53 protein-coding genes (2 of these 53 running past the window's edge) are annotated in these 55,838 nt (G+C 74.5%); 21 read left to right on the top strand and 32 right to left on the bottom strand.

What is annotated here, in order from left to right:
- Positions 1-850, top strand: the 3' portion of a protein-coding gene (locus ACQEVB_RS31570) for a YihY/virulence factor BrkB family protein (RefSeq protein ID WP_432979367.1). The gene continues 98 nt to the left of window position 1, outside the view; only the last 850 of its 948 coding nucleotides appear in the window; the start codon falls outside the window, past its left edge; it ends in the stop codon at positions 848-850.
- Positions 851-954: 104 nt separating this feature from the next.
- Here ACQEVB_RS31570 and ACQEVB_RS31575 read toward each other — a convergent pair whose 3' ends face one another.
- The 7 genes from ACQEVB_RS31575 to ACQEVB_RS31605 form a co-directional block, all read right to left on the bottom strand.
- The gene (locus ACQEVB_RS31575; protein WP_432979370.1) at positions 955-1,131 is read right to left on the bottom strand and encodes a hypothetical protein; all 177 of its coding nucleotides are present in this window, start codon (positions 1,129-1,131) and stop codon (positions 955-957) included.
- Between the two features lie 121 nt (positions 1,132-1,252).
- A complete protein-coding gene (locus ACQEVB_RS31580; protein ID WP_432979373.1) occupies positions 1,253-1,471 on the bottom strand; it encodes a DUF6458 family protein in 219 nt (72 codons plus the stop codon).
- A gap of 29 nt (positions 1,472-1,500) precedes the next feature.
- Complete coding sequence (locus ACQEVB_RS31585; RefSeq protein ID WP_432979376.1) at positions 1,501-2,244, bottom strand: alpha/beta fold hydrolase; 744 nt, start codon at positions 2,242-2,244, stop codon at positions 1,501-1,503.
- 9 nt (positions 2,245-2,253) lie between these two features.
- Positions 2,254-2,538, bottom strand: coding sequence for a hypothetical protein (locus ACQEVB_RS31590; protein WP_432979379.1), 285 nt, complete (start codon positions 2,536-2,538; stop codon positions 2,254-2,256).
- Between the two features lie 246 nt (positions 2,539-2,784).
- Positions 2,785-4,206: a multicopper oxidase family protein gene (locus ACQEVB_RS31595; protein ID WP_432979382.1), complete on the bottom strand. Its 1,422-nt coding sequence runs from the start codon at positions 4,204-4,206 to the stop codon at positions 2,785-2,787.
- 2 nt (positions 4,207-4,208) lie between these two features.
- The gene (locus tag ACQEVB_RS31600) at positions 4,209-4,652 is read right to left on the bottom strand and encodes a hypothetical protein (RefSeq protein ID WP_432979385.1); all 444 of its coding nucleotides are present in this window, start codon (positions 4,650-4,652) and stop codon (positions 4,209-4,211) included.
- Between the two features lie 257 nt (positions 4,653-4,909).
- Positions 4,910-6,112, bottom strand: coding sequence for an amidohydrolase family protein (locus ACQEVB_RS31605; RefSeq protein ID WP_432979388.1), 1,203 nt, complete (start codon positions 6,110-6,112; stop codon positions 4,910-4,912).
- An 84-nt stretch (positions 6,113-6,196) separates the two neighbouring features.
- On the opposite strand from ACQEVB_RS31605, the gene ACQEVB_RS31610 reads away from it, so the two are divergent.
- Positions 6,197-9,031, top strand: a complete 2,835-nt coding sequence (locus ACQEVB_RS31610; RefSeq protein WP_432979391.1) for an ATP-binding protein — start codon at positions 6,197-6,199, stop codon at positions 9,029-9,031.
- A gap of 72 nt (positions 9,032-9,103) precedes the next feature.
- The gene (locus ACQEVB_RS31615; RefSeq protein ID WP_432979394.1) at positions 9,104-9,304 is read left to right on the top strand and encodes a hypothetical protein; all 201 of its coding nucleotides are present in this window, start codon (positions 9,104-9,106) and stop codon (positions 9,302-9,304) included.
- Positions 9,305-9,307: 3 nt separating this feature from the next.
- Here ACQEVB_RS31615 and ACQEVB_RS31620 read toward each other — a convergent pair whose 3' ends face one another.
- Positions 9,308-10,366 (bottom strand): helix-turn-helix domain-containing protein, encoded by a 1,059-nt coding sequence (locus ACQEVB_RS31620; RefSeq protein ID WP_432979397.1) that lies wholly within the window; start codon positions 10,364-10,366, stop codon positions 9,308-9,310.
- Positions 10,367-10,461: 95 nt separating this feature from the next.
- On the opposite strand from ACQEVB_RS31620, the gene ACQEVB_RS31625 reads away from it, so the two are divergent.
- Both ACQEVB_RS31625 and ACQEVB_RS31630 read left to right on the top strand, forming a co-directional pair.
- Positions 10,462-11,358 (top strand): alpha/beta hydrolase, encoded by an 897-nt coding sequence (locus tag ACQEVB_RS31625; RefSeq protein WP_432979400.1) that lies wholly within the window; start codon positions 10,462-10,464, stop codon positions 11,356-11,358.
- A 5-nt stretch (positions 11,359-11,363) separates the two neighbouring features.
- Positions 11,364-12,467 (top strand): serine hydrolase domain-containing protein, encoded by a 1,104-nt coding sequence (locus ACQEVB_RS31630; protein ID WP_432979403.1) that lies wholly within the window; start codon positions 11,364-11,366, stop codon positions 12,465-12,467.
- A 181-nt stretch (positions 12,468-12,648) separates the two neighbouring features.
- On the opposite strand, the gene ACQEVB_RS31635 is transcribed toward ACQEVB_RS31630, so the two are convergent.
- The 3 genes from ACQEVB_RS31635 to ACQEVB_RS31645 all read right to left on the bottom strand — a co-directional run bounded on the left by ACQEVB_RS31635 (position 12,649) and on the right by ACQEVB_RS31645 (position 17,135).
- Positions 12,649-13,392 (bottom strand): maleylpyruvate isomerase family mycothiol-dependent enzyme, encoded by a 744-nt coding sequence (locus ACQEVB_RS31635; protein WP_432979407.1) that lies wholly within the window; start codon positions 13,390-13,392, stop codon positions 12,649-12,651.
- Positions 13,393-13,412: 20 nt separating this feature from the next.
- Positions 13,413-14,150, bottom strand: a complete 738-nt coding sequence (locus tag ACQEVB_RS31640; RefSeq protein ID WP_432979410.1) for a hypothetical protein — start codon at positions 14,148-14,150, stop codon at positions 13,413-13,415.
- Positions 14,151-14,216: 66 nt separating this feature from the next.
- Complete coding sequence (locus ACQEVB_RS31645; RefSeq protein WP_432979413.1) at positions 14,217-17,135, bottom strand: AAA family ATPase; 2,919 nt, start codon at positions 17,133-17,135, stop codon at positions 14,217-14,219.
- A 267-nt stretch (positions 17,136-17,402) separates the two neighbouring features.
- On the opposite strand from ACQEVB_RS31645, the gene ACQEVB_RS31650 reads away from it, so the two are divergent.
- On the top strand, positions 17,403-17,735 hold the full coding sequence (locus tag ACQEVB_RS31650; protein ID WP_432979416.1) for an STAS domain-containing protein: 333 nt from the start codon (positions 17,403-17,405) through the stop codon (positions 17,733-17,735).
- Positions 17,736-17,748: 13 nt separating this feature from the next.
- Here the strand turns inward: ACQEVB_RS31650 and ACQEVB_RS31655 are convergent, their stop codons facing one another.
- The 3 genes from ACQEVB_RS31655 to ACQEVB_RS31665 are packed head-to-tail and all read right to left on the bottom strand — an operon-like array spanning position 17,749 to position 19,060.
- Positions 17,749-18,141, bottom strand: a complete 393-nt coding sequence (locus tag ACQEVB_RS31655; RefSeq protein WP_432979419.1) for a nuclear transport factor 2 family protein — start codon at positions 18,139-18,141, stop codon at positions 17,749-17,751.
- The gene (locus tag ACQEVB_RS31660) at positions 18,138-18,698 is read right to left on the bottom strand and encodes a TIGR03086 family metal-binding protein (RefSeq protein WP_432979422.1); all 561 of its coding nucleotides are present in this window, start codon (positions 18,696-18,698) and stop codon (positions 18,138-18,140) included. The genes ACQEVB_RS31655 and ACQEVB_RS31660 overlap by 4 nt, the downstream gene beginning before the upstream one ends.
- 5 nt (positions 18,699-18,703) lie before the next feature.
- A complete protein-coding gene (locus tag ACQEVB_RS31665; protein ID WP_432979425.1) occupies positions 18,704-19,060 on the bottom strand; it encodes a cupin domain-containing protein in 357 nt (118 codons plus the stop codon).
- A 145-nt stretch (positions 19,061-19,205) separates the two neighbouring features.
- On the opposite strand from ACQEVB_RS31665, the gene ACQEVB_RS31670 reads away from it, so the two are divergent.
- A complete protein-coding gene (locus tag ACQEVB_RS31670) occupies positions 19,206-22,331 on the top strand; it encodes a BTAD domain-containing putative transcriptional regulator (RefSeq protein ID WP_432979428.1) in 3,126 nt (1,041 codons plus the stop codon).
- 364 nt (positions 22,332-22,695) lie between these two features.
- Here the strand turns inward: ACQEVB_RS31670 and ACQEVB_RS31675 are convergent, their stop codons facing one another.
- The 6 genes from ACQEVB_RS31675 to ACQEVB_RS31700 form a co-directional block, all read right to left on the bottom strand.
- Positions 22,696-25,869, bottom strand: coding sequence for a protein kinase domain-containing protein (locus ACQEVB_RS31675; protein WP_432979431.1), 3,174 nt, complete (start codon positions 25,867-25,869; stop codon positions 22,696-22,698).
- A 17-nt stretch (positions 25,870-25,886) separates the two neighbouring features.
- Complete coding sequence (locus tag ACQEVB_RS31680; RefSeq protein ID WP_432979434.1) at positions 25,887-27,242, bottom strand: phosphotransferase; 1,356 nt, start codon at positions 27,240-27,242, stop codon at positions 25,887-25,889.
- Positions 27,239-28,012 (bottom strand): hypothetical protein, encoded by a 774-nt coding sequence (locus tag ACQEVB_RS31685; protein ID WP_432979437.1) that lies wholly within the window; start codon positions 28,010-28,012, stop codon positions 27,239-27,241. The genes ACQEVB_RS31680 and ACQEVB_RS31685 overlap by 4 nt, the downstream gene beginning before the upstream one ends.
- Before the next feature lie 10 nt (positions 28,013-28,022).
- The gene (locus ACQEVB_RS31690; protein WP_432979440.1) at positions 28,023-28,892 is read right to left on the bottom strand and encodes a vWA domain-containing protein; all 870 of its coding nucleotides are present in this window, start codon (positions 28,890-28,892) and stop codon (positions 28,023-28,025) included.
- 35 nt (positions 28,893-28,927) lie between these two features.
- Positions 28,928-29,518, bottom strand: coding sequence for a hypothetical protein (locus tag ACQEVB_RS31695; protein ID WP_432979443.1), 591 nt, complete (start codon positions 29,516-29,518; stop codon positions 28,928-28,930).
- Between the two features lie 265 nt (positions 29,519-29,783).
- Positions 29,784-30,116, bottom strand: coding sequence for a hypothetical protein (locus tag ACQEVB_RS31700; RefSeq protein WP_432979446.1), 333 nt, complete (start codon positions 30,114-30,116; stop codon positions 29,784-29,786).
- Positions 30,117-30,226: 110 nt separating this feature from the next.
- On the opposite strand from ACQEVB_RS31700, the gene ACQEVB_RS31705 reads away from it, so the two are divergent.
- Complete coding sequence (locus ACQEVB_RS31705) at positions 30,227-30,595, top strand: response regulator (RefSeq protein WP_432979449.1); 369 nt, start codon at positions 30,227-30,229, stop codon at positions 30,593-30,595.
- Here the strand turns inward: ACQEVB_RS31705 and ACQEVB_RS31710 are convergent.
- The 3 genes from ACQEVB_RS31710 to ACQEVB_RS31720 form a co-directional block, all read right to left on the bottom strand.
- A complete protein-coding gene (locus tag ACQEVB_RS31710) occupies positions 30,577-31,272 on the bottom strand; it encodes a response regulator transcription factor (protein WP_432979452.1) in 696 nt (231 codons plus the stop codon). The two genes, ACQEVB_RS31705 and ACQEVB_RS31710, sit on opposite strands and share 19 nt — an antisense overlap.
- On the bottom strand, positions 31,269-32,654 hold the full coding sequence (locus ACQEVB_RS31715) for a sensor histidine kinase (RefSeq protein ID WP_432979455.1): 1,386 nt from the start codon (positions 32,652-32,654) through the stop codon (positions 31,269-31,271). Before ACQEVB_RS31715 ends, ACQEVB_RS31710 begins: the two co-directional genes overlap by 4 nt.
- Before the next feature lie 160 nt (positions 32,655-32,814).
- Entirely contained in the window at positions 32,815-33,537 is a 723-nt protein-coding gene (locus ACQEVB_RS31720; RefSeq protein ID WP_432979458.1) for a helix-turn-helix domain-containing protein, read from the bottom strand.
- Positions 33,538-33,863: 326 nt separating this feature from the next.
- Between ACQEVB_RS31720 and ACQEVB_RS31725 the strand changes: the two genes are divergently transcribed.
- Positions 33,864-35,333, top strand: coding sequence for a hypothetical protein (locus ACQEVB_RS31725; protein ID WP_432979461.1), 1,470 nt, complete (start codon positions 33,864-33,866; stop codon positions 35,331-35,333).
- A gap of 25 nt (positions 35,334-35,358) precedes the next feature.
- Here ACQEVB_RS31725 and ACQEVB_RS31730 read toward each other — a convergent pair whose 3' ends face one another.
- Positions 35,359-36,219, bottom strand: a complete 861-nt coding sequence (locus ACQEVB_RS31730) for a LysR family transcriptional regulator (RefSeq protein WP_432979464.1) — start codon at positions 36,217-36,219, stop codon at positions 35,359-35,361.
- 76 nt (positions 36,220-36,295) lie between these two features.
- Between ACQEVB_RS31730 and ACQEVB_RS31735 the strand changes: the two genes are divergently transcribed.
- The 3 genes from ACQEVB_RS31735 to ACQEVB_RS31745 all read left to right on the top strand — a co-directional run bounded on the left by ACQEVB_RS31735 (position 36,296) and on the right by ACQEVB_RS31745 (position 39,111).
- A complete protein-coding gene (locus ACQEVB_RS31735) occupies positions 36,296-36,772 on the top strand; it encodes a hypothetical protein (RefSeq protein WP_432979467.1) in 477 nt (158 codons plus the stop codon).
- Between the two features lie 73 nt (positions 36,773-36,845).
- Positions 36,846-38,771: a gamma-glutamyltransferase family protein gene (locus ACQEVB_RS31740; protein ID WP_432979470.1), complete on the top strand. Its 1,926-nt coding sequence runs from the start codon at positions 36,846-36,848 to the stop codon at positions 38,769-38,771.
- A 79-nt stretch (positions 38,772-38,850) separates the two neighbouring features.
- Positions 38,851-39,111, top strand: a complete 261-nt coding sequence (locus ACQEVB_RS31745) for a hypothetical protein (RefSeq protein ID WP_432979473.1) — start codon at positions 38,851-38,853, stop codon at positions 39,109-39,111.
- Here ACQEVB_RS31745 and ACQEVB_RS31750 read toward each other — a convergent pair.
- Positions 39,083-39,466 (bottom strand): DUF5313 family protein, encoded by a 384-nt coding sequence (locus ACQEVB_RS31750; RefSeq protein ID WP_432979475.1) that lies wholly within the window; start codon positions 39,464-39,466, stop codon positions 39,083-39,085. The two genes, ACQEVB_RS31745 and ACQEVB_RS31750, sit on opposite strands and share 29 nt — an antisense overlap.
- 81 nt (positions 39,467-39,547) lie before the next feature.
- Between ACQEVB_RS31750 and ACQEVB_RS31755 the strand changes: the two genes are divergently transcribed.
- Entirely contained in the window at positions 39,548-39,775 is a 228-nt protein-coding gene (locus ACQEVB_RS31755) for a hypothetical protein (protein ID WP_432979478.1), read from the top strand.
- Positions 39,772-40,425, top strand: coding sequence for an HAD family hydrolase (locus ACQEVB_RS31760; RefSeq protein ID WP_432979481.1), 654 nt, complete (start codon positions 39,772-39,774; stop codon positions 40,423-40,425). Before ACQEVB_RS31755 ends, ACQEVB_RS31760 begins: the two co-directional genes overlap by 4 nt.
- Positions 40,426-40,477: 52 nt before the next feature.
- Here ACQEVB_RS31760 and nrfD read toward each other — a convergent pair whose 3' ends face one another.
- From nrfD to ACQEVB_RS31785, 5 genes are read right to left on the bottom strand one after another with little or no spacing between them, the layout of a single operon-like run.
- On the bottom strand, positions 40,478-41,482 hold the full coding sequence (gene nrfD / locus ACQEVB_RS31765) for an NrfD/PsrC family molybdoenzyme membrane anchor subunit (protein WP_432980686.1): 1,005 nt from the start codon (positions 41,480-41,482) through the stop codon (positions 40,478-40,480).
- A gap of 56 nt (positions 41,483-41,538) precedes the next feature.
- The gene (locus tag ACQEVB_RS31770) at positions 41,539-42,318 is read right to left on the bottom strand and encodes a 4Fe-4S dicluster domain-containing protein (RefSeq protein ID WP_432980689.1); all 780 of its coding nucleotides are present in this window, start codon (positions 42,316-42,318) and stop codon (positions 41,539-41,541) included.
- Between the two features lie 11 nt (positions 42,319-42,329).
- A complete protein-coding gene (gene fdh / locus ACQEVB_RS31775; protein WP_432979484.1) occupies positions 42,330-45,593 on the bottom strand; it encodes a formate dehydrogenase in 3,264 nt (1,087 codons plus the stop codon).
- The gene (gene mptB / locus ACQEVB_RS31780) at positions 45,548-47,041 is read right to left on the bottom strand and encodes a polyprenol phosphomannose-dependent alpha 1,6 mannosyltransferase MptB (protein WP_432979487.1); all 1,494 of its coding nucleotides are present in this window, start codon (positions 47,039-47,041) and stop codon (positions 45,548-45,550) included. Before mptB ends, fdh begins: the two co-directional genes overlap by 46 nt.
- Before the next feature lie 50 nt (positions 47,042-47,091).
- Complete coding sequence (locus tag ACQEVB_RS31785; RefSeq protein ID WP_432979490.1) at positions 47,092-47,643, bottom strand: hypothetical protein; 552 nt, start codon at positions 47,641-47,643, stop codon at positions 47,092-47,094.
- A 106-nt stretch (positions 47,644-47,749) separates the two neighbouring features.
- Here ACQEVB_RS31785 and ACQEVB_RS31790 point away from each other — a divergent pair, with 106 nt between their 5' ends.
- Entirely contained in the window at positions 47,750-48,253 is a 504-nt protein-coding gene (locus ACQEVB_RS31790) for a DUF6328 family protein (RefSeq protein ID WP_432979492.1), read from the top strand.
- A 7-nt stretch (positions 48,254-48,260) separates the two neighbouring features.
- On the opposite strand, the gene ACQEVB_RS31795 is transcribed toward ACQEVB_RS31790, so the two are convergent.
- Together ACQEVB_RS31795 and ACQEVB_RS31800 are read right to left on the bottom strand one after the other, a co-directional pair.
- Positions 48,261-48,926 carry a GAF and ANTAR domain-containing protein gene (locus ACQEVB_RS31795; RefSeq protein WP_432979495.1) on the bottom strand — a complete coding sequence of 222 codons (666 nt, stop codon included), beginning with the start codon at positions 48,924-48,926 and terminating at the stop codon, positions 48,261-48,263.
- A 71-nt stretch (positions 48,927-48,997) separates the two neighbouring features.
- Entirely contained in the window at positions 48,998-49,765 is a 768-nt protein-coding gene (locus ACQEVB_RS31800; RefSeq protein WP_432979498.1) for an SDR family NAD(P)-dependent oxidoreductase, read from the bottom strand.
- Between the two features lie 115 nt (positions 49,766-49,880).
- Here ACQEVB_RS31800 and ACQEVB_RS31805 point away from each other — a divergent pair, with 115 nt between their 5' ends.
- The 6 genes in view from ACQEVB_RS31805 to ACQEVB_RS31830 are tightly spaced (at most 5 nt apart) and all read left to right on the top strand, a layout consistent with a single transcriptional unit that may run on beyond the window.
- Positions 49,881-51,161 (top strand): enolase C-terminal domain-like protein, encoded by a 1,281-nt coding sequence (locus tag ACQEVB_RS31805; RefSeq protein WP_432979501.1) that lies wholly within the window; start codon positions 49,881-49,883, stop codon positions 51,159-51,161.
- A gap of 5 nt (positions 51,162-51,166) precedes the next feature.
- Entirely contained in the window at positions 51,167-52,111 is a 945-nt protein-coding gene (locus ACQEVB_RS31810; RefSeq protein ID WP_432979504.1) for an aldo/keto reductase, read from the top strand.
- Complete coding sequence (locus ACQEVB_RS31815; RefSeq protein ID WP_432979507.1) at positions 52,108-52,947, top strand: amidohydrolase family protein; 840 nt, start codon at positions 52,108-52,110, stop codon at positions 52,945-52,947. Before ACQEVB_RS31810 ends, ACQEVB_RS31815 begins: the two co-directional genes overlap by 4 nt.
- A complete protein-coding gene (locus ACQEVB_RS31820) occupies positions 52,941-53,345 on the top strand; it encodes an RbsD/FucU family protein (RefSeq protein ID WP_432979510.1) in 405 nt (134 codons plus the stop codon). Before ACQEVB_RS31815 ends, ACQEVB_RS31820 begins: the two co-directional genes overlap by 7 nt.
- Positions 53,338-54,879, top strand: a complete 1,542-nt coding sequence (locus ACQEVB_RS31825) for a sugar ABC transporter ATP-binding protein (protein WP_432979512.1) — start codon at positions 53,338-53,340, stop codon at positions 54,877-54,879. The genes ACQEVB_RS31820 and ACQEVB_RS31825 overlap by 8 nt, the downstream gene beginning before the upstream one ends.
- Positions 54,876-55,838 carry the 5' portion of an ABC transporter permease gene (locus ACQEVB_RS31830; protein ID WP_432979515.1) on the top strand. It continues 36 nt past the right edge of the window, so 963 of the gene's 999 nt are visible here — the first part of the coding sequence; the start codon lies at positions 54,876-54,878; its stop codon lies off the right edge, out of view. Before ACQEVB_RS31825 ends, ACQEVB_RS31830 begins: the two co-directional genes overlap by 4 nt.

Genomic DNA, 55,838 nt, shown 5'->3' on the forward strand with positions numbered 1-55,838 from the left:
CAGCGACCACGTGCCGATGCTCGCGGGCGGGGTCGCGTTCTTCGCGTTCCTGGCCGTCTTCCCCGCGCTGATCGCCGCGATCACGCTGTACGGCCTGGTCGCCGAGCCGGCACAGGTCGCCCAGCAGGTGCGCGACCTCACCGCCGGCCTGCCGCAGGAGACCCGGCCCCTCATCGCCGACCAGCTGGCCGCCATCACCGCCGGCAGCGGCGAGGCGCTGGGCCTCGGGCTCGTGGTCTCGCTCGTGGCCGCGCTGTGGTCGGCGTCCAGCGGTGTCGCCAACCTCATGCAGGCCGTCAACATCGCCTACGACGAGGAGGAGACCCGCGGGTTCGTGAAGCTGCGGGGCACCGCACTGGCGCTGACCCTCGGGGCGGTCGTGTTCGTGCTGCTCACCCTCACGCTCGTCGCGGTCGTCCCGCCCGCCCTCGACGCCCTGGCACTGGGCCCGGTCGCGACCGTGCTGGCGCAGGTGGTGCGCTGGGTCCTGCTGGTGCTGCTGGTCGTCGTGGCGCTGGCGGTGGTGTACCGCGTCGCGCCCGACCGCTCCTCCCCGCAGTTCCGCTGGGTGAGCACCGGCGCGGTCGTCGCGACGGTCCTGTGGATCGTCGGCAGCGCGCTGTTCAGCCTCTACATCGACAACTTCGGCAGCTACAACAAGACCTACGGCGCGCTGGCCGGCGTCGTCGTGCTCCTGCTGTGGCTGTACCTGACCAGCTACATCGTGCTGCTCGGCGCCGAGATCAACGCCGAGTCGGAACGCCAGACGCGGCGCGACACCACCCACGGCCCGGAACGCCCCCTCGGCAGCCGCGAGGCGTCCGCGGCGGACGAGGTGGCGCCGGGCTGAGGCGGCCGCCAACGCGACCGCACACACCGCTGGGCGGGTTCACACACGTTCGGACGTGTGTGAACGGGCCTCGCGATGTGTGCCGTCGTCGCTGCGCGCTTGGGTCAGCCGTCCTTCGGCCCGCTCGGCTCGATGTCCTCCGGCGGGCCGGGGCGCGGCGGCACCAGGTCGCCGGGGTCGGGCGCGTCCGGGTCGGCGTTCGGGCCGCCCTCGGGCGGGTCGATGACGGGCCGGCCCAGCTCGTCCACGACCTCGTGCTCCTGCTCGTCACCGTTCGGCATGGCGGTCCTCCTCCGTCGCGTTCGGTACCTCCTCGATCCCCGTCCCACAGGCGACCAAACGTGCCCGCGCACGGTGAGGAGGCGCCGCAGCAGTCGCGACGCAGGTACCGGCGCAGTTCGCTCAGTAGCGCGGGTCGCGGGCCGGGGGCAGCGGGTCCTCGCGCACGACCACTCCACGTGCCTGCCGGGCCATCGCGATGCTGGCGATCAGTCCGATCACGCCGACCACGGTGAGGATCCACCCGATCAGGTTCAGGTCGAGGCCGCCGAGGCGGACGTGCACGGCCAGGGCCAGGATGAGGCCCACCGCGATCAATCCGATGCTGGAGCCGATTCTCATGCGGCCCGGGTACCCCGGTCGGGTGACCACTACACCGCGGGATCGCCGCAGGCCGACCAGAACTGCGTCAACGCCGCCGCTGACCTGCCCGGATCCTCCAGCATCCACCAGTGCCCCAGGCCGTCGAGCCGGGTGACCCGGGCGCCCCAGCGGGCCGCGCAGGACGTCGACGCGGCCTCGTCGTCGTACTCGTCGGCGGTCGGCTGCACCACCATCCCGGGACCCCTCAGGGGCCCGGCCAACTGGGCACCCCAGTCGGCGTACGGGTTGGGCACCGCGGAGCGGTAGAGGGCGAGGATGCAGTCGCCCATCGTCTCGTCGAAGGCGGCGCGCATCGTCGCCACGTCCGCGGGCGGGGTGCCAATCGACTCCATCATCGCGGCGACCCGGCCGTTGCGCATCCCGACCATCCGCTCCTCGCCGAGGCCCCGGGTCTGCCACACCTGCGCCATGTCGTGCCAGACGTAGTCGGGCGCGAACACCGCCGCGACGTCGACGGCCCAGCTGCGCAGCGGCACGTCGAACGCGGAGACGACGCGCAGCACGAGCCCCGCTCCCCAGTCGTGGCCGACGAGGTCGATCGGACCGTCGATGCTCTGCAGGGTCGCGGCGAGCCACGCCGCGTACTCGTCCTTCGTGGCGCCGAACCCGGCCGGGCGCGGCGCACCGAACCCGGGCAGCTCGACCGCGACCGACGCGCCGGTGAGGTGCGCGCGCACCCCGTTCCAGAGCGCGCCGGTCTCCGGCACGCCGTGCACGAACACCGCGGGCATGCGGCCAGTCTAGACGTGATAGATGAGCCAGAGGATGACGTAGTCGTTCCGGACGATCTCGCAGTTGTACGAATCCGCCCCCTTGCTCCGTGCGATGTCGTACGCTTCGCGGTAGCACCGCTGGCGCGCGTCCGATCCGGTGTAGGTCCTTTCCCAGCGCCATTCCTCGTAATCCGCGTGCGGCGGCACCGCCGGAGACACACTGGTGGGCGCGGTGGGAGCGGCAGGTGCGGCCAGTGCCGGGGCCGCACCGAGGACCCCGGCCAGGCACGCGAGCATGGCGATGAGAACCATCCTGACAATCGATTTCATTGTTCCCCCTCATTGTATGACCTATGCGTGAGAGCGCTCTCACGCATCTGAGCTTTGCAGGCGGATCAGCGTTGGCCAAACGATTTCGCCGATCCGCGAAGCGTCGACCCGCCGCTCAGGCATGCGGGGAGCGCGCCGCCGGAGCACACCAGCGCCGAGCGCGACTACTACGAGCGCTGGTTCACCGCCGGCCTCGACGCGATGGTGCGCGGCTTCCGGACCAGGTAGTCACTCGGGCGTGTTCTCGTGGTCCCCTATGCGGAACGGCGTGGTCACGTTCGCGTACATCAGGTGCGTGACCAGGCCGTCCCTGGCGTGCTGCAGGTTGTGGCAGTGGTCCATCCAGACGCCGGGGTTGTCGGCGCGCAGCGCCACGTCGTAGCTCTCGCCGTTGCCGACCTCCAGCGAGTCGAACCACCACGGGCTGCCCGTCGCCGCCACCCCGTTGCGGGCCAGCACGACGGCGTGGTGGCCGTGCAGGTGCATCGGGTGCGCCTCGCCGCTGTCGTTGGACACGTGCATGACCACCACGTCGCCCTCACCGACCATGAACATCGGCTCGTCCGGGTAGTGCTCGCCGTTGATCGTCCACCAGACCCCGGGCACGCCGTCGAGGAAGCCGGGGGCGCGACCGATCGCGTAGCCGAACCGGCGGTCCGGCCGGGTGGCGTCGAACGGGAGCGGCGCCGGGGTGCCGTAGGTGAGCAGGTCCACGTTGCCGGCCGGACGGGGCGTGGCCTGCGGGTTCGACCCGGCCGGTCCGACGACCAGCGCTGCGGTGCCCGTCTCCAGCCGGACTCCACCGGGCGGGACCGTGACCTGCAGGTCCGCCCGGCCGCCCGCGGTGACCAGCACGCCGACCCCCTGCACGTCGGCACCGCCGTGCACGTCGACGCCGTCCACCGCGACGACGCGGAACGGCGCCCCGGAGATCCACACCGCGCCGGCCCCGTTGTCGGTGTTGATCACGCGCAGCCGGACGGTGGCGCCGGCGGCCGCCTCGACGGCGTGGTCGCCGGCGATCCCGTCGATCGTGCGGACGCCGTCGTAGATGTGCACGAGCGCCGTCACGTCGGTGGTGGCGCCGAGCCCGGCGCGGGGCACGATCACCAGCGGGCCGAGCAGGCCCCGCACCACCTGGTCGTGCGCGACCTGGTGCGAGTGGTACCAGTACGTGCCCGGCGACCGCGCGACGAACCGGTAGACGTGCTCGCCGCCGATCGGCACCGCGTCCTGGGTGACGCCGGCGACGCCGTCCTCCGCGTTGGGCACGTCCAGTCCGTGCCAATGCAGGGTGACGCCGCCGGCCACGGACTCGTTGACCAGCTTGACCTGCACCAGCTGGCCCTCGACGGCCTGGATCTGCGGGCCGGGCGAGCTGCCGTTCAGCGTGTAGCGGGTGCCCTCGCGGCGCGCGGTCAGCGTCACGTCGACGTCGGGGGTCCCGACGGCGGGGCCGGTCAGGGTGGGGACGGCGCGGGCCGGCCCGACCGGGGCGGCGCCACCGCCCAGGTCCGGCCGGCCCGTCGTCGCCATGTCGAGGCGCGCCGGCAGCAGGCTGGAGTACCAGGCCACCGCCACCGGGGCCAGCACCGCCAGCGCCAGCACGGCCGCGATCACGCCGCTCCGACGCAGGACGATCCCGGCCACGGTCAGGCGACGACCCGATCGGCGGAGACCGCCGACGCCGCGCGCACCGCCGCCACGGCGGCCCCGAAGATCAGCAGGGCGTTCAGCCCGTGCAGCAGGCCGAGGAACGGCAGGCCGTGCCCGAACATGCCCAGCAGCACCTGCAGCACGATGAGCCCGAAGGTCGACGCGGCGAGCGCCACCCCCCTCTCGATCTTCGCGAAGAACGCGACGACCAGCAGGAGCAGGCCGATCAGCGGCACCACGATCTGCCCGTTGATGCCGTGCAGCGGGAACCCGGCGACGCCCTCGAAGTCGGCGGTCTGGCTCTCCACGAGTGCCTTGTCGACGACGCCGCCGCCGTCGATGAACTTGGACTCGCCGAACACGGCCCACGCGATGAACGCGGCCTGCGCGACCACTTCGATCGCGACCAGCCAGGCCAGCACCTTGTACGCCGTTCTCATGTCGATCTCCTGTCGGTGGTGGGAGGAGTGCGCAGTCGAGCAGCAGGGCCAGGAGAGCCGCCCGGCGCCACGGCCTGGGAGTAGGAGGGCGGCGCCGGAACGTTACGTCTGCGGCCGCGCTGCGGGTCTCCGGCTCGCGGTGGCGGGATTCTGTGTCCGATGCTGGCCGTCCGGCAACGACTCCGGACGGTTTCGCGCATTCCGATCAGGTCTCGGTACGCCACGTTCCGTAGTAGTTCCTTGCGGAGCGTAGCTGTTCAGCGGACTCGCTGCCCACCGACCAGCACCGCGAGGGGACGGCGCAGCGCCGCCAGATCCGCGACCGGGTCGCCGTCGACCGCGAGCAGGTCGGCGTCGTAGCCGGGCACGATGCGGCCCTTGCGGTCGCCGAACCCACAGACCTGCGCCGCCGTGCTCGTGCCGCTGCGCAGCGCCGCGGCCGGGGACATGCCCAGTCGCACGAGGTCGGCCAGCCCGTGCGGCAGGACGCCGTGCGGCTTGATCGGGCCGATGCCCGCGTCGGTGCCGACCACGTAGAGCGCCCCCAGCTCGACGAGCCGGGCGTGCGCGGCGAGGATCGCTGGCAGGTGGCGCAGCATCTCCGGAGGCGGTCCGGCCATGCCGGGGGCCGGCACGACGCCCAGCGTGCCGCTCACCGCGATGCGGCGGGCCACGATCGTCGCGAGCAGCTCGTCCGGTGCGCGCACGCCGTCCGGTGCGAGGAACGAGCAGTGCTCCAGGCCGTCCACGCCGGCCGCCACCGCGGCCTCGACGGCGGAGAGCGCGTGCGCGTGCGCCGTGACGGGCAGGCCGTGCCGATGGGCCTCGACGACGAGCGCGGCCAGCTCGGCCGGGCCGAACTGCTCGCTCAGCGCGCTCGACCCCGGTGTGAGGTTGCCGCCGCTCGCCATCACCTTGATCACGTCGACCCCGCGGTCGGCGTGCTCCCGGACGGCCGCGCGCACGCCGGCGACGTCCGCCACGGTCTCGCCGCCGAGGAAGTGGCAGTGCCCGCCCGCCGACGTGATCGGCGGGCCGGCCGCCGCGATCGTGGGCGACGGGCCGGGCCGCCCCCGCAGGCGCAGGCTGAGGAAGTCCCGGTCCCCGAGGTCACGCACCGTGGTGACGCCGGCCGCGAGCTGCGCGGCGGCGGCTGCCGCCATCGCGTCCAGCACGGCTTCGTCGTCGCGGGTGGCGAGCGCGCCGACCGGGTCCGCGCCTGCGTCGAACGCCAGGTGCACGTGGACGTCGACCAGCCCGGGCAGCAGAGTGGCGCCGGGCAGGTCGACGGTCTCGGCGTCCGGGGGCGCCGCGGCGCGCTCGCCGAACTCGACGGACGCGATGCGCCCGTCCTCGACGACGACGAGCGGGTCGGGGATCGTGGTGGCGCCGACCCCGTCGAAGAGGCGGGCGGCGCGCACCGCGGTGCGGCGGCGCGCGCGGGTGATGGTTGCGGTCACCAGGGAAGTGCACGTCGGGAACGGTCGGCCCGGCATCGTGGGAACCACGGGAACCCGGTACTGAACGTGCGTTACGGTCCCCCCGTGCAGCCCCGGTTCGTGGGCCGTTCGGCCGAGCTCGACGAGCTGGTCGCGCGGTTCGAGGACGCCCTCGCCGGGCGGCCGGGGGTCGTGCTCGTCGCGGGCGAGCCGGGCATCGGAAAGACCCGGCTGGTGGCCGAGGTCGGGCGGATCGCCGGCACCCGCGCCGTGCCCGTGCTGTGGGGCACCTGCACCGACGAGGACGGCGCGCCGGCGTACTGGCCGTGGCGGCAGATCCTGCGGGCCTGGCTCGCCACGGGAGCGGGGCCGCCGCCCGACCTGGTGCCGGAGCTGGCCCGGATCGCGCCGGAGCTGGGCACGCCCTCGGGGCCGGCCGGGCCTGAGCAGCGGTTCGCGACGTTCGACGCCGCCACCAGGCTCTTCGCCCAGGCCGCCGCTGCGGGTGGGCTCGTGCTCGTCCTCGACGACGCGCAGTGGGCCGATCCGGCGTCCACGGCGCTGCTGGTGCACCTCGCCCGGCACGCGCGCGACGCCCGGCTCCTCCTCGCGGTCACCTACCGGCCGCGGGAGCTGGCCGACGACACCATCCGTGCTGAGGCCGTCTCCGTCCTCGCGCAGCTGCCCGGCACCCTGCACCTGCAGCTGCGCGGCCTCGACGACGGGGCGATCGCGGACGCGCTCGCCGAACGGCTCGGCACCCGGCCCGCACCCGACGTCGTCGCGGCGGTGGCAGCGCGCACCCGCGGCAACCCGTTCTTCGTGGGCGAGCTGGCCCGGCTCATGGCCGACCCGGCGGCCCCGCAGGACGAGGTCCCGGGGGCCGTGCGCGACGCCGTGCGCCGCCGCCTCGACCGGTTGCCACCGCCGTGCCGCGCGGTGCTGGACGTGGCGGCGGTGCTCGGCCGCGAGTTCGACCCGGTCCGCGTCGCCGAGGCGGCCGATCGCCCCACCGACGCCGCGCTGGACGAGCTGGCCCCCGCCCTCGACGACGGGCTGCTCGACCGGCCGCGCGGGCGCGTCGGGCTGCGGTTCGGGCACGACCTCGTCCGCGAGACGCTGCTCGCCGAGCTGGCGCCGGCCCAGCGGGCGCGCATCCACCAGCGCCTCGCCGCCCTGCTCGAGCCCCTGGCCGACGACCCCGACGTCGCGCCCGAGCTGGCCCACCACGCGCTGGCCGCGCTGCCGCTCGGTGACCCGGCCGCCGCCGTCCGGTGGGCGCGACGGGCGGCGGAACGGGCGACGGCGCAGCTCGCCCACGAGGAGGCGGCCAGGTTGCTCGGGCTCGCCGTCGACGCCGGCCGCGGCGTGCTGCCGGCCGGCGAGCGCGGTGAGCTGCTCCTCGCCGCCGCCCAGGCCCACGCGGCGGCGAACGATGTCGCAGCGGCCGCGGCGGCCTGCACCGAAGCCGCCGACCTCGCCCGGCACACCGGCGACCACGCGCTGCTCGGCCGGGCGGCGCTCGTCATGCCCGGGATGTCGGACGTGGAGTGGCTCGCGGCGGCACGGCAGTGGAGCGAGGAGGCGCTGCGGCGGCTCGACGACGGCGACAGCCCGTTGCGCGCGATGCTGCTCGCCCAGCTGTGCCACGCGCTCGTCATCCCCGAGCCGCAGCACGAGCAGATGGACGTCGTGAGCGCGGAGGCACTCGCGATCGCCGAGCGGCTGGGCGACCGGGAGTCGCTGGTCAGCGCGCTGCGCGCACGGCAGCTCGCCCGTTCCGGCGCCGACGGGCTCGCGGAGCGGATCTCGCTGGGCGAGCGGATGCTCGCGCTGGGGACGGACGCCGACGCCGAGCCCCTCCTGTGGGGGCGGGCCTGGCGCTTCGACGCCTTCCTGCAGGCCGGCCGCGTCGACGACGCCGAGCACGAGCTGGACCTGCTCGAACCCGTCGTCGCGCGGCTGCGCCGGCCCCTCGCCCGGCTGCACCTGCTGCGCGGCCGGGTGGCGCTGGCGGCGGGACGGGGCCGGTTCGCCGACGCCGCCCGGCTCAACGACGAGGCGTTGCGCATCGCCCAGGACGGCGGCCACATCGGGCCGCTGATGACGGCCCGGGCGATGATCTACACGATCGACGTGTCCAGGAACGGGACGGGCGACCCGTCGGCGCTCGCGGCGGCGGCGACCGAGAACGCCACGCCGTTCACCGCGCTCGTCACGTCGTCGTTGGCGCTGGGCGCGCTCGCCGCGGGCCGGCGGGCGGACGCCCAGCAGTGGTACGACCGCCTGCCGCCGCCGGACTCGCGGCGCATCCCACCGTTCATGGTGCTTCCGTTGCTGGCCCAACGCGCGCACCTCGCCGCCGACCTCGGCGACGCCGCCGCCGCGGAGACCTGTCACCGGCTGCTCCTGCCGCACGCCGACCTGCACGCCGTCAGCGGCGCGGGCGCCGTCACGACGGGTGGATCCGTCCAGCTGTACCTCGGGCTGGCGGCAGCCGGCGCCGGTCGAACCGATGCGGCCGTGCGGCACCTGCGCGCGGCGATCTCCGCGAACGACGCCGCCGGCCTCGCCCCGTTCGCCGCCACGGCGCGGATGCGCCTGGCCGCGACGCTGCGGTCGCGGGGCCGTCCAGGCGACGCCGACGAGGCCGTCGCCCTGCTCGCTGCCGCCGACACGGCCGCGGAGCGGATGGGCATGCCGGTGCTGCTCGCCCGGATCGCCGAGCTGTCCGGGCAGCTGCGCGACGGCGGCGTGCTCAGCCGCCGGGAGACCGAGATCGCCGAGCTGGTGGCGGACGGGCTCACCAACAAGCAGGTGGCGCTCTCCGCGCACATCTCCGAGCGCACCGTCGAGAGCCACGTGCAGCACATCATGGCCAAGCTCGGGTTCAGCAACCGCAGCCAGATCGCGGCGTGGGTGGCCCGCCGAGCGCGCTGACCGGCAGTTCAGTACCGGTGTTCAGTGTTCTCCGCGATGGGCGTGCGGCCGCGCCGCCGCACACTCCCCCGCATGCTGACCACCGCCACCCCCGCGGCGAACCGCCGCCTCGCCGCCGCACTCGGCGCCTACTGGCGCGCCATCGCCATGGTCCTCGCCACCGAGCACGGCTGGTGCCTCGCGCACGGCGCGTGGTACCCGGGCGACGCGTTCGATGCCCACGCTCCCGAGGCACGCGTCGAGAACGAAGTTACGGTGATCAACAGGGCTTGATGATCACCGTAAGTTCGTTCTCGACGAGGGGCTGGGCGACTCAAGCAGCCGCCACGACGTCAACGCGATGCGGGCGCGGGTGAGGCCTGCCGGCGTGGTCACGTCCATGCCGAGCGCCTTGCCGATCTGCTCCAGCCGTCGCGAGACGCTGCTGTGGTGCAGGTGCAGCAGCTCCGCGGCGCGGCGGAGGGAACCGGCGGCGCAGTAGGTGTCGAGGGTGGCGAGGTCGTCGGCGTCGAGGCTGGCGACGGCCGCCACGTCGACGTTGGACTGTGCCGCTCCCGCCGGCACCTCCGCCAGCAGCGCGAGCGCGCCCAGCTCGGCGTACTGCACGACGGGTTCCCGGTCGGTGGTGAAGCGCAGCGCTGTGCGCGCCTCGCGCCAGGACCGGTCGGGGCTCCCGGCGCCGCCGATGCCGGCGCGCACCCCGGCCGGGAAGGCCGTCGGGTCCAGGGTCGTGGCCAGCACGACGCCGACGTCGGCGACCGGAGCGGCCTTCACCGGCCGGGCCCTGCACACGGCGTCGCCGACGCGGTCGAGCGGCACCGGCGACCGGACGGCGACGACCCGGACCGGCAGGTCGGCCGCGAACCCGAGCAGGCGCAGTGCCCGGCTGCGTGCGGCGGCGTCGGTGTCCGCGCTGATCACGAGCTCGACGAGGGCGGGATCGGCCATGGTGGTGCGAGCCGGCCCGTACCGCTCGACGATCGCGGCTGCGGTGATCGCGAGGCGGTCGAGCACCATGTCGTCGAGCGGGTGGGGTGCGCCGGCGCGTTCCAGCCAGGCGGTGCCGATCTCCTCGTCGTCGAGGGTGATGGGCACGGACGTCGACGGCTGTGGCGCGGGGACCGGTGCCGGCGTTCCGTCCGGGGAGGTGCGGATCGTCCGGCCGGCGCCGTGCAGCCGGATACCGACGACGCACTCGGCCAGGCCGGCGGAGACGCGGGCGAGCGCCGGGAGGTCGACCCGCCGGCGCATCAGGGTGTCGTAGACCATCACCACGCGGATCGCGCCGGCGGACTGCGAGTCGAGCTGCGACAGCCGTTCGAACAGGACCTCCATGCCAGGAGGATATGCGCCGATCGGTGCGCGACCGGGAGCGAAGACGCGACGACCGTCGGCTGAAGCCGGCCGCGCAGGTCGCCAGGATGGTCGCCATGGACCCGGAGCTCGAAGCGTTCATCCCGCTGTTCCCGAAGGCGGACCTGCAAGATCCGGCGTCGGCCCGGCGCGACCTCGCGAAGCTGGCCGCCGCGGCACCGCTGCCGGACCTCACCGACCTCGACGTCGAGGACCGCACCGTGCCCGCCGGCCCGGACGTGCCCGTGCGGATCTACCGCCCGCGGGAGGCGCACGGCGCGATCGTCTGGTTCCACGGTGGCGGGTTCGTCATGGGCGACCTGGACACCGAGCACCCGTGGGCCACCCGGCTCGCGCTCGCGTCCGGCGCGGTCGTGGTGTCGGTCGGGTACCGGGTGGCGCCGGAGGATCCGTTCCCGGCCGCGCTCGACGACGCGTACGCGGTGCTGAACTGGGCCGCGGCGCACGCCGACGAGCTGGGCGTCGACCCGGACCGCATCGCCGTCGGCGGGCACAGCGCCGGCGGCGGGATCGCGGCCGCGCTCGCCCAGCGGGCCCGGGACGAGCGGGGCCCGTCGATCTGCTTCCAGCTGCTCAACCAGCCGCAGCTCGACGACCGGCAGCAGACGTGGTCGGCCCGCACCTTCACCGCGACGCCGTGGCTGACGCGCGACACCGTCGCCACGTCGTGGCGGCACTACCTGGGCGGCGCCCCCGCCAGCGCGTATGCCGCCCCCGCGCGGGCCACCTACCTCGCCGATCTGCCGCCCGCGTACGTCGCCAGCGCGGAGTTCTGCCCCAACCGCGACGAGAACATCGGCTACGCGCTCGGGATGCTGCAGGCCGGCGTCCCGGTGGAGCTGCACCAGTGGGCCGGCACGTTCCACGGGTCGCAGTCGATCGTCGCGGCCGAGGTGTCGCAGCGCCAGATCGCCGAGCTCGCCGCGGCGCTGCGCCGCGGGCTGTCCGGGTGAGGGCCGTGTCCGTCACCGAACAGCCGACGAGCCTCGATCCGGCACCGCTGCAGTCCGCGATCGCCGACCTGCATCGGGCGGGCGTGCCGGGCGTCTGCGCCGACGTGCGCCGCGCCGGCCGGACCTGGACCGGGGCGGCCGGCGTGGCCGACCGCGACACCGGCCGGCCGATGACCACCGACCTGCGCCACCGGGTCGGCAGCATCACCAAGACGTTCACCGCGGCCGCGGTGCTGCGGCAGGTCGAGCGCGGCGCCGTCGGCCTGGACGACCCGATCGGGCGCTACCTGCCGCGGCTGGTGCCGGGCGAGCGCGGTGCCGCCGTCACGGTGCGGATGCTGCTCAACCACACCAGCGGCATCCCGGACTACCTGCCGTTCGCGTTCCCGTCGATCCGCACGCTGTCGCCGGAGAGCCTCGACGAGAACCGCTTCCGCAGGTTCCACCCCACGGAGCTGATCGGGATGGGGCTCGCCGCGCCGGCCGGCACGCCGGGCGTCACCCCCGGCGCGTACTCCAACTCCGGCTACCTGCTGCTGGGCGAGCTGCTGACCGCGCTCACCGGCGCGAGCCCGGCCGCGTGCATCGCCGAGGTGGCCGCGCGGGCCGGCCTCACGCACACCGCCCTGCCGGACGGCCCGGCGATCGACGGCCCGTACCCCGCCATGTACGAGGCGCTCTACGGCCTGATCGACCCGCCGCGCGACTACAGCGTCTACGACGCGTCGTGGATCGGCACCGGTGCCGGCATGGTCTCGACCGTCGCCGACCTCACCCGCTTCTTCGCCGCGCTTCTCGACGGTGCCGTCGTGGACCGGTCGTCGCTGCAGGAGATGCAGCGCACGGTGCCCGTCACCAGCTTCGAGGGCAAGCAGATCGAGTACGGGCTCGGCCTGCACCGGCACGTCCTCCCCGGGTGCGGCACTCTCTGGGGCCACGACGGCACGGTGTGGGGTGCGCTGGCCATGGCATGGATCAGCGACGACGGGGCGCGGCAGCTGTCGTTCGCGGTGAACCTGGTCCGCTGGGCGAGCGCCGGGCCGGACCACCCGATCGACGCCGCACTGGGTCGCCTGCACCAGGTGGCGCTGCACGAGGACGCGCCGTGACCGGGCCGGTGCGGCCGATGGCCGGAGCGACGGCCGCCGCGGCTTTGCGTTGATCATGGGCAAAACGTTGCCCGCGGAGATCAACAGACGACGTTTTGCCCATGATCAACGCCACCGCCGGCGCCCGCTCCGCGCCGTTGATCCCCCTGCCCAGGGGCCCTCCCGTCCCCTGGGCCGGTGGTCAGAAGGGCACCTCCTGCGCGAGGAGGCCCTCCCCCGGCAGCCGGCGGGCGAGCGTGCGGCAGAACTCGATCGCGTCGAGACACAGCTCCGGGCCGCCCGTGCCGCCGGTGAACCGGCCGCCGGCCGGACCCGTCAGCTGCAACCGGAACGGCCGGCCGTGCCGGCGCGCCCACTCCGCGACGACGTCGGCGACGATGCGCCCGTCGTGCTCCGCGGTGAGCTCGAGCGGACGTCCGGTCGCGGTGGCGATGTCGACGCGGTGCATCCAGGTGTCGCGGGTGAGGATCACGTCGAGGATGAACGCCAGTCGCCACTGCTCGGTGGTGCCGTCGTGCAGCTCGCCCGCCACGGGCATGGCGCGCATCAGCCGCCGGCCGGCACGCCACCGGGCCTGCACCGGGCCGCCGGCTTCCATCCGGCGGATCAGCTCGTCGGTGGAGAGGCCGGCGTTGCCGCGCACCTGCAGGTCCGTCATCGCGTCGATGAACGGGCCGTCGCCCTTCCCCCGGCTCGCGCCGATCATGGTCCGGGCGAAGCGCGGCACGCTGGAGAACGACTCCGTCATGCCCAGCACGTGCCCGGCCATCGCGCGTACGTCCCAGAGACTGCAGTCGGTGGGCCGCGACCAGTCCGCGGTGTCGAGGTCGCGCAGCAGCGCGACCATCCGCGCGGTCTCCGCCGCGCCCAGTCGCGCCGCCTCAGGACGCTCGATGGGCCGGTGGTCCTCGGTGCGAACGGTCACCTCGGCTCCCTCCTGCCATTTCATGCCCGGACCGCGTGTCCTGCAGTGAACCGCGCCTCGTAGGCGTCGGCCAACCCGTGCAGCGCGGCGACGCAGTCACCGGCGAACGCCGGGCCGTGCATGAGGGCGAGGGTGCGCGGCTGCAGGTCCGCGAGCCGGCGGATCGTCGGCCCGGTCGCCGCGGTGACGGCGGTGGCCCCGAAGACGTCCTCGGCGACGAGGGCCGGACCGATCGGGTCGTCGTCGTGGACGATCGCCGGCGCGTCGCCGAGCCGGGTGAACAGGTCCCCGCAGAACAGGGTGCTGGTCGTCTCGTCGAACAGGACCTGCGCCTCCCAGCCGTGCGGTACGTGCGGGGTCTGCACGGTGCGCATCCGGTGCCCGCCCAGGTCGTGCACGTCCTCCGCGGACGTGCGGCGCGGCGCGCGGTCGGCGAGGTCGTCGAGCGACACCTGGCAGCCGAGCTCGTTGAACGCGACGGTCGCGTCGGGGGCGGCGTCGAGCCACGCGTTCATCGACCCGCACTCGTCGGACTCGACGTGGCCGAAGCTCAACCACCGCAGCCGCTCCACGGGCACGATCCGCGCCACTGCGGCCGCGACGGCGGGAAACATGCGCCGCGGGCCGAGGTGGAACAGCATCGGCTCGTCGGCGTCGACCAGGTACTGGTTCATGGTGAACCCGCCGGGCCCGACGTCGGGCAGGAACGTCGAGATGCGGTAGATCCCGGCGGCGATCTCGTGCACTGACGGTGACATGCGCCGAGCGTCCCGCCGGGGCGGCGCGCGCGGACCGGGCGCGGCACCCCCAATCAACGTGCGCCATCACCCAGTTTCGACGCCGTGTGCTCGCGCCAGCTCGGCCAACGCGACCCGGTTCCGCACACCGGTGCGGTCGAAGAGGCTGCTCAGGTGCCGCTCCACGGTCTTCGGGGACAGGAAGAGCGACTCCCCGATCTCGCGCGTCGAGCAGCCCTCGACCACGAGCTGCAGCACGTCGAACTCCCGGCCGGTGACGCCCATGGCCCGCAGCCCCGTCGGGACGGCGGACGTGCCGCGGCTGCGGCGCGGCACCGGCGCGCCCGCCGCGCCCAGCATGATCCGGCAGCGCCGGGCGGCGCCCGCGTAGCCGCCGGCGGTGAAGAACGCCTCGCACTCACGCAGCCACCGCACCGGGTCGCCCCAGCCGTCCCGGATCGCCGCGGCGGCGACGAGCATCCGCTGGCCGTGCAGCATCCCGATGTTCAGCGCGGTGTGGCGCATCTGCGCGTCCGCGGCCTCCATGGCGGCGGCCGCTGCGGTCGCGCCGGCCGCGTCACGTCGCCGGCCGCAGACGATCGCGTCGGCGACGTGCCGGCTGTGGGTGAACATGAGGAGCCCCGGACCCGCGACGGAGTCCTCGAACTCGGCGCGCGCCGCCGCACCGAGGTCGTCGTCGTCGATCGCGTGGACGGTCAACCACAGCGTCCGGCCCGGGTAGACCGAACGCAGCGGTGGGGCGACGCGGACGTGCTCCATCATCGTGTCGAGGTGCCCGCGCAGGGCGTCGAGCTCGCCGCTCACGATGCAGTGCGTCGGCAGCACGCGGCCGTACAGGTCGGCGAGGATCCGCGCATCCGCCGGATCGCGGGCCAGCGCGGCGGCGACAGCGGTCCGCATCGCCGGCTCGTCGCCGGCGAGCGCGTGCGCGCCGGCCAGCCACAGCTGCGCGACCGGCTCGGTGGCGAGCCCGTACCGGCGGCTCGCGTCCGCACAGGCCTGCGCGGCGGCGAGGCAGCCGGCCCGGTCGAAGTTGGAGAGGGCGATGTCGGCGAGGCTGAGGTCCATCACGGCGACGGTCACCAGAGCGCCGTACCGCTGGGCGAGCTCGCGGGTCGACCGCAGCCGGCTCGGATCGCCGTTCGCCCATGCGGCGATCGCCGCCTGCTGGCGCGCGCGCAGGTGCCAGGTGTGCAACCCGGCGCGCTCGGCCACCTCGGCCGCCCGTTCCCGCCATGGTGCCGCGGCGTCGGGTCCGGCGACGCTCGCGACCCGGCCCAGCACCTCCAGCGCCTCGCACTCCACGTCGGGCTGGCCGGTCTGCTCCGCGGCGGCGACGGCGGCCGTGGCCAGCGCCTCGGCCTCGGCGAGCCGGCCGTCGTCCAGCGCGACGTGCGCGGCGACGGCGTCGATCCGCGCGGCCGCGGCCGGGCCACCGCGCAGCGCCGCCCGGGCAGCAGCGACGTGCTCGGCGGCCCGTCCGGTGTCGCCCGCCTCCACCGCGGCTCGCGCGAGCACCAGGAGCAGGTCGGCTCGGCGCTCGGGATCGTCGATCCGGGGAACCACCTCCGTGCCCAGGTCCGAGGCCTCGGCCGGTTTGCCGGCCGCTACCAGGATCCGGACGAGCAGCTCGTCGGCGTCGAGGGTGGGAGCGAGCCGACGCGCCCGTCGCGCCGTGGTCTCGGCCGTGCCGAGCGCACCCTGTGCCAGCGCTCGGCGGGCGCTCTCGACGAGGTGGTCGGCCGCGTCGGCGAGCTCGCCCGCGGCCTCGGCCAGCTCGGCGACCTGCTCGCACAGCGCACCGGGCAGGCCGGGGTGGGCCCGCACGATCACCGACCGCGCCCGCTGCGCCAGGTCCCGCCGGTCCGGCGGCAGGAGGTCGGCCAGCAGCGCCTCCCTGGTCAGCGCGTGCCGGAACGCGAACTCGCCGTCCTCCACCTCGAACAGCTGCTCGGCGACGGCCGCGCGCAGACCGTCCACCACGGCCCGGCCGTCCACCGCGGCGACACCGGGAAGCAACTGCCAGTCGAACCGGCGACCCAGCACGGCCGCGGCGTCGACGACCCGGCGGCTGGTCGGGTCGAGCGCGCCGGCCCGGCTGCGGATCGACTCCTTCAGCCCGGACGGCACGGTCGGGGTCAGCTCCCCGCTGCGGCTCCAGCGCCCGTCGACGAACGTCAACGCGTCCGACGCGACGAGGCCGGCCAGCAGCTCCTCCACCAGGAACGGGCTGCCCTCGGCGTGCGCGCGGACGAACTCCAGCACCTCCGGCGGAGCTGCGGAGACCTGCAGGCAGGCGGCCACCATGCGGTCGACGTCGGCCGGCGGCAGCATCGACACCGGCAGGACGGACCTGGGGTCGCGGCGGGCCAGCCGGTCGATCAGGCCCGCCGCCGCACCCTCCGGGCGTGTCGTGCACACGCAGAGCACGGGGGTACCCGGTACGGCGTCGGCCAGGTAGTCGACGGCGTCGAGCGTCTCGGGATCGGCCCAGTGCAGGTCCTCCAGGACGAGCACGCAGCCGGCGTCCCGGCCGAGCAGGGCGAGCAGGCGCACCACCGCCTCGCTGAGCAGCACCGGCGACTCCTCGACGCCGGCCGCGTCCCGCCACGCCGGCACGATGCGGCCGAGGTGACCGTGGAACCCCACCAGTTCCGGCGCGTCCGGCACGGGCACGGTGCGGAACGCGGCGAGCAACGCCTCGGCGACCGGCCGGTACGGGACGGGGATGCGACCCGGCACCGCGCGCCCGGTCAGCACCGCCGCACCCACCGCCCGGGCGGCTGCGGTGACCTCGGCGACCAGCCGGGACTTCCCGGCGCCGGCCTCGCCGACCAGTACCACCACGCCGCCGTCGCCCCGCGCCGCCGCGGCGACCCGCTCGTGCAGCGCCGCCACCTCGGCGGCGCGCCCCACCAGCTCGCCGCACAGCACCGACGGACCGGAGCCGATCGCGACGGCACCGGGGCCCCGCACGTCGGCCATCGGGCCTCCCCGGACGAGATTCGCGGCGGCCCGAGAGTAGTGCGCGCGCCCGGATCCCGGCCAACATGACCGCGCTGGAACACCTGGACGCGCATCGCGCACGCCCCCGCCACCTGCACGGATGCACATGCACGTGCAAACGCAACGCCAATTGAAAAGGCGGAAATCTCGTGCTAGGGCGAACGGGATCCCGTCGGGTAGGTTCACCACACCGCAGCCAAGCCACGTGCCGACGGTGATCACCTTCGCGGGCCAAGGGGGACCGGCATGGCGCTCGTATCGCAGACGACGCACGTGATCGTCTCGCCCGACTCTGCCCCGGCGCGACCACGGGTCGCCGTCGTCGGGGAGATCGACCTGGCCTCCGCCGGCGTGTTCGCCGCCGAGCTCGCCGCGGTGCTCGACCGGCAACCGGTCACCCACCTGACGGTCGACCTGAGCTGCGTCGGCTTCCTCGCCGCCGCCGGTGCCGGGGTGCTCATCGACCTCGTCGAGGAGACGGCCCGGCGCGGCATCGGGCTGGAGATCCGGTGCGCGCCGACCGGCACCGCGGCGACGGTGCTGCGGTTGTGCGGGCTCTCCGTCGCCGCGGTGGCGTGACCTCCTGGTCGCCTCAGCCCTTCACGTACGCGAGCTTCTCCGCCACCAGGCCGTCCCGCACCCGGAAGACGTCGACGCCCCGGACGTGCCCGTCGCCCCACTCGTAGCGCCAGCGCACCACCACCCGCTCGCCGGCGTCGATCAGCTCCTCGGTGTGGAAGACCCCGTTCGGAGACGCGGTGAACAGCGCCGTCCACGCCGCCCGCACGGCCGCGGCGCCGACGTGGCGGCCGCCGTCGGGTGGCGCGGTGTCCTCGAAGACGCAGTCGGGGGTCATCGCCGCCATCACCGCGTCGACGTCCTTGGCGTCGAAGGCGGCCTGGAACCGCGCCACAGCTGCGTTCACGGTCACGGTGTCTTTGGTGGTCACGGTGTCTTCGGTGGTCACGGTGTCTTCGGTGGTCACGGTGTCCTCCCCGTCATCCCGATCAGCTGCGCCTGCCGGTCCGCGCCGGCCGGAACGGCGACCGGCTCGGCGATCGCCCCGGCCTGGCGGTAGAGCTCCTGGACCCCGCCGAACCAGTCCGCCACCGCCGCCACGGCGGTCGCGTCGAGGTGGTCGTCGGCGCCGAGCGAACGGGCCAGGTCCCACGCGTGCACGAGGTGGTCGGCAGCGAGTTGCATGGCGTACTCGTGGCCGGGGGCGTCGCCGAACGACAGGTGCACGGTGCGGTCCATCGCGCCGTCCTCCTGCACCGCGTCCACCGCGGCCGCGGCGGCGGCGCGGAAGGCCGCCGCCGGGTCCGCGCCCAGCTGGTCACCGGCGAACCGGTCGCCGACCTCCGCGATCGTCTCCCCCGCGTAGAGCGGTGGCGCCCACAGGTCCTCCTCGACGACGTGGCGCACCAGCTCGCGCACCGTCCAGCCGGGCAGGACCGACGGCTCGTCCCATCGCCCGCCGACGGCGTCCACCCGGGCGCCGAACTCGGCCACGCTCCTCGCGAACAGCTCCGGCACGGACATGGCCGTCACCCGCGGGCGTAGTCGGAGGCGCCCCACCAGTCGATCACCACGACCGGGTCGTCGCCCACCACCCACGCGTCGTGCCCGGCCGGCAGCGCCGTGACCTGGCCGGGGGTGGCGTCGAACTCGGTGCCGTCGCTCGTGCGGACGCGCAGCGTGCCGGCGGCGTGGTACTGGAAGTGCGGCGCCTCGCACCAGTCGGTGCCGGCGAGCGGCTTCACGTCGTTCGACCAGCGCCAGCCCGGCTGCAGCGTCAGCCGGCCGATCTCGGCGCCGCCGATGCGGACCAGCTCGACCCGCCCGTTCGGGAACTCGCGGACCTCGGTCGGGCTGGCGAAGTCCTGCTGCTCGTAGCTGGTCATCACGACCTCCTGGGTTCGGGGAACCGATGGGCCTCGAACGCTAGGAGCGCCACCTTGCAGTTCGATGGCGGCGCCATCTTGCAGTGTTCACCCGCTCAGCGTTCACCCGCTGTCCGCCGGCGGCCCGCTGCGCCACCATGTGCGGATGCCGACCGGCGTGCGGGTGCAGCTGCTCGGGCGGTTCCAGGTCCGCCACGACGACGCGGAGATACCGCCTGCGGCGTTCGGCGGGCGGAAGGTCCGCACGCTCGTGCGCGTGCTCGCGGTGCGTCGTCCCGACCTCGTGCCGCACGACGTGCTGGCCGAAGCGCTGTGGCCGGACCGTCTGCCCGCCGACCCGGCCGGCAACCTCGGAGTGCTGGTCAACCGGGCTCGTCGCGCGCTCGGCGACGCCGGCTCGATCGTCACCGGCACCGGCGGCTATGCGCTCGGCACCTGCACCGTCGACGTCGCCGAGTTCGAGGCAGCGCTGGCCGCGGCCCGCCGGGCCGGTTCCGACCACGTCGCCGTCCTGCGCGCCTGCACGGCTGCGCTCGCGCTCTGGGGCGAGCCGCTGGCCGAGGACACCTACGCCGAGTGGGCCAGCGCCGACCGCGAGCGGCTGCACCGCGACCACGTCGAGGTCTGTGAGCGGGCGGCCGCGGCCGCGCTGGCCCTCGGCGACCCCCGGCAGTCGCTCGCGCTGGCCGCCGACGCCGCGGCCGCGGCTCCGCTGCGGGAGTCGGCCGTGGTCGCCGTCGCGACGGCGATGGCCGCGCTCGGCGATCCGGCGGGCGCGCTCGCCCGGCTCGCCCAGCTGCGCACCGCGCTCGCCGACGAGCTCGGCGTCGACCCCTCCCCCGAGGTGGAACGCCTCCAGCTCGCCCTGCTGCGCAACGAGGTGCCCGCCGTCGGGGTGGCCGTGCCCGTACCGATCGCGTCCCGGCCGGCCGCGTTCGGGGAGCTGGCGTTCGTCGGACGGGCCGACGAGCTCGCGACGCTGCGCGCCGCCGTCCACCATGACGCGGTCGTCGTCCTGGCCGGTGGGGCCGGCTCCGGCAAGTCGCGGCTCGTCGCGGAGCTGATGCGCGGCACCGAGCGCCCCGTAGTCGCCGCGCGGGCGTTCCTGCCGGAGCGGGCGGAGCCGTGGGGGCTCGTCCGGTCGGTGCTGCGGGAGGCGCTCGCGCTGGACGCGGCCGTCGCCGACGTCCTGCCGGCCCGCATCCGCGCGGCACTGGCCGACCTGCTGCCCGAGCTGGGCGATCCCGGTGCGGCGCTGGACGGCGAGACCCGACGGGCGCTGCTGCTCGCCGGGGCGCTGCGCGTGCTGGAGGCGGCGACCGGGCCGGGCGCGCTCCTCGTCGTCGACGACCTGCAGTGGGCCGACCCGAGCAGCGTCACCGTGCTGGCCTCGGCGCTCGCCCGGCTGCCCCGGATGGCGGCCGTGCTGGCCCTGCGCCCCGACGAGCTGCCGCCGTCGACGCTGCACGAGCTGAACGAACTGCGCGGTGGAACCGTGCACGTCACCCTCGGACCGCTGCCACCGGCGGCCATCCGCACGCTCGTCGCCGATCCGGCACTGGCCGACGCCGTGCAGGAGAGCACCGACCGCACCCCCTTCGCCGTGGCCGAGCTGCTGCGCGAGCTGGCCGCACGCGGGGAGATCGCCCCAGCCCCGGCCGGCGGCTGGACGGCACTGACCGCCCGGACCGCGACCGTCGCCGCGCAGGTGGGACGGGCCGGCCGGCTGCGCGCGGTGCAGCAGCGCGCGGACCGGTTGGCGCCACCGGCCGGCGAGGTCCTGCGCCTGCTCGCGCTGCTGGCCAGGGAGGCGCCGGCCGGCACGATCGCCGCCGCCGCGGGGATCGACGCGCGCGCCGCCCTGGACGCGCTCTCCCGGCTCGCGACGGCCGGGCTCGCACGGCTGGGCGAGCAGGGCTGGGCCACCGCACACGACCTCGTCGCCGAAGCGGTCTCGGCCGGGCTCGGTGAGGCGGACCGCGGCCGGCTGCACGCGCTGCTGGCCCGTGCGCTCGACGAGTCCGATCCAGCCGAGGTCGCCCGGCACCACCGCGCCGCGGGCGACGCGGCAGCCGCCGCCCGGGCCTACGCTCGCGCGGCGGACCGCGCGCTCGCCCGGCACGCCACCCACGAGGCCGCGACGTCGGCGTCGGCGGGGCTCGCACTGGCGCCGCCGCCGGACGTGCGGGCCGACCTGCTCGCCGCCCGCGCCGACGCCGGGGCCGTCCACGGGGACCTCACCGCCGCCGTCGCGGATCTGCGGGCCGCGCTCGCCGACACCGCGCCCGGCCCGCTGCGCTCCCGGCGGCTGGCCCGGCTCGCGATGCTCATCTCGGGCGCCCGCGACCTGCGCCAGGCCGCCGAGCTGGCGGAGCTGGCCGTCGTCGAGGCCGGCCCCGACCCGGCCGCGCAGGCGTTCGCCCTGGAGACGGCGGCGATCCTGGACATGAACCTGGACCGGCCCGACCGGGCGCGCGACCGGGCCGAGGAGGCGCTGCAGCGCTACCGCGCGCTCGGCGACGGCGGCGGCGTCGCCCGCATCCTCGACGGGCGCGCGATGGCCACGTTCCTCGACGGCCGCATCGCCGACGGCGTCGCCCTGTTCGCGCGGGTCGCGCAGCTGTTCACCGACTCCGGGGAGCTGCTGCGGGTCGTCACCCCGCAGTCGACGCACGGGCACGGGCTCGTCTTCATGGCGCGCCCCACCGACGGGCTGGCCGCGACGACCGCTGCCCTGCAACTGGCCCGCGACCTCGACGCGCCCGAAGGGCAGGCCTACGCGCTGTGGCACCGGTCGGAGGCGCTGTCCGGCCTCGGCCGCACCACGGAAGCGGAGGCCGACGCCCGCGAGGCGCTCGCCATCGCCCGCGCCGTCGACCACCAGGGCTGGACGGCGACCGCGCACCGGGCACTGGGCATCGCGCACCAGACGGCGGGCGACCTCGACGCGGCCGCATCCGCGTTCGCCGCCTCGGCGACGGCCGCCGGAGACTCGCTGACCCTGTTCGCGGCGTGGGCCGCAGCGCGCAGTGCGCTCGTCGCGATCGCCCGTGGCCGGCTCGACGGCGTCGACGCGCTGGTGGCGCGGGCGCTGGCCATCGGGCCACCGCTGGGGCGGTTCGAGGCGCGGCTCGCGGCCGCGGAGCTGGCGGCGACGCGCGGCGATCCCTCCGCCGCGGCGATCGCGGCGGAGGCGCTGGCCGCGGCGCGGGATGCCGGGGAGGCGGTGACGGTTCCCCGGCTTGCCGCTCTCGCCGCGCTCGCCGGCTGAGGTGTCGGTGATCAAGGGCAAAACGTCGTCAGTTGATCTTCAGCGGCGACGTTCTGCCCTTGATCAGCAACCCTCGGGCGCGAGCCTCGAGGTGCCGGGCCAGCCAGCCGCCCCGGCGCCGAGCTGGTCCGTGATCAAGGGCAAAACGTCGTCAGTCGATCTTCGGCAACGACGTTTTGCCCTTGATCACCGCAAACCCCGACGCGGCGACCGCGCCCCGCCGAACGCGAAACTCGCCCGGCAGGACGCGCGACTCGCCCGGCAGGACGCGGGACTCGCCCGGCAGGACGCGCGACTCGCCCGGCAGGACGCGCGACTCGCGCGTGTCAGGTGGCGGCGCCGGCCAGCCGGGCGGGGCGGCGGGTCACCGGTGCACCCGGGTCCGGCGACGCAGCACGTACCTCGTCGCGAGGACGCCGGCCGCGGTGAGGAGGAGCAGCCCGCTCACGTCCAGCGTCCAGGCGCCGGCGGTGTGCTCCCACAGCCGGTCGCCCTCGGTCAGCGATGTGCCGCGGCCGACGGTCGCGCCGGAGGTGGCGGCGAGCCCCCACCGGGCGGGCACGAGCCAGGTCAGCTGGTCGAGGCCGGGCTTGCCGTGCACGGACAGGAAGAACTCCGACAGCACGAACTGCAGCAGCAGCACCACGACCAGCACGGGCATGCCCTGGTCGGCGTTGGCGATCAGCGCCGACACCAGCAGCCCCTGCACCATGATCGCGACGGCGACGAGCACGAGGACGACGGCGATCTCGACCTTGCCGTCGGTGAACACCACGGGCCGGGGCGGCGCCGCAGCGCCGGCCAGCGCGATCACGGTCAGCAGCACCGCCTGCACGCCCGCGATCACCGCGAGCACCACGAGCTTCGACGCCAGGTAGGCCCCGATGGACAGCCCGATCGACTGCTCCCTGTGGAAGATCGACCGCTCCTTCACGAGCTCCCGGAACGACGCCGCGAAGCCCATGAAGCAGCACATCACCACCAGCACGAGCAGCCGCGGCAGCGGATCACCGTTCGGGGTGAAGCCGGCCGCCCGCCACGACTCCACGGACAGGCCGTGCTCGGCCGGGATGAGCATCGCGATCAGGGCCAGCACGACGGGCATCAGCAGCATGACCAGCGCGAACACGCGGTCGGCTGCGATCACCGCCAGGTAGCGGCGGGCGAGCACGGCGAACTGGCGCAGCGCAGGCTGCTGCCGCGGAGCCGGCGCCGGCGCGGACCGGGCCGGCCGCTCGGGCGGCGTGGTCGTGGCCGGGGCGCCGTAGCGGGCGTAGTAGGGCGACGCCTTGAACCGGCCGGTCCAGTCGACCTCCCGGTTGCGGTCGAGCAGCAGGAACATGTCGGCGAAGTCGGCCTGCCCGAAGTAGGTGAGCGCCTCGTCGGGCGGACCGAAGTAGGCGAGCTTGCCTCCGGACGCCAGGACGAGCAGCCGGTCGCACATCTCCAGCTGCGCCGGCGAGTGGGTGACGACCACGACGGTGCGGCCGTCGTCGGCGAGGGCGCGCAGGGTCTGCATCACCGACTTGTCCATCCCGGGGTCGAGCCCGGACGTCGGCTCGTCGAGGAACAGCAGCGACGGGCGGGTCAGCAGCTCCAGCGCGACGCTCGTCCGCTTGCGCTGCCCGCCGGAGAGGGTGCTGATCCGCTGCCCCGCCTGACCGGTCAGTCCCAGCTCGTCGATGACCTCCTCGACGCGGTCGTTGCGCTCCTTCGCCGGGGTGTCGGCCGGGAACCGCAGCTGGGCCGCGTAGCGCAGGGCACGGCGGACCGTCAGCTGCGGGTGCAGGATGTCGTCCTGGGGCACCAGTCCGATGCGTTGCCGCAGCTCGTCGTAGGAGTCGTAGAGGTCGCGGCCGGCGTAGCGGACCTCGCCGGTGTCGGCCGGCCGCTGGCCGGTCAGCGCGCCGAGCAGCGTCGACTTGCCAGCACCGCTCGGCCCGACCACCGCCAGCAGGCTCCGCTGCGGCAACGCGAACCCGACGCCGTCGAGCAGCCGCTTGCCGGAACGGGTGACGACGAGGTCCTCGGCCTCGAACGAGATGTCGCCGTGGTCGGTGTACTCGACGAGCGTGCCGCCCTGCAGGTGCAGCAGCGCGTGCCCGATGCCGATGACGTCGTCGGTGTCGATGACGGCCCGGGTGACCCGCTGCCCGTTCACGAACGTGCCGTTCCAGCTGCGGAGATCCGTGAGCTGCCAGCGATCGCCGTCGCGGGTCAGGCGGGCGTGCTGGCGCGACACGAGCGGGTCGGTGAGCACGATGTCGCAGTCGGCGGCGCGCCCGATCGTCAGCGACGGCGCGGCGACGGGGTGCAGCGCGGTCGCGCTGCGGTCCCACCACTGACCTCCGCGGCCGGGCGCGCCGGGCGGCACGGCCCGCGTGTACGGCCGCGTGCCGGACGGGCGCGGCGGTTCGACCGGCGCGGCAGCTGCTGGTGGCGACCACGACTGCGGGGCCGCTGCCGCGCCGGGCCGGCGCCAGGCGAAGCCGGCCGGCCGGGCCGCCGGTGTCCCTGAGGCGGGACCCGCGGGTGCGCCCCCTCCACTCTGCGCACCCGCAGTCGTGGATGGGCGGCGCCACCACGGCGCCGGGGCCGGTTGTCCCGTGGCCGGTGGTGCGCCCGCGTTCGTGCGCGTCCACCACCCGGTGGCTGCCGTGGGCGACGAGGCGACGGACGGCGCGGCAGCAGGAGCGGGCACCGGCGCGGCGGCGGCAGTGCCGAGCGCAGCACGGGCGGCGGCTGCCAGCTCGCCGATGGCCTGGTAGCGGTCGTCTGGCGACTTCGCCATCCCGCGCGCGACCACCTCGTCGAACCCGGTCGGCACGCCGGTCTGCACCTGCGACGGCACCGGCGGCGGGTCCTGCAGGTGCATCTTGACGACCGCGATCCGCTCCCCCGCGACGTACGGCTTGCGCGCGGTGAGGCACTCGAACAGCAGGCAGGCCAAGGAGTAGACGTCGATGCGGTGGTCGAGGGGTGCCGCGGAGAACCGTTCCGGTGCCATGTAGTCGACGGAGCCGATCGCGGTGCCGGCCGTGGTGATCATGGTGCTGCCCACCGTGCGGGCGATCCCGAAGTCGACGAGGTAGACGAAGTCGGTGGGCGCGCTCGCCCCGGCGCAGAGCACGTTGGACGGCTTGACGTCGCGGTGGATGAGTCCGTCGGCGTGCGCGGCGGCCAGCGCTGCCGCCACCTGCTCGACGACGGAGACCGCGGTCTCGGGCGGCAGCGGGCCGTCGGCCAGCGCGTCGGCGAGGTCGGCGCCCTCCACCAGGCGCATGTCGATGAACAGCTGCCCGTCGATCTCGCCGTAGCGGTGGATCGGGATGACGTGCGGCTCGCGCAGCCGCGCCGCGACCTCCGACTCCCGCCGGAACCGCGCCGTGTAGTGCGGGTCCGCCGCCATCCCCGGCAGCAGCAGCTTGATCGCGACCTGACGGTTCTGCTCGGTGTCGAAGGCCCGGTACACCTCGCCCATGCCACCGCGACCGAGCAGCTCCTCGATCCGGTAGGGCCCGAACATCCGCTGGTTCATCGCGCACTCCCGCCCGGTCAAGACCGGCGCTTCCACAGTTCCCGGACGATCACGACGAGCGCGACCGCGCCCATGCCGGACAGTACGACGATGCCTCCGCGGTCCGCCGACGGGACGCGAGCACTCTGCAGCGCCGAGGTGACGGCCAGCGCGACGACCATGAAGGCCAGCACCGCGAGTCCGACGGTGCCCGCGGCGTACCCGCGCCGTGCCCGCTTCGGCGCCGCGGTCGGCTCGGGTGGCACCGGCCGGGACGCCGTCGCCGTCCACTGCTGCATCCAGTCCCCCGGCATGACCGGCGGCTGCGCCGGCTGCGGGATCGGTGGCGGAGCCGACTCCGCGCGCGGCACGGGCGACGGCCGGCGCGGCGGGACGGGCTTCGGGCCAGGGATTGATCGCGGGCCGGGCGATGGCCGGGGCACGGGCGACGGCTGGGGCGCCCGAACGGCGGACGGCGTCTGGAGCCACCACGGCACCGGCGCGCCGAGCAGCGACTCCAGGTCACCGGTCGCGGTCCAGCCAGGGGTGCAGCAGGCGCGGAGCCGCTCGGCGAGCTGGTCGACGACGGGGTCGTGCAGCTGAGCGACCTGCCCCCACGCGGGCGTGCGGTGCGGTGGCGCGTAGTCGTCGTGCCGGAACAGCAGGTTCTCGCCGTCGTTGAACCGCTCCCACTGGCGGGGGTCGCGGGCCAGCGCGAGCAGCGACAGGTAGATGACGAGGCCGGGGAAGGTGTCCATCCACGGGCCCCACACGCGGTTGGCGGGCTGGTAGTTGCGGTGGCCGACCTCGGAGGGCGGCGGACCGCCGGCGAACGGCGCGATCCACGCGCTGTCGAAGTCGACGAGCCGCAACCGGCCGTCGTCCTGCACGAGCACGTTGCCGTGCTGGAGGTCGCCGTGCGCGAACCGGGCGGACTGCGCCCGTCGCACCAGGTCGCGCCACCGCTGCGCGAGCGTGGCGAGCGCCCGCCGGTCGTCGGCCTCGACGAGGTCGGCGACGTGGTGGTCGAGCGTGCTGCCCTCGATCCACTCCATCTGCACCATCGGCCAGCGCCGCCCGCCGACGCGGATGGCGTCGTCGACCCAGGCGCAGGGTGCGACGTCACCGCGCAGCCCGCGTTCGGTGAACCAGCTGTTGAGCTGGTTGTAGCGCTGCCGGGTGGAGGCGTCCTCGCGGGTGAAGAAGCGCAGCGCCTGCGGCCGGCCGTCGACGATCGCCTTGAACACCACCGCGGTCGTGCCGGACGCCGGCATCGGGACGCCGAGCAGCGGGTGCGCGACGAACTCGGAGCGGGCGAGGTCGGGCCGGTCGAACGCCTGCTCGGGCTGCTGGACGGCGAGGATGTAGTCCTCGGCGGTGGGATAGCTCGTCACAGGCACACCACCAGCGCTCCGGGCTCGGCGGCGGTCACCCGCACCCGCAGCAGGGTCACGTCGTCGTTGTGCAGCCGACCGGCGGCCCGCTGGTCGGCGACGAGCCGGGCGAACACGGCGTCGTGCTCCAGCTCGTCGAGCAGGTTCCAGACCTCGGCCCCGTCGGTCAGCAGCAGCCACCGGGCCAGCGCGTCCGTGGCCAGGTAGAGCACGTCGCCGTCGACGAGCCGGCCGCCGCCGAACTGCAGCGCGCGCATCATGGGGTCGACGGCCGCGGGCTGCGTGCTGATCCCGTCGGGCGCCAGCCCGAAGTCGTCCACCGACAGCGGCGGGAAGTGGCCGAGCAGCCGGCCGGCCCGCACGTGGAACAGCACGGCGTCGCCGAGCGCGGCCGCCTCCCAGCGGGCGCGGGGCCCGTCGAGGTCGACGAGCCGGCACCCGAGGAACGTCGCGAACGAGCCCTCCTCGTGGAACTTCAGCTCCTCGATGACGGTGGCGAACCGGTCCGGTGCCTCGTCCCGCCACTGCTGCTGGACGCGGGCGAACCAGTCCAGCAGGCCCGCGCCCGTGAGGTCCGGCCCGGCCTCCGTGACGAACGAGCCGGCCAGGTGCTCCACCCAGCGCAGCGCGTCGTAGGCCTCGGTCGCCCCGTCGACGACGACGCAGCGCGGGCTCGCCGCACCGTCGTCGAACGCGGCGGCGTCCTCCCACTCCCGCGGTGCGCTGCCGCGCTTCTCCAGCGCGAAGCAGGTCGAGCAGGCGAGCAGCATGGCCCGCCCCTCACCGGTCCCGGATGTCGGCGACGCGCGTGCCGATCTCCAGGAACGTGACGAGCGCGGCCGGTCCGGCGTTGAAGACGAACCCGCGGGCGCCGTCGGCGACCTCGACCCGGGAACCGCGGGCGTTGGCGAGCATCGACGGAGGCAGCGGGCTGGAGATGCCGAACAGCTCGGGTCCGGGCTCCGGCAGCCCCCGGTCGGTCGCCGGGAAGTGCACCTCGGGCGCGGCCTCCGGCGACAGGAAGATGTTGAACAGCAGCGCCGGCCCGTCCGCGGTCTCGATCGACGTCAGGCGCCGCGCCCACTCGGTGAGGTCGGCGCCGTCGTACGGGCTGTCGGTGACCATCCCGTCGGTGATGTTGATGATGATCGGCGGGAACGACCCGGGGTGCTGGGCCGCCCAGTCGAAGACGTGCTCGCCGGCCGTCGCGATCGCCTGGCACATCGGGGTGCGGTAGCCGAAGACCGGCTCGACCCAGACCGGGATCCGTGGGGCGGACACGACGTCGACCGAGGTGGGCCCCGACCCGTTGCTCGACACCACGGCCAGCGGGTTGGTGAACACGTCCGGGATGGGCACGATCGGCCGGCCGGCGAGCGCGCCGCCGAACGCCGACTCCACCCCCTCCCCGCCGGCGACGGGCCGCGCGCCGTACCCGAACACGCCGACGTCGAAGTAGTGCCGCGCGGTGCCGCCGACCTCCTTCGCCGACTTCACGCACAGGTCCAGCAGCACCTTGTTGACCGCGCGGGAGGCACCCTGGGCCATCGAGCCGCCGCTGGACTGCCACGGCAGCTTCATCGAGTCCGAGCGGTCCAGCAGGAACACGATGCAGCCGGGGTTGGTGCGGGAGAAGGTCTGCTCGTACACGGTCGTTGCTCCGTCTGTAGAGGTCGTGCGCTGTCTCAGCGGTCGGGTCGGCGCCGGCTGGCGACCACGGTCGCCGGCCAGGGCGTCCCGGCCTGCCAGGTCCAGGTGTGGTCGTCGGCGCGGCAGCGGAAGGCGTAGCCGTGGTCGGTCTCCCGCACGTCGATGCGGAACGCGCCGCAGCGCGGGCACTGCACGGTCCGCACCGGACGGCGGTAGGTCGCGAGATCCGGGGCGGTCACGGTGCGGACGGGCGCCGCAGCCACCGTCCGGTCCGTGGGGCGGCCGTCGCCCCACCAGTTCGTCGGGGCCGGCTCGACGGGCAGCACGACGCGCGCCGCGTCGGCGGACGCCGCGGGCTCCGGTACCCGTCGCGGTCGGGCAGGCTGCCCGGGATCGGGCCACGGGCCCCGCGGCGGGCGGTGCGGCGAGCGCTGTGGAGGCGGAGCCGGTTCGGGAGCCGCCACCAGCGCGGCGACGAGCGCGCCGATCGCTGCCGCACCCAGCCCGACGACGACGCTGAGCCAGCCCTGCCAGGGGAGGACGAACACAACGCCAGCAGTGGCGCCGGCCAACCCGGCCGCCGTGCACCAGCCGAGGAGCTCACTCCGGGACGTGCCGCGCGCCATCACCTCGTCACCTCGGCGCTGGCGGTGGCCGAGACGTCGGACGGCTTCGGTGTCTCCGTCAGCCGGTTCGTCTGAGTCGGTGACGATCGCGTCGTGTGCTGGCCCGACGGCGGGGCCGAGGTCGTCGGTGGTGTCCCCGGATTCTCCTTTGTCGCCGCCGGTTCCGGCAGGACCAGGCTCGCCGCACCGACGGCGCCGAACGCCAGCAGCGCCGCGAAGACGGGCACGACGCGCGGGTGCCGCCAGAGTGGCGCCTGCTCCCCCGTCATCGGCACGTGAACGAGACGGGGTCCGAGCCGACGCCCGAGCGGATCGACGCGCCGTCGGGGAGCCGGCCGGACGACGGGGTGACGGTGATGGAGCCGACGCCGGGTCGGGCCGTCCAGCACATCGCGCCACCGTTGAGGGTCAGGCCGAACTCGGTGTCCACCGCGGCGCGGTCGACGGTGTCCGAGCCGCTGGTGCCGCGGACGGTCGTCATGGGGGTGCCGTCGGTGGCCCCCTCGGTCGGACTCGCGCTCGGGCCCGGACGCGACGCCGGCGCGGCCGTCGGTCCCGTCCCACCACCGCCCGGGAGCAGGTATCGCGCGGATCTCATGCGTTCGAGTGTCGGGATCGGCGGGCCGCCGCACATCGGTGCGGGCCCGGGACGTGGTGTCGGTGCTGGCACTGATGCCGGGTGCGGTGCCGGTGCCTACCGTCGGCACGGTGGGTGGTGTCTTCATCGTCGACGACAACGCCCCGTTCCGGACGGTCGCCCGTGCGGTCCTGGAGTCCGGGGGTTTCCGGGTGGTCGGCGAGGCGGCGACCGGGGCGGCGGCGATGGTCGGTGTGCCCGGCTCCGCGGCCGACGTCGTCCTGCTCGACATCGGGTTGCCGGACGTCGACGGGTTCCGGGTGGCCGCGCAGCTGCGCCAGGTGGCGCCCGGGGCGGTCGTGGTCCTGTGCTCGGTGCGCGACGCCGAGCACTACGGCGGGGCGGTGGAGCGTGCGGGCGTGGCGGGGTTCCTGCCGAAGTCGCTCCTGTCGGCGGCGGCCGTCGCGCGAATCATGGCCGGTCAGGACGCCCGCAGGTAGGCGAGCACGGCGAGCACCCGGCGGTGGTGCTCGGCCTCGTCGGGCAGCACGAGCCGCTGGAAGATGCTGCGCACGTGCGTCTCGACGGTCTTGGTGGTGAGGTGCAGGTCGGCGGCGATGGCGGCGTTGGACCGGCCCTGCGCCATGAGGGCGAGCACCTCGCGTTCGCGCGGGGTCAGCCCGGCCAGCTCGTGCCGACGGCGGGGCGTGCCGAGCATCGCGGAGACGACCTCGGGGTCGAACGCGCATCCGGCGTCGGCGACCCGGCGCACCGCGTCGAGGAACTCGGGCCCGCTCGCCCGGTCCTTGAGCAGGTAGCCGACGCCCCGGGCGACCCGGCCGACGAGCTCGCCGAGGTGCGCCGCCTCGACGTGCTGGGAGAGCAACAGCACCCCGAGGTCCGGGTCGCGTTCGCGCAGCGCGACCGCGGCACGCAGCCCCTCCAGGCGGTGCGTGGGTGGCATCCGGATGTCGACGACGGCGAGGTCGGGCCGGTGGGCCTCGACGGCGGCGACCAGTTCGACGGCGTCGCCGGCCTGCGCGACGACCGTGCAGCCGTGGCGTTCCAGCAGCTCGGCGAGTGCGGACCGGAAGAGCGCGGCGTCGTCGGCCAGCACGACGCGGACGGGCGCGGCGGTCGAGGCCGGAGCGGGAGCGGGCAGGACGGCGGCGGTCATCGGGGCTCCTCTGGCACGTCCATCGGCAGGTCGGCGTGCACGGTGGTGCCGGCGCCGGGCGGGCTGTGCACGGTGAGCACGCCGCCGACGGCGGCGACGCGGTCCTGCAGGCCGGCGAGCCCGGAGCCGCGGTCGGGGGCGGCGTCGGCGCCGCCGACCCCGTCGTCGACGACGGTGACCAGCAGCCGCGCGCCGGCACACCGCACCTGCACGTGGACGCGGTGCGCGCCTGCGTGCTTGGCGGCGTTGGTGACGGCTTCGGCGGCGACGAAGTACGCGGTCGCCGCGATCGGTGCCGGCAGGGGCGGAAGGTCGGTGTCCGCCTCGATCCCGGGGCACACCACGTCCACCGCCTGCACCGACCGCGCCACGAGCGCCCGCAGCGCGGGCAGGAGCCCCGACTCGGTGAGCACCGCTGGGTGGATGCCGCGGGCCAGCTCGCGCAGCTCGACGAGCGCCGCGTCGAGCCCGTCCGCGACGCGGTCCAGGAGCGCGTCGACGGCCTCGGGTCCGGCGTCGGCGGCCAGCGCGTCGCGGGCCATCCGCAGCACGAGCGAGACGGTCACGAGGTGCTGCTGGGCGCCGTCGTGGAGGTCGCGCTCGATCTGCCGGCGGCTCTCGTCGGCGGCCGCGACGACCCGTGCCCGCGACGCGCGCACCTGCACGAGCTGGGCTCGCACCTCTGCCGTCAACAGCTGGTTGTCCAGCGCGAACGCGGCCGCTGCAGCAGCCGCGTCGAGCACGGCCGGTTCGGTGCCGCGGGTGGGGTCGTGCAGCATCACCATGCGTTCGCGACCGAGCCGGGGCAGGTCGGTGCGGGCCGCCGGACCGGGGTCGACGGGGTGCCCGGCCGCGTCGACGAGCCGGCCGTCCGCCGTGGCGCGGACGATCCGCACCGTCGGGTCGTGCAGTGCGGCCCGCAGCCGGTCCGGCACCAGATCCGACGGCGTGCCGGGCAGCTGTGCCACCAGATCGGTGACGGCCGTGTGGCGGGACAGGTCGCGCAGCAGCCCGCCGAGGTACGCGGCCGCAACGGCCAGCGCCCCGCCCTGCACGACCACCCCGATCGGCAGGCCGCCCACCGCCGCGACGACGCCGGCGCCCAGCGCGGCAACGGCCGCGGCACCCGTCCACAGCAGGCGGCGCCGGACCGGTCGCACGGGCCACACCGCCGTTCCGGTCGCCACGAGCAGGTAGAGCCCGCCGACGGCGATCCACGTCGGCAGCAGCGTGTCCACCCGGCCGCCGGCCAGCACGAGCACCGCACCGAACGCCAGTCCGCACGTGACGGCGATGGCGACCGCGACCGGCGCGCGCCACCGCGGTGCCGCGCGGCCGGGGATCTGCGGGCGCGTCTGCGTCAGCAGCACCGTGCTCGGCATCCGGTCTCCCCCGCGTCCGGTTGGTGGGACGGCCCGACCGTGCCGGTCCCGATGTCCCGGGAACCAGGGAGGAACGTCCCGCCCGCCCGGGAGAGCAGTCTCGATCGACGCCGGCCCGCCCGGTAGCGGTCGGTCCGGCCAGCGGACCGCGGGTGCCGGTTCACGCGGTCCCGGCGGAGATCGCGGCGAGGTTGCGGCTGATCTCGCCGGCCGCGCGGGTGACCAGCTCGGGCAGTCCGGCCGGCGGGGTCGGGCGCAGCACCAGCGCGCTCAACGACGCCACCGTGGCACCGCCCGGCTCCTGCACGGCCGCGGCCACGCACGACAGCGACCCGTGCTCGGCGACGAGCCATCCGGTCCGTGCGAGCGTCGCCCGTTCCTGTCGCCACTCGCGCGGGCGGCCGCCGGTGGCCGGGTCGTCGGCGTCCGCGGCGTGCAGCAGCACCCGCCCTGCGGCCGTGTCGGAGGAGAACTCGTCGAACAGGCGCAGCGGCGGCAGCTCCTGCAGCGGGCCGCGGTTGCCCGCCAGCATCCGGGTCTCGCCCCGGTGCGTCACCGAGAGCATCACGCACGCCGACGATGTCCGGGAGAGGAGGGACATGGGCGATCGGGCGGCCCGGCGCAGCGCCGGCCGTGGCCGCCACGACTCCCCGAGCTCCGCCATGAGGGTGCCGACGGCGTACCTGCGCTCGATCCGCTGCGCGGCGCCCAGCTCGACCAGCTGCTCCAGGAGCCGGTGCGCGGTCGCCTTGGGGATGCCCGCCGTCCTCGCGACCTGCGAGAGGCCCAGCCCGTCCGGGTGCCGAGCCAGCACCTGCAGCAACCCGAACGCGCCCTCCAGCACCCCACGACCGCTGGGGGACCCGGTCATCTCCTGCGCCATCTGCACTCGCCTTCTCGATCAGGGCGGCCGAACCGTGCGCCGCCGAGGGGGTGTCCGGCAAGGCGTCCGGACGCATTGCCGGCGGACGCCGGATCGGTGCAGGTCGCCGGCCTGCGCCCCGGGGTGTCCGGAGCTGCGATGCGGTCGTGGGCACGACGTCAGTCCACGATGCGCGAGGGGTGTCCGGCATCGTGGGAACCACGGGTGCGCGGTACGGAGCAACTCACCGTCACCTGATCGCCGCTTCCCTGCGCCGCCCGCTGCCGCCATGATCAGCGGCGGCCGGCCGCATGGCGGTGCGACACGGCGGGTGGGGGTGCGATCGGGTGGCCGTAGGTCCGACCGAGCAGGAAGCGGATCCACGCATCGAGTTCGCCGGCCGGTTGCAGGCGCTGCGCGCCGCGGTCGGGTTGTCGCTGCGGCAGCTGGAGATCGAGAGCGAGCGCACGCCGCGACGGCGGGCGGAGGAGCCGATCCGGCTGCGCCGCAGCACGGTCGCGGGGATGACGAGCCGGGAACGACCGGCGCGGCCCGAGCCCGCCAACTTCGAGGTCTTCGTCGACACCTGTCTGCGGGTGGCCGCAGAGAACGGTGTCGAGCTGCCGCCCGACCTCGGCGACCGCGACGCGTGGGACGCGGCCTACCGGCAGCTGCGCAGCGACCTCGACCGCTCACGCTCCGCGCCCCCGCCGCCTCCCGACGTGCCCCCGGCGCCGCCGGCACGCTCCCGCCGCTGGGTCCTGCGCGCGGCCGTCCCGGCCACGGTGGCCGTCGTCGGGGCGGCCTGGCTGGTGCCGGAGTGGCTCCGCGGCACGCCCTCGGCGGCCGGCCCCGCCGATCCGCCGGTCGACTACAACCGCCTGGGTCGGTTGGTGAGCCCCCCGCTGGGCGCCGACAACCCGGTGTGGGCGGTGGCGCTGGGCCAGCTGGCCGGCGCACCGGTCGCGGTGGTCGGCCGGGCCGACGGCTCCGTCCAGCTGTGGAACCCGGTGGCGGGCGTGGCCCGCAGCGCGCCGGTCACGGCGCACGACAAGCCCGTCTACGGCATCGCGCTGCACGGCTCCACCGCCTACTCGGCCGGCGTCGACGGTGTCCTGCGGGCGTGGGACCTGCGCACCGACCCGCCGACGAGCACCCAGCTCGGCGCCCCCGCCGACGGTGGCCTGATGAGCGTCGCCGCCATCGAGCTCGGCGGCCGACCGGTCGTCGTGACCGTCGGGGACGACAAGACGGCACGGGTCTGGGATCCGTCGGTACCCACCGCTACCGGCACCGTGCTGGGTGAGCGCCTGCCGACCGAGGCGAAGTCGGTGGCGCTCGGCGCGGTCGGCGGCCGGACCATCGCGATGGTCGGCGGCGCCGACGGGAGCATGCGGGTGTGGGACCTCGCCACGCGCTCCGCCGTCGGCGGTGTGCTGCCGGGACACCAGGACGTGATCAACCGGATCGCGATCGGCACGGTCCGCGACCGCAACGTGGCCGTGTCCGCGGGTGAGGACGGCGACATCCGGCTCTGGGACCTGGACGCGCCGGTCCCCACCAGCACCAGCCTCGGCCGGGTACGGGTGGCGGTGAAGGCCGTCGCGCTCGGCGACATCCGCGACGTCCCCGTCGCCGTCACCGGCAGCGACGACGGGGAGACCCGCGTGTGGGACCTCGAGCACCGCCGGCTGCACGGGCTCGGGCTGGTCGGTCCGGAGAAGGGCGCCGAGGCCATCGCGTTCGACCACGACAACGGGCGTCCACTGGTCGTCTCCGGCAACTGGGACGGCACGATCTGGGCCTGGAGCCCCTGAACCGGAGGGATCGCCGCCCCGCGCGTCAGACCGCGGCCGTCAGCGCCGCGAGCAGGGCCTGCGTGGCGGGCGGGTCGGGCGGCTCGCCGTAGGTCGCGACGAACACGTGCCGGGCGGCGTCCGGCAGCGGGGTGGCCGTGACACCGGCGAGCCGGTGCACGCGCAGGGCCAGCCCCGGGATCGTGGTGACGCCCAGGCCGGCGCCGACCAGCGTCTGCATGAGCACCATGTCGTCGGTGGTGTAGCGGATGGTCGGCGCGAACCCGGCCGCCCGGCACAGGTCGACGAGGTGGGCGCGGCAGCGCTCGCACCCGCCGATCCAGGGCGAGTCCCGGTGCCCGGCCACGTCGGTGGGCCCCTCGCGCGTCAGCAGGTAGGTGGGGTCGTCGAGGAGGTGGACCAGCCGCAGGTCGGCGTCCTCCGGCGCGGACGTGTCGTAGCGGAAGATGAGGGCGGCGTCGACGTCGCCGGCGCGGAGCATCGCCAGCGCCTCCGGTGGGTGGGTGTCGACGATGCTCAGCTCGAGCCCGGGGTGCGCCGCGTGCAGGATCGCCGTCGCCGACGGCAGCAGCGTGCTCAACGCCGTCGTGTAGCCGGCCAGCCGCACCCGCCCGGCGGTGAGCCCGACCAGCGCGGACAGCTCCGCCGATGCGGCGTCGAGCCGGCCGACGATCTCCGCGGCGCGATCGGCGAGCAGCCGTCCGGCCGGGGTGAGCCGGATCCCGCGCCCGACCCGCTGCACCAGCTGGGCGCCGGTCTCCGCCTCCAGCCGGGCCAGGTGGTGGCTCACCGCCGGCTGGGTCAGGTGCACCTCGCGTGCAGCAGCGGTCAGTGATCCGGTGCGCGCAACGGCGTCGAGGACCCGGAGCCGGGCGGAATCCAGCACTCATCAACCCTATTTATCGTTGACCATCAGAACAATCATTGGACCGCATGATCTGCCGGTTCGACGATGGCACACCATGGACACCGCCCCGCTCCGCGCCGCCTACCGCGCATTCCTCGACGCGGCGGCCGCCGTGGCCGACGCCGACCCTGCACCGCCGCCCGGTGAGTGGAACGCCGACCAGGTCCTCGCCCACGTCTCGATCATCGCGGCCACCACGATCGCCACGGCCGCCGCCGTCGCGGCCGGCGTGCCCACCACGTACGACAACCGCATCTCGCACGACGGCTGGACGCTCGGCCACGTCGCGACGGTCGCCGGCGGCTCCGCGGGCATGCGCGACCGCATCGCCCGCCAGAGCGAGGCGCTCGCGACGTTCGACGCAGCCGGGCTGAGCGACGTCGAGCTCGACACGATGGTGCCCACGCGCCTGATCTCCCAGGGCGCGGTGCTGGTCGACGGACCGGTGTCGCTGCGCGACATCCTCACCGGGCTGGCCGAGACGGAGGTGCCGGGGCACACCGCACAGCTGCTCGCCCTGCTCGGGAAGTAGGCCGGTCTGCGACGTACGGAGGAACGGGGGGCCTCCGGTTGCCAGCTCCGGCGCGGCGGTGTGCAGTGGCCGGATGACCGCCCGCCGGCCGAAGGTCCTGCTCGCCGTCCTCCTGCTCGCGTCCTTCCTCGTCGCGTGCTCGGCGCCGACAGCGCCGACGACCCCGTCCGACGGCCCGTGCACCGCGTCGGCGGCGACCGGTCCGGGCGGCCGGTCGCCGGGCGGTGGGGTGCCCGGCGCGCCGGAGATCGCCACCGGCTACCGGTCGGGCATGACGACGGTGCACACCCGCACGTACGCGGTCGTCACCGCGAACCCGCTGGCGTCGCAGGCCGCGTGCGAGGTGCTCGCCGCCGGCGGGACGGCCGTCGATGCCGCCATCGCCGGGCAGCTCGTGCTGGGGCTGGTCGAGCCGCAGTCGTCCGGCGTCGGCGGGGGCGGGTTCCTCCTGAGCTACGACGCCGCGAGCGGGCGCATCCAGTCCTACGACGGCCGCGAGACCGCGCCGGCCGCCGCGGACGGCAACTACCTCAACCGCGTGTCCGCGTCCGACACGACGCCGCCGAAGCCGAGCGCGCGGGCCAGCGGCCGCTCCATCGGCGTGCCCGGCGTCATGCGGATGCTGGAGCTCGCGCATCGTGACCACGGCCGCACGGCGTGGCGCGACCTGTTCACCTCGGCCACGACGCTGGCGCGGGACGGCTTCACGGTGAGCCCGCGGCTGGCCGCGTCGATCGCCGCGGAGCACGACGGGCTCGCCGCGGACCCGGCGACCCGCGGCTACTTCCTCCACCCGGACGGCTCACCGATCACGGCCGGCGAGACCCTGCGCAACCCGGCGCTGGCCGACACCTACGCCGCGCTCGCCGAGCGCGGCGCCGACGCGCTGCACACCGGCCCGATCGCGCAGGCGATCCTCGCCGCGGCCGCCGACACCACCGGCGGGCGTACCCCGAGCCTGCTGACCGGGGCCGACCTGGCCGGCTACCGGCCCGTCGAGCGCAAGGCGGCCTGCGGCCCGTACCGCGAGCTGCAGGTGTGCAGCATGGCGCCGCCGTCGTCGGGCGGCATCATCGTGCTGGCCACCCTCGGCATCCTCGCCCGCGTCCACATCGACGCGGAGAAGCCGGAACCTGCCGGACCGGACGGGGCGGTGCCGACACCGCGGGCGGTGCACCTGATCGCCGAGGCCGAGCGGCTCGCCTACGCCGACCGCGACCGCTACGTCGCCGACACCGACTTCGTCCCGCTGCCCGGCGGGACACCGGAGTCGAAGCTGCTGGACGGCACCTACCTCGACGGGCGGGCCGCGATGGTCAAGCCGCAGGGCAGCCTCGGCAAGGCGCCGGCCGGGGACCTCGGCGCGGTGCCGGTCGGCAACGGCCCGGAGGGGCCCGAGCACGGCACCAGCCATCTCTCGATCGTCGACTCGTACGGCAACGCCGTCTCGTTCACGACCTCGGTGGAGTCGGCGTTCGGCGCGTACCACATGGCAGGCGGATTCGTGCTGAACAACCAGCTGACCGACTTCGCCGCCCAACCCCTCGACGACAAGGGCGTCCCCGTCGCGAACCGGGTGCAGCCGGGCAAGCGCCCGCGCAGCTCGATGGCACCGACGATCGTGACCACCACCGGCACCAAGCCGGAGCTGCGCTACGTCACCGGGTCGCCCGGCGGCAGCCAGATCCCGCAGTTCGTCGTCAAAACGCTGGTGAACGCGCTGGACTGGGGCCAGGACCCGCAGGCCGCGGTGTCGGCACCGGACGTCGGCGCGACCAACTCACCCGTCACCGGCGTCGGCGGCGAGCACCCCGACATCGGCGAGGCGGCCGACGGCGCGAACGACGCGCTGGTCACGGGGCTGCGCGCGCTCGGGCACCAGGTGTCGGTGGCCGCGCAGTCCAGCGGCCTGTCCCTGCTCGAGCGCACCCCCGACGGGTGGGCGGGGGGCGCCGACCCGCGGCGGGAAGGGGTCGTGCTCGGGGATCGGAACCCGTAGCGGAAACCACGTTTAACGCTGCCGGTTCGGGGTATCGGACCGGCAGCGCGCGCCCGGACGTGCGCCCGAGAGGACGCCCATGATCGCGACGCACCTGGCCCCGTTCATCGCCTGGTTGGCGACCCGCGAACCCGACGCGGAGCTGCGGCGCCGCTACCGCGAGCACGTCCAGTCGTACCTGTCGTTCGCAGCCGCGCACGGCGGCCCGTCGGAGCGGAACCACCTGGCGTGGGACGCGACCCTCCCCCAGCTGGACTGGCTGCGCGCCGAACGGGCGACGGCGATCTCCCGCTTCGTCGAGCACTGCACGATCATCGAGCGGACACGGATCCCGACCTGAGCCGGCGCAGCGCCCGTCGCAGCCGGCTGCGGCGCGACCGGATCCGCGTGGCGTAACCCTCGGGATAGCCGGCCTTGATGGCCCGGTGCTCGGTGGCGGCCTCGACGAAGACCGTCGAGTAGAGCAGGCCGATCACCGCCCCCATCGTGATCGCCGAGATCCGCAGGGTCGCGTTGCCGGGCAGGAACACGGCGAGCAGCACCGCGGCCGGGACGATCTGCACGACCGCGCGGACAACGTGCCGCAGCAGCCACGTGCCGGTCGTGACGTCGTGCAGCACCCAGCGGCGCATCCCCGCCGGCAGTCCGGCGCCGAACGCGTAGAGGACCCACCGGAACGGGCCCGGTCGCTGCATGCCGTCGGTGTTCCCCGGACCGGGGTGGTGAAACCCGCGGCGGGCTGGGTACCCCACCTGCGACCCGAGGAGGATCTTGCGATGTTCGACCGCCTGCGCGCTCTGTTCGGCCGGCCCCGTCCGGTGGAGGACGTCTCGCCCGACGCGCACACCGCCCGCACCCGCGAGACCGGGGGCGCCGACCGTGACGACACCGACAGCGCCGCCACCACCGGCACCGGCCGCACCGAGGAGTACGTGGGCCGCGTCGCCGGGCAGGACGAGGGTTTCGCCGGGGAGACCGGGGCGGAGGCGCGGGAGCAGCGATGACGCGCGCGGACACCGCCGTCGTCGACATCGACGGCACGCTCGTCGACACCAACTACCAGCACGCGCTGGCCTGGTTCCGCGCGTTCCGGCGGTTCGACGTGACGCTGCCGGTGTGGCGGCTGCACCGCGCCATCGGCATGGGCGGTGACCAGCTGGTGCCCGCGGTGGCCGGCGACCGCTTCGAGGACGAGCACGGCGACGAGGCCCGCGCCGCGTGGAAGGACGAGTTCGAACCGCTGCTGCCGGAGATCCAGCCGTTCGGCGGAGTCCGGGAACTGCTGACGGCGTTCCGCGACGCCGGCCTGAAGGTGGTGTTGGCGAGCTCCGGCGCCCCCGAGCACGTCGACGCCTACCTGGACCTGTTCGACGGCCGCGAGCTCGCCGACGCCTGGACGACCAGCGAGGACGTCGACCGCACCAAACCGGACCCCGACCTGATCTCCGTGGCGCTGGAACGCGTCGACGGCAACGTCGGCATCGTGATCGGCGACTCGGTCTGGGACTTCCGCGCCGCCGGCCGGGCCGGCCAGGCGGGCTACGCGATCCGCACGGGCGGCTTCTCGGAGGGCGAGCTGCGCGAGTCCGGCGCCCGCGACGTCTTCGACTCCCTGCCGGAGCTGGACCAGGCCCTGGACCGCCTCCTGAGCTGAGGCCGGGGTACGCGACGAGAACGACGTTGTGGTGATCAAATCGCCCTGTTGATCACCGTAACGTCGTTCTCGACGCGCGGGTGCGCTGCGGGACCACCGTGTACCGGGGGTCGCGGACCGATTCGACGCCGCCGTGGAAGATGCCCCACCGCGTGCACGCCGACGCCGCCACGAGCGCGGCACCCGACAGCGCCGACGCCACGCGGCCGCGCCCGAGGAGCGCACCGGCCGCGCCACCGACGGCCAGCACCTGCGACGCGCGGATCCAGCGCCCGCCCGGCCCGCTCCGGTACGGCTCGGCGGTCAGCCCCATGCGCCGCTGCATCAGCTCGAACGCGCCCAGCTCCGTGACGACGCCGATCGCGGCCAGCGCCCGCGCCGGCGCCTGCTCGTCCGAAGGCGCCGTGACCAGCGCGAAGCCGCCCGCAGCCGTCGCTGCCGAACCGACGAACACGTACGGCAGCTCGCGGTGGGCGTCGTGCCAGGCCGGGACGGCCGTGTCGGCGAACAGCGCCGCCGTGTACGCGGCGACGGCCGGGCCGAGCAGGGCGGCCCCGGCGGTCGCGGCCGCGCCGACCTTCGGCAACCTGCCGGTGACCGCGGTGGCGGCAGCCACCCCGGCCGCCGGCCCGTACGCCGACAGCAGCCACGACCCCATGCTCATCGGCGACGTCGGCTTCACCACGCGCAGCATGTTGAGGAACCGCTCCGGCCGGCCGAGGTCGTGCACCAGCGCGACGGCCGACAGCCCGATCGCGCCCAGCGCCGTCACCTTCGCCGAGCGCGCGAGACCCGGCCGGCCGGTGACCTGCGCGCCGGCCCCGAGAACCGACGACGCGCCGGCGAGGCCGCCGAGGAACAGGTAGCCGGCGATGTCGCGGGCCTGCCACCGCGGCGGGTTGAGGACCGGTCGGCCGTAGTAGGAGGTGAACTCGGCGTCCGGCACCACGGCCCGCTCCCCGCTGCGCCGGGGCTGGGCGGCGGCCGGGTCGGGGGCATGACGTTGATCATGGGCAAAACGTCGTTGCACAAGATCATGTAGCAACGTTCTGCCCATGATCAACGGCGTTCGCCGCACCGCATCTCGGCCCGACCGCGCCTCGGACGCCTCCCTCATCCCCGCCCCCGCGTGCTGACGAAGGCCGCCACCGCGGCCCCGAGCAGTGTCAACGCTGCTCCGCCGACATGCCGCCACATGGCCGGCAGGTCCCGCGTCGTGACGACGGGGTCGGGCGGCAGCCCGTACACCTCCGGCTCGTCGAGCAGCAGGAAGAACGCGCCGGCGCCGCCGACCCCGTCGCCCGGGTCCCGGCCGTACAGCTGCGCCTCCTCGACGCCGGCGTCCTGCAGCTGAGCCAGCCGGGCGTCGGCGCGCTCCCGAAGCTCGTCCAGCTCGCCGAACTGGATGGAGTCGGTGGGGCACGCCTTGGCGCACGCCGGCTCCATGCCGGCACCCAGCCGGTCGTAGCACATGGTGCACTTGAACGCGCGCCCGTCGTCCTTGCGCTGGTCGATCACCCCGTACGGGCAGGCCGGGATGCAGTAGCCGCAGCCGTTGCACACGTCCGCCTGCACGACGACCGTCTCGAACTCGGTGCGGAACAGCGCGCCGGTCGGGCAGACGTCGAGGCAGGCGGCGTGCGTGCAGTGCTTGCACACGTCCGATGCCATGAGCCAGCGGAAGTCACCGGAACCGGCGCTCGCGAGCACGTCCTGCTGCTCCACGAACGCGACGTGCCGCCACGTGTTCGCACCCAGCGTCTCGGTCGCGTCCAGGGAGGTCCCGGTGAACCCGCCGTCGGGGAAGTCCGCCGGGATCGCGTTCCACTCCTTGCACGCCACCTCGCAGGCCTTGCAGCCGATGCACACCGACGTGTCGGTGAAGAACCCCATGCGTGCCACCGTCAGCCTCCTGACCGGTCGTGCGGGTCGAGCCCGGTGTCCGCGGTGATGCCCGCGCGCCGCCGGTAGGACGAGACGAACTCCAGCAGCGCCGGTCCCCGCGGTCGACGTCCGGCGACGATGTCGCAGGCGAACGCCTTGGCCTCCATGATGTGGACGTTCGGGTCCATGACGAGGCTGGTCAGCTCGTTGGCGGCGTCGCCGGTGACCAGCCCGTTCGGCCCCCAGTGGTACGGCAGCCCCACCTGGTGCAGCTCCCGCCCGCGCACCCGCAGCACCGGCACCCGCTCGGTGACGAGCACCCGCGCCTCGATCGCGCCGCGCGCCGTCACGACGGTCGCCCAGCCACCGTTGGTCAGCCCGCGCTCACGCGCCAGGGCCGGCGACACCTCGCAGAACATCGACGGCGCCAGCTCCGACAGGTACGGCGACCAGCGGCTCATCCCGCCCGCGGTGTGGTGCTCGGCGATCCGGTAGGTCGACGCCGCGTACGGGAAGACGGCCGAACCGGGCTCGGCGCCGCTGGGCTGGAACCGGTCGTCCGGGTGCACGACGGGCGCGACCTGCCGGGTCGGGTTGCGCTGCCGGCCGTGGACGGGGTTGGCGACGGGCGAGTCCTGCGGCTCGAAGTGCACCGGCAGCGGCCCGTCGACCAGGCCGGCGGGCGCGAACAGCCACGCCTTGCCGTCGGACTGCATGATGAACGCGTCGGTGCCGGCGAGCGCGGCCGGACCGGTGGCGTCGTCGGCCGGGCTGTGGTCCGGCGCCAGCTCCGGCGGGAAGTCGGGCACGTCGTGCCCGGTCCACCTCCCCTCGCCGGCGTCCCACCACACGTACGCCTTGCGCTCGCTCCACGGCGTGCCGTCCGGGGCCGCCGACGCGCGGTTGTAGAGGATCCGCCGGTTCGCCGGCCACGCCCACCCCCACTCCGGCGCCACCCAGCTCTGCTCGGCGCCGGGCTTGCGCCGCGCCGCCTGGTTGACGCCGTCGGCGTACACCCCGCAGTAGATCCAGCACCCGCTCGACGTCGAGCCGTCGGCCTTCAGCTGCGTGTAGGCCGAGACCGGCTCGCCGTCGGCGTAGCCGTTGATCTCGGCGAGCACCGCCTCCGCCGACGGCTCGTCCAGCGGGCCGTGCGTCGGGTAGTCCCAGGTCACGTCGTGGACGGGCGCGTCCATCTCGTCGGTGGACCCCGCCAGCTTCTCCCGGATGATCCGGCCGAGGTGGTAGGTGAACCACAGGTCGCTGCGGATGTCGCCGGCCGGTTCGACGGCGGCGTGGTGCCACTGCAGCATGCGCTGGGTGTTGGTGAAGCTGCCGTCCTTCTCGGTGTGCGCGGCGGCGGGCAGGAAGAACACCTCGGTGCCGATGTCCTCGGTCCGCAGCTCCCCCGTCTCGATCTCCGGCCCGTCCTTCCACCAGGTGGCCGACTCGATCAACGAGAAGTCCCGCACGACCAGCCAGTCCAGCTTCGCCATGCCGAGCCGCTGCATCTTCGCGTTGGCCGAGCCGACGGCCGGGTTCTCGCCGAGCACCAGGTAGCCGGAGCACTCGCCGTCGAGCATCGCCATCACCGTCTCGAACGAGCTGTGGCTGCCGGTGAGGCGCGGAAGGTGGTCGAAGCAGTAGTCGTTCTCCGCCGTCGCGGCGTCCCCGAAGTACGACTTGAGCAGGCTGACCAGGTACGACTCCAGCTCCGCCCAGAACCCCTTCTCGCCCTTCTCGGCGGCGACGTACGACGCGAGGTCCGGCGCGGACTCCGCGTGCGGCATCGGCAGGTAACCGGGCAGCAGGTCGAACAGCGTCGGGATGTCGGTGCTGCCCTGGATGCTCGCGTGCCCGCGCAGCGCCAGGATGCCGCCGCCGGGCCGCCCGATGTTGCCCAGCAGCGCCTGCAGGATCGACGCCGTGCGGATGTACTGCACGCCGACGGTGTGGTGGGTCCAGCCCACCGAGTACACGAACGCCGACGTGCGCTCCGGAGTCGAGTTCTCCTCCAGCAGCTCGCACACCCGCAGGAACGTCGCGACGGGCACGCCGCACGTCTCCTCGACCAGCTCCGGGGTGTACCGGGCGAAGTGCCGCTTGAGGATCTGGAACACGCAGCGCGGGTGCTGCAGCGTCTCGTCGCGGGCGAAGTCGCCGCTGACCGCCGGCCCGCCGGAGCCGTGCGCCTCGCCGCGCGCCGCCTCCTTGACGTCGGTGTCGACGTCGGGATCCGGGTCGTGTTCCCGCTGCCCCGACGCCGCCGCGACCGTGCCGCCCGCGTACTGCCACGAGGTGATGTCGTAGTGGCCGGTGCCGGGGTCGAAGCCGGAGAACACGCCGTCCTCGTCGACCTCGCGGAAGCCCTCCCCCACGATCGTCGCCGCGTTCGTGTAGGCGACGACGTAGTCGTGGAACCACGCGTCGTTCTGCAGGACGTGGTTGACGATCCCGGCGAGGAACGCGATGTCACTGCCCGGACGCAGCGGCACGTGCAGGTCGGCGAGCGCGCTGGTGCGGGTGAACCGCGGGTCGACGTGGATCACCGTCGCGCCACGGGCCTTCGCCTCGACCACCCACTGGAACCCGACGGGATGGCACTCGGCCATGTTCGAGCCCTCGATGACGATGCAGTCGGAGTTCTGCAGGTCCTGCAGGAACGTCGTGGCGCCGCCGCGACCGAAGGAGGTCCCCAGACCGGGAACCGTGGCGGAGTGTCAAATACGGGCCTGGTTCTCGATCTGGATCGCCCCGAGCGCCGTGAACAGCTTCTTGATGAGGTAGTTCTCCTCGTTGTCCAGCGTCGCCCCGCCGAGCCCCGCGAACCCGAGCGTGCGCCGCACCCGCCGGCCCTCGTGCTCCCACTGCCAGCCCTTGCGGCGGCTCTCGATCATCCGGTCGGCGATCATGTCCATCGCAGTGTCGAGGTCGAGGTCTTCCCACTCGGTGCCGTGCGGGCGGCGGTACCGGACCTTGTCCACTCGCGTCGGTCCCGTCGTCAGCTGCAGGCTGGACGAGCCGCGCGGGCAGAGCCGGCCGCGCGAGACGGGCGAGTCGGGGTCGCCCTCGATGTGCACCACCCGCTCGTCCTCGACGTACACGTTCTGGCCGCAGCCGACCGCGCAGAACGGGCACACCGACTTCACCACCCGGTCGGCGGTGGCGGTGCGCGGGGCCAGCCGGTCGGTCGGCCCGCTGCGCGCGGCGGCGCCGCGGCCGCTGGGATCGTCCCCGGTCAGCTGGCGGACGACCGGCCACGAGTCGAGCCACTTGCGCACCATGGCGGCGGCGTACCCGGTGCAGGAGAGAGCAAACCGGGGCGCACCAGCAGGACCACCGCGGCGGCGACGGGGACCGCGACCAGCGGGTGCATCGCCGTGAACTCCCACCAGTCCCCCGGTGGCACGTCCAGCAGCGCGACGACGGCGGCGCCGGCGAGCAGGCGCGGCGTCCAGCGCGGCCAGCGACCCGCGGCGGCGAGCGGCAGCAGGGCCCAGAGCAGGTACCACGGCTGGACGACCGGCCCGCACACGATCACCACGCCGAACCCGACCGCGGTGCCGGACAGGGCGTCGAGCCGGCCGGCGACCGTTGCCAGCAGCAGCCCGGCCAGCACCACCGCGGCCACGACGAGCGCCGTCCCGCGGGTCACGGCCAACACGCCGTCGAGCGGGGCGCCGGTCAGGTGCGCCGCCCCGAACCCGATCATGGACGGCGGCGACAGCCAGGTCACGACGGTGGCCGGCACGTCCAGCGCGCCGATCCAGGTCCAGCCCGTGCCACCGACCTGCCAGGCGAACAGCCCCGCAGCGCCGGCCGCGACCGTGCCCGCCACCGCGGCCGTGGACGCACCGGTGACGACGACGTCCCGTACCCGCCCGCCCCGCTTCCCCGCCTCCTGCGCGGCGACGAACCCGAGCACCAGCAGCGCGGGCAGCTTCACCATCCCGGCCAGGGCGATCAGCACGACACCGGCGACGCGCAGCGGTCCCGCGCGTGCGGCCAGCTCCAGGCCGGCCAGCACCAGACCGAGCATGAGCGCGTCGTGGTGCACGCCGCTGACCAGGTGGAACAGCACCAGTGGATGGGCGGCACCCAGCACGATCGCCCGACCGGGATCGACGCCGTGGCGGGCGGCCAGTCGGGGCAGCGCCCAGATGATCGCCGCCAGCCCCCCGAGCGCCACTGCCCGGTGCACCAGCACGCCGGCCACGGGGTCCGTTCCCGTCAGCGCCGCAACGGCCTGCTGGACGAGCGACGCGACCGGCCCGTACGGGGAGGGAGCGGCGCGCCACAGCTGGGAGACGGCGAGCACCGACGGCGCGTCCGGACCGAGCGCGGCGGCCGGGCTCCACACCGCCGGATCCAACCCGCGGGCGGCCATCGTGCCCTGGGCGAGGGCGGCGTACACGTCGCGGGAGAACAGCGGCGGCGCGAGCGCGAGCGGGGCGGCCCAGACGCCGACGAGCCGGAGCGCGGCGCCCGCCGGCACCTCCCCGCTCCTGACCAGCTGCGTCGCGTCCCACCAGCCGATCACCATCAGCAGCGCGCCCGCGTAGACGAGCGCCAGCGCGACCGTGGACAGCAGGCCGGGAACGGGCCCGGCGGGCAGCGCGCCGGCCCCGAACGCGCCCGCCGCGGCGGCGAGCGACCCCGCCAGCCCGGTGCGGCGGGCCGCGCGCGTCGGGTCGGGCCGGCGCTGCTGCACCGCCACCACGTCGAGGGCCACGGAGGACCGTCTACCCCGGACCGGCGGCCGTGACGCCTCCCTGAGCGGGCTCAGTGCACCTCGACCGGGTGCTCGGGCACGGTCTCGGCGGCGGGTTCGGCCCGCCGGGCGCCCGGCCGGCGCAGCAGTCCGCCCAGCAGCCCGCCGAGCGCGGCCAGCACCAGGCCGGCCAGCAGCGCCCAGAACGTCGCCCACAGCGAGGTGGGAACGGCCTGGCCGTTGGCCGGTCCGCCGAGGATCGCGCCACCCGCGCCCAGGTTGGCCGCGGGGTTCACCCCGGCCGGCACCACGGTCACGGTCGTCAGCACGAAGAGGAGCCCCCACGCCGTCACCCCGTTCGCGACGCCGGCGGCCGGGGTGTGCACGCCGGCGAGGTTGCCGGCCACCAGGCCGGCGACGAACAGCGCGGCCGCCGCGGAGCCGACGAGGAACCAGGACAGGTTCACGGTCACGGCGGTGCTGCCGTCCGCCGCGGCGGCCAACCACAGGATGGTGAGCAGCTGGTGGAGGCCGAGGCCGATCACCGCGCCGGCGACGACCGGTCCCCAGCGGACGGTATCGGCCGGCCAGGAGCGCAGGGACCGGGGCTGGGTGTCGGTCATCGAGTTCCTTCCGACGGAGACATGGTCGCGAGGGAGGTACCCGTCCGCGCCGGAGCTACCCGGAACGTGAGGTGTGACATCGCCCGATCGGGGTACGCGTGCAGCCATGACGGCGACCCTGCAGGACGACTCGTGGAACGCGATGCACCGCGCGGAGTCGGCCATGCAACGGGCCGACCGCAACTTCGCCGAGCTCCTGCAGGAGCTGCGCGTCCTGATCACGAGCGTGCAGATCCTGTTCGGCTTCCTGCTGACCGCGGCGGTCAGCGGCGCGGTGCACCGCCTCGACGACGTGCAGCACGTCCTCTACGTGATCGCGATCGTCGCGGCGACGGCGGCGTCGATGCTGCTGGTGGCGCCGGTCGCCGCGCACCGGCTGCTGTTCCGCCGGGGCCGGAAGGTGGAGCTCGTGCACCTGACCCAGCGGGCCGCCCTCGCCGGCACGACCGGGCTCGGCATCACGTCCTGCGCGGGGTTCGTGCTGGTGCTCGACCTCGCGGTCGGCCGCTCGATCGCGCTGGCACTCGGCGGCGGGCTGCTGGTCGGCACGGTGCTGCTCTGGCTGATCGTCCCGCTGCGGCTGCGCCGCCGGGACGGCGACGCGGGGTAGCCCGTCGTCAGCGTCGCCGCGGCAGGTCGCCGATGCGGATGACCTGCTCGGCGATGTCGCGGACCTTGACGTTGTGGTCCTGCGAGAACCGCGACATCCGGGTGAACGCGGCCTGCTCGGTGAGGTTCTGGCGGCACATCAGCACGCCCACCGCGAGGCCGATGCGGCGCGAGTTGTGCAGGGCGAGCTGCATCGCCTCGTCCCGGCGGGCGGTGGCGACGGCGATCGCGCAGTGCGAGGCCACGATCCAGCCGGCCCGCTCGGACTGCTCGGTGAACGCGCCCGGCGTCGTGGCGTAGAGGTTGAGCGCGCCGAGGTTGTCGCGGTCCGTGGCGTGCAGCAGGAACCCGAGCACCGCCCCGACGCCCAACCCCTCGACGCGCTGGGCCAGGTCCGGCCACACGCTCCGGTCGCGGGTGTCGTCGAGTCGGTACACCTGCTCCCGCTTCCGCATCGCGTCGAGGCACGGGCCTTCGTGCGTCTCCCCCTGCGCGTGATCGGCCGCCACCGCCAGCTCGTCCGTGGCGGCCAGCGTCCGTACGCCGTCACCGCTCAGCACCATCACGCTCGCCGCCACGCACCCGTCGACGAGCTCCGCCGCGTGGGCGACCACGCGATCGAGCGTCGCGCGGTGCGTGGGCTGGTCGAGCAGGTCCCGGGCGACGTCGGCCATGGTCGTCGCGAATCGCTCCCATCGATCCACAGTGGTGAGTACCCCGGTCCGCGCCGTTCACACCGGGGTGATCAGCTCTGGCGCGGGCGCAGCCGCAGATCCTGCATGCCGCCGTCGACGCTGATGGCGGTGCCGGTGGTGGAGCGCGAGCGCGGGTCGGCCAGGTAGGCGATCGCGTCGGCGATCTCGTCGGCGGAGACGAGCCGGCCGTGCGGCTGGCGTGCCTCCAACGCGGCCCGCTCGGCGACGGGGTCGTCGGCCTTCGCGAGGAGGCGGCCGATCCACGGGGTGTCGGCGGTGCCGGGGTGCACGCAGTTGACGCGGATGCCCTCGGCCAGGTGGTCGGCGGCCATCGCCCGGGTCAGCGACAGCACGGCGCCCTTGGTCGCGCTGTACAGGGCGCGCTGCTGCAGCCCGGCCGTCGCCGCGATCGAGGCTGTGTTGACGATGGCGGCGCTGGGCGAGCGGCGCAGCGCCGGCAGCGCCGCCCGGCTCGTGCGCACCATGCCCAGCACGTTGACGTCGAACACGCGGTGCCACTCCTCGTCGGAGTTGTCCTCGACGGTGCCCTGCGCGCCGATCCCCGCGTTGTTCACGAGCACGTCCAGCCGGCCCCACTCCTGCAGCACCCGGTCGATCGCGGCGCGCACGCCGGCGTCGTCGGTGACGTCGACGGCGACGCCGAGGATCGTCCCGGGCTCCCCCTTCGGCGCGTTCGACGGGTCGAGGTCGAGCACCGCGACCCGCGCACCGTCGGCCGCGAGCCTGCGGACCACCGCCGCTCCGATACCCGACGCGCCCCCCGTCACGACCGCGACGAGGTCCGAGAACGCACCCATGAGACCCTCCTTAGACATCTGATGTCTCAGCGCAATCACGCTACCGTCGGACAGATTGACGGTAGATAGATCCGATGTCTACCGTGTGCGCGCACTCACCGAAGGGGGTACCCACGTGGCCGTGATCACGGCTCTGGAGACCGCGGACGTCCGGTTCCCGACCTCGCTGGCCCTGGACGGGTCGGACGCGATGAACCCCGATCCGGACTACTCGGCAGCCTACGTCCGCGTGCGCACCGACGCGGACGACGACCTGGTGGGGCACGGTTTCGTGTTCACCATCGGGCGCGGCAACGACGTCCAGGTCGCGGCCATCGAGGCGCTCGCCGGCCACCTGGTCGGCCAGGAGGTCGAGCCACTGCTCGCCGACATGGGCGGCACCTGGCGCTCCCTCGTGCACGACTCGCAGCTGCGCTGGCTGGGGCCCGAGAAGGGCGTCATGCACATGGCGATCGGCGCGGCGGTGAACGCGCTGTGGGACCTGAAGGCCAAGCGCGCCGGCCGCCCGCTGTGGCAGCTGCTCGCCGCGCTGTCGCCGGAGGAGATCGTCGATCTCGTCGACTTCCGGTACCTGACCGACGCCCTCACCCGCGAGGAGGCGCTCGACCTGCTCACCGCCGCCGAGCCCGGCCGGGCCGAGCGGGAGAAGCAGCTCCTCGAGTCCGGCTACCCGGCCTACACGACCACCCCGGGCTGGCTCGGCTACGACGACGCCAAGCTGGAGCGGCTCTGCCACGAGGCGGTCGAGGCCGGTTTCACGCAGATCAAGCTGAAGGTCGGCGGCGACCTCGCCGACGACGTGCGCCGCCTGGGCATCGCGCGTCGCGCGGTCGGCCCGGACATCCGCATCGCCGTCGACGCCAACCAGCGCTGGGACGTCGGCGACGCGATCAACTGGATCCGCGAGCTGACCCGCTTCGGTCTGGCCTGGGTCGAGGAGCCCACCAGCCCCGACGACGTGCTGGGCCACGCCGCGATCTCCCGGGCGATCGCCCCGGTGCCGGTCGCGACGGGCGAGCACATGGCCAACCGCGTGCTCGCCAAGCAGTTCCTCCAGCAGCGCGCCCTTCAGGTGCTGCAGATCGACGCCACCCGGGTGGCCGGGGTCAACGAGAACATCGCGATGCTGCTGCTCGCCGCCAAGTTCGGCGTGCCGGTGTGCCCGCACGCGGGCGGCGTCGGCCTGTGCGAGGCGGTGCAGCACCTGGCGATGTTCGACTTCGTCGCCGTCAGCGGCACGATCGACGGCCGGATGATCGAGTTCGTCGACCACCTGCACGAGCACTTCACCACCCCGGTCGTCATCGAGGACGGTCGCTACGTCGCACCGACCGCGCCCGGCGCGGGCACCGAGATGCTGGCGGAGTCGATCTCGGCCCACACGTTCGGCGGCTGATGCCCATGATCGGCACCGACCGGCTCGCCATGGGCTGCGCGAACGTGGGCAACCTGTGGCAGGCGATCACCGACGACGAGGCCGCCGCGCTCCTCGCTTCGGCGTGGGACGCGGGGATCCGCTGGTTCGACACCGCCCCGCACTACGGGCTGGGCCTGTCCGAGCGCCGGCTCGGGCAGTTCCTGGCCGGGCGGCCGGACGCGGAGTTCGTCGTGTCGACGAAGGTCGGCAAGCTGCTGGTGCCGAGCCCGGAGACGGCCGGGCAGTGGGACGAGCAGGGCTTCGCCGTTCCGGCCGAGTGGCGCCGCGCCTGGGACTTCACCCGCGAGGGTGTCCGCGCGTCGCTCGCCGCATCGGCGGAACGGCTCGGGTGCCGGATCGAGGTGGCGCTGCTGCACGACCCCGACGAGCAGGAACCCGCCGCCGTCGGCCCGTCGATCACGTCCGGGATGGCGGCGCTGGCGGAGCTGCGCGAGGAGGGCGCGGTGGACCGGATCGGCATCGGTTCGAAGTCCACCGACGCCCTGCTCGCCGCCGTCCGCACCGGGCTCGCCGACGTCGTCATGATCGCGGGGCGGTACACCCTGCTGGAGCAGCCCGCCGCAGCGCGACTGCTGCCCGAGTGCGCGGACCGCGGGGTCGAGGTGCTGGTGGCGGGCGTGTTCAACTCGGGCCTGCTGGCCACCTCCGATCCCGGGCCGGACGCGCACTACGAGTACGGCGCCGTCCCGCCCGCCGTGCTGGAGAAGGCGCGCGAGCTCGCGGCGCGCTGCACCGCGCACGGCGTCGAGCTGCCCACTGCCGCGCTGCAGTTCCCGCTGCGGCACCCGGCGGTGCGGCGGATCGTGATCGCGGGCGCCGATGCCGCGCAGGTGCGGCAGAACGTCGCGCGTCTCGCGGAGCCCGTCCCGGACGAGCTGTGGGCCGAGCTCGCCGGGGTGCCCGCGTGAGCCCGACCGTCGACGCGCACCTGCACGTCTGGGACCTGACCCGCAGCGGCTACTCCTGGCTCACGCCCGCGTTGGGCCCGCTGCACGCGACGATCCCGCCCGAGCGCGCGGCGACCGAGCTCGCCGCCGTCGGCGTCGACGCGGCGGTGCTGGTGCAGGCCGACGACACCGTCGAGGACACGGCGTACCTGCTGGAGGTCGCGCAGCAGCACCCGTGGGTCGCCGGCGTCGTCGGGTGGGTGCAGCTGGACGACCCGGCTCAGGCCGCCGAGCACCTCGACCGCTTCCCCGGCCTGGCCGGCGTGCGCCACCTCGTGCACGACGACCCGCGCGACGGGTTCCTCGCCCTGCCGGAGGTGCGGGCGTCGCTGCGGCTGCTCGCCGAGCGCGGGATCCCGTTCGACGTGCCGGACGCGTGGCCGCGCCACCTCGCCGCCACGGCGGAGCTGGCGGGCGCGCTCCCGGAGCTGGTCGTCGTGCTCGACCACCTGGGCAAACCGCCGCACGGGCGCCCCGAGTTACCGGCCTGGCTGGCGGAGTGCACCGCGGTGGCGGCCCGGCCGAACACGGTTGCGAAGATCTCCGGGTTGCAGGTGCCCGGCACACCGACCACGGTCGAGCTGCTGCGTCCCGCGTGGGACGCGGCGCTGGAGCTGTTCGGGCCCGAACGGCTGATGTGGGGGAGCGACTGGCCGATGACCCTTCTCACCGAGGGCTACCGCGGCACCTGGGAGGTGCTGCGGACGCTGATCGACGAGCTGACCGCCGGCGAGCAGGCGGCCCTGCTCGGCGGCACTGCCACCCGCGTGTACCGGCTGGAGGTTCCGTCGTGCTGACCGGCATCGACCCGCTGCTCGTCGGCCCGCTGCTCGCGCACCTGGACGCGATGGGCCACTCCGACGCCGTCGTCCTCGCCGACGCGCACTTCCCCGCAGCCCGCGTCGCCACGCGGCTGCTGGAGCTGCCCGCCGTCGGGACGCCCGCGCTGCTGGCTGCGATCTGCACCGTGCTCCCCCTGGATGACGCGCCGGCGCTCGACCTCATGGACACCCCGGACCACACCCGGCTACCCGTCCAGGACGAGCTGATCGCGGCGACGGGCGGGGCCGAGCCGCGCATGCTCGACCGGTTCGCCTTCTACACCGAGGCGCAGGGCGCGTTCCTCGTGGTGCGCACCGGCGAGACCCGCACTTACGGCAACGCGCTCGTGCGGAAGGGGGTCGTGCATGCCTGAATCCAGCTCGGCGCTGCTGCTCGAGGCGCGCGGGGTGGCGAAGGGCTTCCCCGGCGTGCAGGCGCTGGCCGACATGCACCTCGACGTGCGCTACGGCGAGGTGCTCGCCGTCGTCGGGGAGAACGGCGCCGGCAAGTCGACGCTGATGAAGCTGCTGTCGGGCATCTACACCCCCGACTCCGGCGAGTTCTTCCTGGAAGGGCGGCCGCTGCAGGTCACGGGTCCGCGGGACGCGCTGGAGCAGGGCATCAGCATCATCCACCAGGAGTTCAACCTGATGCCCGACCTCACGGTCGCGGAGAACATCTTCATCGGACGCGAGCCGCGCGTGGGTGGCGTGTTCCTCTCCGACAGGGCACTGGAAGCCCGCGCCGCGGAGCTGCTGCAGCGGCTGCACCTGCCGCTGGATGCCGGCCGCGTCGTCGGCAGCCTCTCGGTCGCCCAGCAGCAGATGGTGGAGATCGCGAAGGCGCTCTCGTACGACGCCAAGCTGCTGATCATGGACGAGCCCACGGCCGCGCTGAACGACGCCGAGGTCGCCGTACTGCACGACCTGATCCGCAGGTTCGTCACGCCCACCACCGCCGTCGTCTACATCTCGCACCGGATGGACGAGCTGAAGCGGATCAGCGACCGGATCACCGTGATCCGCGACGGCCGCTACGTCGACACGCTCGACACCGCCACGTCCACCACGCAGGAGGTCGTCGCGCGGATGGTCGGCCGGGAGCTGGCGGCGCACGACTCGGGGCCGCGCGACGTGCGCGCCGACCGGCCCGTCGTGCTCTCCGTCGAGGGCCTCACCACCCGTGGCGACGCCACCCACACCGCGCTGCGCGGCGTCGGGCTGGAGGTGCGGGAGGGCGAGATCCTCGGCGTCGCCGGCCTGATGGGTGCCGGCCGCACCGAGCTGGCCCGCGCGATCGTCGGCGCCGACCCGACGACGGGTGGCTCGGTCAGCCTGCGGGGGAAGCCCGTGCACATCGGCAACCCGGCCGACGCGGCCCGCCTGGGCATCGGCTACCTGTCCGAGGACCGCAAGCACCTCGGCCTGCTGCTGGAGCAGGACGTCACGGCCAACGTGGCGCTCTCCACCGTGTCAGACCGGTTCGCCTCGTGGGGCTTCATCCGGCCGCGGGCGATGCGCGAGCGGGCGAAGGAGATGGTCGGCGCGCTGCGGATCCGCACGCCGTCGGTCGACCAGACCGTGCAGAACCTGTCGGGCGGCAACCAGCAGAAGGTCGTCATCGCCCGCTGGCTCGTCAAGGACTGCGACGTCCTGATCATCGACGAGCCCACCCGCGGCATCGACGTCGGTGCCAAGGAGGAGATCTACCGGCTCCTCGACCAGCTGGCCGCACAGGGCAAGTCGATCGTCATGATCTCCTCCGAGCTGCCGGAGGTCCTGCGCATGTCGCACCGCGTCGTCGTCATGAGCGAGGGCCGGGTGACGGGCGAGCTGACCGCCGACGAGGCCACCCAGGAGGCCGTCATGCACCTCGCGACGCTGCGAAGAGAGAAGGACCAGGAGTGAGCATCACGAAGGAGACCGAGCACGCCGGCGCGGCCACGGCCGTGACGTCCACGGTGCGTGCGCGGCTGCAGCAGTTCCTCGCGTTCGGCGGGCTGATCGTGATCTTCGCGTTCTTCTCGATCGTCGGCGAGAACTTCTTCAACTACGGCAACATCACCAACATCCTGTTCTCGACCGTGGTGATCGGGCTGCTCGCGCTCGGCACCACGTTCGTGATCATCACCGGTGGCATCGACCTCTCCATCGGCACCGGGATGGCGCTCTGCGCCGTGATGTCCGGGGTGTTCATCGTCAACCTGGGCGTCCCGATGCCGCTGGGGGTGCTCGGCGCGATCCTGTTCGGCGGGCTGATCGGGCTGATCAACGGCCTGTCGGTGGCCGTGCTCAAGCTCCCGCCGTTCATCGCGACCCTGGCGATGATGCTGGTGGCCCAGGGCCTGGCGCTCGTCGTGTCGCACAGCGCGCCGATCTACTTCAGCGACTCCCCCGCCTACATCGACCTGTCGATCGGCAGCATCATCCCCGGCGCGAACTTCCCGAACGCCGTGCTCGTGCTGGCGGTCGCCGCGGTCATCGCCGGGGTCGTCCTCAACCGCACGGTGCTGGGCCGCTACACCTACTCGATCGGCAGCAACGAGGAGGCCACGGCGCTGTCCGGCATCGACGTCCGGCGCTGGAAGATCGTGATCTACACGGTCGCCGGACTGTTCACCGGGCTGGCCGGAGTGATGATCTCCGCCCGGCTCGGATCCGCCCAGCCGGCCACCGGCATGGGTTACGAGCTGCAGGCCATCGCGGCCGTCGTGATCGGCGGAACCTCCCTCACCGGGGGCAAGGGTTCCATCGTCGGTACTGTCATCGGCGCACTGATCATCTCGGTCCTGAACAACGGCCTGCAGATCATGTCGATCCCCCAGGAATGGCAGAACGTCATCCTCGGGATCGTCATCCTGCTGGCC

Source organism: Pseudonocardia sp. CA-107938 (assembly GCF_050936315.1).
GTDB lineage: Bacteria > Actinomycetota > Actinomycetes > Mycobacteriales > Pseudonocardiaceae > Pseudonocardia.

Bases quoted from the DNA above. Each gene is read 5' to 3' on its own strand.
- ACQEVB_RS31580 (WP_432979373.1), bottom strand. From the start codon at position 1,471: ATGAGAATCGGCTCCAGCATCGGATTGATCGCGGTGGGCCTCATCCTG.
- ACQEVB_RS31625 (WP_432979400.1), top strand. From the start codon at position 10,462: ATGGACCCGGAGCTCGAAGCGTTCATCCCGCTGTTCCCGAAGGCGGAC.
- ACQEVB_RS31615 (WP_432979394.1), top strand. From the start codon at position 9,104: ATGCTGACCACCGCCACCCCCGCGGCGAACCGCCGCCTCGCCGCCGCA.
- ACQEVB_RS31770 (WP_432980689.1), bottom strand. From the start codon at position 42,318: ATGGGGTTCTTCACCGACACGTCGGTGTGCATCGGCTGCAAGGCCTGC.
- ACQEVB_RS31670 (WP_432979428.1), top strand. From the start codon at position 19,206: ATGCCGACCGGCGTGCGGGTGCAGCTGCTCGGGCGGTTCCAGGTCCGC.
- ACQEVB_RS31665 (WP_432979425.1), bottom strand. From the start codon at position 19,060: ATGACCAGCTACGAGCAGCAGGACTTCGCCAGCCCGACCGAGGTCCGC.
- ACQEVB_RS31685 (WP_432979437.1), bottom strand. From the start codon at position 28,012: ATGCTGCTCGCCTGCTCGACCTGCTTCGCGCTGGAGAAGCGCGGCAGC.
- ACQEVB_RS31755 (WP_432979478.1), top strand. From the start codon at position 39,548: ATGTTCGACCGCCTGCGCGCTCTGTTCGGCCGGCCCCGTCCGGTGGAG.
- ACQEVB_RS31645 (WP_432979413.1), bottom strand. From the start codon at position 17,135: ATGGCCGACGTGCGGGGCCCCGGTGCCGTCGCGATCGGCTCCGGTCCG.
- ACQEVB_RS31600 (WP_432979385.1), bottom strand. From the start codon at position 4,652: ATGAGAACGGCGTACAAGGTGCTGGCCTGGCTGGTCGCGATCGAAGTG.
- ACQEVB_RS31650 (WP_432979416.1), top strand. From the start codon at position 17,403: ATGGCGCTCGTATCGCAGACGACGCACGTGATCGTCTCGCCCGACTCT.
- ACQEVB_RS31620 (WP_432979397.1), bottom strand. From the start codon at position 10,366: ATGGAGGTCCTGTTCGAACGGCTGTCGCAGCTCGACTCGCAGTCCGCC.
- nrfD (WP_432980686.1), bottom strand. From the start codon at position 41,482: ATGGGCAGAACGTTGCTACATGATCTTGTGCAACGACGTTTTGCCCAT.
- ACQEVB_RS31585 (WP_432979376.1), bottom strand. From the start codon at position 2,244: ATGCCCGCGGTGTTCGTGCACGGCGTGCCGGAGACCGGCGCGCTCTGG.
- ACQEVB_RS31825 (WP_432979512.1), top strand. From the start codon at position 53,338: ATGCCTGAATCCAGCTCGGCGCTGCTGCTCGAGGCGCGCGGGGTGGCG.
- ACQEVB_RS31800 (WP_432979498.1), bottom strand. From the start codon at position 49,765: ATGGGTGCGTTCTCGGACCTCGTCGCGGTCGTGACGGGGGGCGCGTCG.
- ACQEVB_RS31720 (WP_432979458.1), bottom strand. From the start codon at position 33,537: ATGGCGCAGGAGATGACCGGGTCCCCCAGCGGTCGTGGGGTGCTGGAG.
- ACQEVB_RS31810 (WP_432979504.1), top strand. From the start codon at position 51,167: ATGATCGGCACCGACCGGCTCGCCATGGGCTGCGCGAACGTGGGCAAC.
- ACQEVB_RS31675 (WP_432979431.1), bottom strand. From the start codon at position 25,869: ATGAACCAGCGGATGTTCGGGCCCTACCGGATCGAGGAGCTGCTCGGT.
- ACQEVB_RS31575 (WP_432979370.1), bottom strand. From the start codon at position 1,131: ATGCCGAACGGTGACGAGCAGGAGCACGAGGTCGTGGACGAGCTGGGC.
- ACQEVB_RS31750 (WP_432979475.1), bottom strand. From the start codon at position 39,466: ATGCAGCGACCGGGCCCGTTCCGGTGGGTCCTCTACGCGTTCGGCGCC.
- ACQEVB_RS31700 (WP_432979446.1), bottom strand. From the start codon at position 30,116: ATGAGATCCGCGCGATACCTGCTCCCGGGCGGTGGTGGGACGGGACCG.
- ACQEVB_RS31590 (WP_432979379.1), bottom strand. From the start codon at position 2,538: ATGGTTCTCATCGCCATGCTCGCGTGCCTGGCCGGGGTCCTCGGTGCG.
- ACQEVB_RS31795 (WP_432979495.1), bottom strand. From the start codon at position 48,926: ATGGCCGACGTCGCCCGGGACCTGCTCGACCAGCCCACGCACCGCGCG.
- ACQEVB_RS31715 (WP_432979455.1), bottom strand. From the start codon at position 32,654: ATGCCGAGCACGGTGCTGCTGACGCAGACGCGCCCGCAGATCCCCGGC.
- ACQEVB_RS31735 (WP_432979467.1), top strand. From the start codon at position 36,296: ATGGACACCGCCCCGCTCCGCGCCGCCTACCGCGCATTCCTCGACGCG.
- ACQEVB_RS31640 (WP_432979410.1), bottom strand. From the start codon at position 14,150: ATGTCACCGTCAGTGCACGAGATCGCCGCCGGGATCTACCGCATCTCG.
- ACQEVB_RS31660 (WP_432979422.1), bottom strand. From the start codon at position 18,698: ATGTCCGTGCCGGAGCTGTTCGCGAGGAGCGTGGCCGAGTTCGGCGCC.
- ACQEVB_RS31785 (WP_432979490.1), bottom strand. From the start codon at position 47,643: ATGACCGACACCCAGCCCCGGTCCCTGCGCTCCTGGCCGGCCGATACC.
- ACQEVB_RS31695 (WP_432979443.1), bottom strand. From the start codon at position 29,518: ATGGCGCGCGGCACGTCCCGGAGTGAGCTCCTCGGCTGGTGCACGGCG.
- ACQEVB_RS31760 (WP_432979481.1), top strand. From the start codon at position 39,772: ATGACGCGCGCGGACACCGCCGTCGTCGACATCGACGGCACGCTCGTC.
- ACQEVB_RS31745 (WP_432979473.1), top strand. From the start codon at position 38,851: ATGATCGCGACGCACCTGGCCCCGTTCATCGCCTGGTTGGCGACCCGC.
- ACQEVB_RS31790 (WP_432979492.1), top strand. From the start codon at position 47,750: ATGACGGCGACCCTGCAGGACGACTCGTGGAACGCGATGCACCGCGCG.
- ACQEVB_RS31740 (WP_432979470.1), top strand. From the start codon at position 36,846: ATGACCGCCCGCCGGCCGAAGGTCCTGCTCGCCGTCCTCCTGCTCGCG.
- ACQEVB_RS31710 (WP_432979452.1), bottom strand. From the start codon at position 31,272: ATGACCGCCGCCGTCCTGCCCGCTCCCGCTCCGGCCTCGACCGCCGCG.